This window comes from Vibrio sp. Vb2960, from assembly GCF_033337665.1.
GTDB lineage: Bacteria > Pseudomonadota > Gammaproteobacteria > Enterobacterales > Vibrionaceae > Vibrio > Vibrio alginolyticus.
Map to the genome: position 1 here is coordinate 1 of NZ_JAWORD010000005.1, position 57,671 is coordinate 57,671.

Consider the following 57,671-nt stretch of genomic DNA (forward strand, 5'->3'; position numbering starts at 1 on the left):
GATCTGAGCTTCAGCGTTGCTGGCAACAGCAACATTCAAGTGGCGATCGTCAACGGTATTGCTACGTTCACTCCAACCGCGGACTGGAACGGCTCAGAAGCGCTGACCTTTACGGCCACCGATCCAAGCGGCGAAAGCGTTAGCCAAACGGTGAACTTCACGGTAGCCCCTGTGGCGGACATCGTGGCAGACAAAGCGACGGTTGTGGAAGATACGCCAACCATCATCAAGGTCTTAGATAACGACACGTTCGAAGGCGACGACAAAGTGGTGTCGCTGGATAGCAATAACGGTCCAGCTAACGGCACGGTCTCGGTCAACCCGGATGGCAGCGTCACTTACACGCCAAACGACAACTACCACGGGGCAGACAGCTTCACCTACATCGTCACGTCCGGTGGGGTATCAGAGTCCACCACGGTGAACGTCGATGTGACGCCAGTCAATGACAAGCCTGACAGTGAGGACTTTACGCATGTGACTGACAAGCCTGTGACGCAAGTTGTATTTGATACTGATACGAAACCTTTAGGTGATGGCGACTCTCAGGATCATATAGCGGATATTGAAGATGACTTAAATGGCAACGACTTGCATGTGCAGATTACTGAACTACCGACCTCAGGAACATTGTTGTTCAGAGATAACAACGGTGAACTGCATGAAATAAAAGAAGTCAGTGACACTCTTTATGAAAAAGATAGCCTTTACTATGAAGCTGATAATGTGGGTTTCTTATTAGGTATCAAGGATCGCCCAGATACACCAAATAGTTCCGAGTCTACAACAGATTTCAATAATTGGGGGCTAAGTGAGGACGGAGGTCCATCACACTCCCGTACTGAGCATTTAGTTAATGGTTCCTCCATCACTATATCTTCTGATAGTGGTGAACTTGCTCAATACAACCGCCAAGTGTCACATATCGGAAACGGTATTGCTGACAATGATGGGCAGGGTATTGAGAAAGGCGAGACAATTACGATCGATTTGTCTAATAACCCTGTGGGCAGCGTAAACCTTGGCTTAGATGGATTAGGTGGATTGTTTGATTACGGTGATGACAACGCTGCGCTTATTACGGTTACGTATTTAGATTCAAACAATATCGAACAGACTCAAACGTTCGAGTTCTTGAAGCCTGAAGGCAACTTCATGCTATTCCAAGAAACAAGCGTTGGTTTTGGGCAAGAACTAGCTCTTCCTGAAGGTTCGGTCATTACTCAGTTAGATTTTTCTACGAAAAATGAAGGGAACTGGGAGTTACGTTATGTAGAAGGTATTCCTGCCGGAGATAGCTTTGGATATGTGGCAGTCGATTCTGAAAGTGGAGTTAGTGATCCGTCTACGGTCAATATCGTTAACGAAATACTAGATGGTAATGTTGCGGAAAATGGACCTGTGGTGGAGAGCATTGCAGGTGTTACTGTTGTTGAGGGTGACAATGTCACGTTTTCTGTTTCACTAAATAACGCGACAGATCAGACCGTTAAGTATCAAGTGGATTTCTCTGCAGAGGGTTCTAGTGTGAGCTCTCAAGACATTGATTTGTCGAACGCAACTTTTACTAATGGCGTGAAGTATTTGGGCGGATACCTTATTGTTCCAGCCGGAGTGAATGGCTTTGAGATTACCATTCCAAGTATTGATGATCAGTTGGTTGAATCAACAGAGAGTCTTGTGATTAAAGTCGGAGATGTGTCTGGCGTTGGCTATATTGATGATAATGATGTTCCGCCAGCAGTTCAAAGCAACGAAATTTCCGGATTAGAAGACGAAGCTATTGTTATAACACTAGAACATTTAGGCATCGTTGATAGTAGTATAAGTGTTGAGTTTGACACTTCTGCTCTAAATGGCTCACTGCAAGTGAAAGGTTCTGATGGTTGGGAAGTGGTTTCTGGAAGTGTGCTCGCTTCTGATATCGAAAATGGTCTTGTTCGTTATGTTCCTGCTGAACATGAATCTGGTGCAAATGTTTTCGATAAAGACGGTGTTGGGAACGGCTTGGATACTTACGAGCAGATTCATTTCACTGTTAGTGATGGCAATTCTTCTGCTTCAGGTACGTTGAGTATCGACATAGAGCCTGTCGCGGACCCAATTAAGATTGACCTTACTTTCGGTCCAGTAACGTCTGTACCTGTGACACTAGGCGGAAGCTGGTCTACAGACGAAGAACTTAAAGATCTGCTTGAGGCAAGTAATTTACCAGGGCTTGACTTTGAACATGTGGTGACACAAACGTTTAATAACGGACATGTTGGTAATGACTTAATGCTAAGCGGTGACACTGAATCGCCACTGAGCTTTGTCGGAGATCAACAAGCAGGTGCGAACGTTGATGCTCAAGGCAGTGATATCTTTGTGACTGGAGGAGGTAATGATTCTATCTATGGCGGTATTGGTTCATTAGATGATCAAGCGGAGACGGACACAGTTGTTTACTCTGGCAAGTTGTCTGATTACAACTTCAACTATTACCCTGCATCTGACCACTCAGAGGTCCCGTATTGGATTGTCGAAGATAGCCGATTTATTGATACAAAAGATGTTGTTTCGAGCACTCATAAAGAGTCGGGTGACCACCTTTATGAAATTGAACAACTTATCTTCCAAGATGCCATTATCAAGCTAAATAACAACACAGGAGAGTATGTTGTACTTACAGAGCAGCAAGTCTCTTTTGAGCTGAACCTTGATCTTATCGATGTGGATGGCAGTGAGTCATTCATTAACGATAGCGTCACCTTAACGGGAATTCCTTCAGGGCTAACATTAGAGGTGAATGGCAAAACGGTTACTGAAAACAGCGATGGTTCTTACACGGTTGACCTTTCAAGTGAACCAAATCAAACCAGTCATCAACTAAGCGGTACGATTACTGTACCAGCCGATTACAATGGTTCGTTAGATTTTGATGTAACAGCGACGGCAGGAAGTGTTGAAGTTAATAACAATACTCAAATGGGAACGGACACGGCTTCTGTTTCAGTTCGAGATTATGATCTTGTTTCCGGTACGCATGGTGATAACAAGATAGCTGGATCTGATAGCAATGATGTGATTGTTGGCGATGTTCAAGGATTACAGATTGTCGAGGGGCAGGACTACAACATTGCTTTTATGCTCGATACATCAGGCAGCATGGGTTACGACGTTGGTCTAGCGCTAGGTGAGCTAAAAACAGTGCTGAATACTCTTACCGAAAGTGCTAGTGGCCCTCATTCGGGCAAAGTGAACGTTTTATTGACCACATTTGCTACTGGTAGCTCTCAGGTACTTGAATTAGATTTGAGTGCTGACAACGCAACATCGCAAATAGAGTCTACATTGGATGCAATTTTACAAATCGGTGATGGTAATACAAATTATGAAGCCGGGTTCCAATCTGCACTAGACTGGTTTGCTAATGCCGATAGTGGCGCAACAAACCTAAGTTATTTCATATCTGATGGTCAACCAAACCAAGCTACGGATAACAATACGAGTTGGTTTAGTGGTTGGGAGGGTGTCGTACTTGGCGTGTCAGAACAAAAGTTAGTGACGCTAGCGGATGTTTTGCCAAGTGATTACAGGTTTGGTGATACAGTCACATACAACAATAAAACAATCATAGATTTTCGCGGGGCGGTGTATTCGCTCTCTACTGGTGAACAGGTGGGGAGAATGCTTAACTCATATGTCTATGATGATTATGGAAATAATGTTCTATCTCAAGCGAATAACGCATATCAAGCATTGGCTGAATTTAGTGAGGTTCGTTCGATAGGTCTTGGTCGCTACTTAGATGAAGATTCGTTAGAAAACTTCGACTCTGATGGTGTAGTAAGAGCTAACATAAATGTAAACCAACTAGCAGAAGTGATCCTTGGTAAGGAAGTTTCATTGATGCAAGGCAAAGATGAGATTAACAGCCTTGATGGAAATGACATTATTTTTGGTGATGCCATGCGTTTCGACGTCGATGGTGAGCAAGGAGTTTCCGCGCTGCAAAACTACGTAGCTTCTCAACTAGGTAAGGATGTTTCGTTGGTTACCAAAGAAGAAGTTCATCACTACATTACTGAAAACCAAGCAGAATTTGAACAGTCTCGTTATTACGACCAAGCAGACACCATCTCTGGTGGTTCAGGTGATGATATTTTGTTTGGACAAGGCGGTGACGACAAGCTGTTCGGTGGTGCAGACAATGATATTTTAATCGGTGGTTTCGGCAATGATATTTTGACAGGGGGGGACGGTGAAGACATCTTTAAATGGATTGATGTGTCCAATGAACGCGACACTGTCACTGACTTCAATAAAGATGAAGACACTCTAGACTTCTCTGATCTCTTTGATGACTTATCTAAAGATGAAATTGGAGAGCTTCTTAATGATCTTCAATCAGGTGATCATACCGGTGATGTCGGAGAGTATCACGTAGAAGTAGCACCAGATGGCAGCTCTGAGACAAACCTGAGTATTACAAAAGGTAGCTCGACATTAGACATACATTTTGACGGTGCAAGTGTTGATGATGTGACTCAAAGCTTGATTGCAAGTTTAGAGGCGCAATACAAAGATATGTAGTGGCGTTACCATTTAGGTAAAATTGAAAATCAAAAAAGGTCTAGCAATTTGCTAGACCTTTTATTTTTACGTTCTGTTTATGGTTGTGTTAGCTTTTTGGAAGTGTAGTGAAAACGGTCCATTCTTTCTTAACTTCACCCTTGTGACCAATCACTGTTGCGGTTACTCGACGGTTTAGCGCGTGACTCACTTGGTCGGTTCCTTGTGTTGCAAGCACTGTGTCTCCATAGCCCACAATGGTAACTCTATCCCCATTAATACCATTCGTCATGAGTTCTTTTCTAACGTTCTCAGCCCGGCGCTTGGATAAGTCGAGATTGTGTTCTGCAGTACCAGTGCGACTAGCATAGCCCTGAATCTCGATAGACGTATTTGGGTACTCTTTCAAGAAATCGGACAACTCACGAATTTGTTGCGTAAAGATAGGGTTTATAACATCGGAATCGTTCGCAAATAGGACTCGAATTTGCATTTCTTGTGAGGAGTCGACATACGAACCGCAGCCATCGTTATCTATCTCGGCTCCTAAAGGAGTACCCGGACACAAATCGCGCTCGTTAATAACACCGTCTGAGTCATCATCTATATGATCAGCCCACTGATCGGCAATTGGCGTATCGATGTAATCATACTCATCGCCTTTATCGGATGAACTGCATGCCGAAATCATCAATGAGAGTGCAATAAGAGTTATGTGTTTCATAATTAATACTCCACTTCTTCTAGCCATTCTTTAGGCATTTCGACCCTTAATGCACTCAACAGTTGACCTGTTGCGTTCATCACTCGATATTTGGCGTACTGCTCTGCGTATTTAGAATCTAAGTAGTCTTTACGCGCCTCAAAGAGCTCGTTTTCAGTGTTCAATAGATCAAGGAGTGTCCGTTTACCGATGCGATATTGCTTCTCGTAAGCAATTACGGTCTCAGACGCAGAGTCTACATGATCTGATAGAAACTCTTTTTGTTGTAATGTTAAATCAAGCGCACTCCAAGAAAGTCTTAACCCTTCTTCAACATTGCGATAGGCACCTTCACGCAAGTCTTTTGCTTTATTTAGCTGGTAGGCGAAGTTTTCTGAGTTCGCTGCATCACTGCCGCCATTGAATAGGTTGTAGCGTAGGCGCAGCATGGCAAGTGTCTCATCACTACGACCTTTTAAACCATCAGCGTCGTCACGCCATGTTTGCGAAGCTTCAATGGAAATGGTTGGGTAGTTAACACCTTTAGACTGTTTGTATTGAAACTTAGCCGAGTCTACGTCTGCGAGTGCGACTTGAATAACGGGGTGCAGTTCAAATGCCAAGCCTACCGCTTCATCAATTGTGTACGGAATAAAGTTTTGGTCCGCTCTCGGAAAGATTAGCCCTTGCGGTGTTTGACCGACTAAACGAGTGAACATCGTGTGAGAGTCATACAGGTTATTTTGAGCAGCGGCTAAGTTGCCGTGTGCTTTTGCCAAACGTGCTTCTACTTGCGTTAAGTCAGCGGTAGAGCCGATACCCGAGTTGACTCGTTTTTTAATGTCATTGTAGATATCTTTGTGAACAGCCAGGTTGTTTTCAGACAGCTTGAGTATTTCGTAAGCTTTTACAGCGTCTAGATACACTTTGGTGACTTCAAGTGCTTTATCCGATGCGTCGGCCAAAAGTTGAAATCTTACTGATTCAGCATCCGCTGCAGTTCGGTCGATATCATTAAGAGTCGCACTGCCGTCCCAGATAAGTTGGGTTAGTGTCACCGATGCTTCTTTTCGAGTGTAATCTGTATCTCCACGTCCCACCTCGTCAGAAGGGTCTAATCCTTCATACCCAATACCCGCATCTAGATCAATAGAGGGCAAGTAAGCACCCGAAGATGCGTCATTTACGTATTTTCGGCTCGTAAATTCATTAAATGCACTCTTAATGTCAGGGTTGTTTTTTAACGTCAATGCCACGGCTTGCTCTAAAGTTTGACCGAAAACGGGTATAGACACCATTAAACTACAGCAGCAAGCAATATTTAGTCGGTTCCATTTCACGGTATTTCTCCTAAAAATTCGTGTTGCTTTTTGCTATTTCATCTCATTACTGAGACGAAACATCATAAATAACAGTGCTTGAGTAAGGGATTTATCAACCTACTGTTAAAACAAAGCTTTTGTTTCAAAAATCCAAGATTTCGCCTTTTAAAACCTTAGCACATATGTCGAATGTTGCTTAGCAACATAGCAAGTTTAGCTCGGAGAAAAGCTTGAATTCTTAATATCATAGCGTTTCACGGCCTGTGTCACTCTGCGCTTTTTTGTAACTCTGCCCATAGAGTTATCAAACGTCCTACAAGCTACACATACAACGAAAATATGATGATTTTGACTAAACTATAGACGTAAATGTAGGGGTGACAAACTTTTGACTTGGTTTGAAGTGGGGCGAGGTAGATATGGAACGTGTAACTTTTAGCTCATTGGCGGGCAACATTGTCGTTATCGGGTTGGACGGGGAGATTAGGACTTTAGGTCAGGGTCAACTACCTCAACCAGGAGAGTTAATAATCGATGAAGTATCAGATACTTCTGAACTTGTTATCGAGCAGGTGACACCACAAGGAAGTTCAATAAATGTAACTGATGATATCACTGCGTTAATTGAAGCAATTGCGAGTGGGGAAGACCCGACAGAGCTGGGTGAAGAGTTTGAACCTGCTGCAGGTGAAGGAAACGGGTCTAGCCCACAGAATACGGGAGCTATAGATCGCACAGGTGCTGAATTACTCGCTAGTACCAGTTTTGAGACAGTGGGAACTGACGGAACAGGATTTTCAAGTACTCAAGTAGAGACGCTACTCGATATTCTCCAAATACAACCACCAGAACCAACAGCAACCCCCATTCCTGCAACGATAATTGTTCAGGAAATATCCAGTCCGACTATCAACGAAGGTGATCAGGTTGTATTCGATATTACTTTAAACCAAGCAACAGAGGACAATACTGATGTCACTTTGTCGCTACTTGATGGCACCGCAACTGGCGGTTCAACTGACGAGAGCGGAAGTGACTACGTTAATGAGCGTGTTCTCATAACATTTTCTGATGGTACAACGGAAGAAATCTTGGTTGATGATAACGGTACTTTTACAGTCTCGGTCCCATTAGGTGAAAGCGGGTTTACGGTTTCTCTCGACTCTATAGATGACTCTATATTCGAAGGCCCAGAAACGTTTACGCTTTCTGGCACAACAGAAGAACAAAATACACCTGCAACCGGGGTGGCAACCATTGTTGATGATGGTAGTGGGCCAGGTTTAAGTCCTGATGATGATCGCCCAACGGTAACGATGAGCGATGCAGGGATAGTTAATGAGGGTGAAACGGCTAGCTTTAAAGTGTCGTTATCTAATCCATCAGCTATAGATGTTGAGGTTGAACTGACTCTCAACTTAGGTGACACCGAAGCCGGTGACTTAGGTCTCTTAGAATACAACACGGGAAGTGGCTGGGTTGCAGTGCCAAATGATGGTGTGGTGACGGTGCCTGCCGGGCAAACCGAATTTGATGTGCGTATCGCTTCCATTGATGACACCGTTTATGAAGGCCCTGAAGATTTCAGTGTGACAGTAACTGGCATTGGGGCAGTGCAAGGCAGCGATACGGGTACGGCGACGATAGTGGATGACGGCAGTGGCCCAGGCCCTGATCCGGATGATGACCACCCAAGCGTGACTATTACCGATGCTGGCACCATTAATGAGGGTGAGACTGCGAACTTCAAAGTCACCTTATCGAACGCGTCTGAAGCGGAAACGCAAGTGGAGTTGGGTCTTAATCTCGCCGATACCGAAGCCGGTGACTTAGGTACCTTAGAATACAACACGGGAAGTGGTTGGGTTGCAGTACCAAATGATGGCGTGGTGACCGTGCCAGCCGGGCAAACCGAGTTTGATGTGCGCATTGCTTCTATTGATGATGCCGTTTATGAAGGCCCTGAAGATTTCAGTGTGACGGTGACTGGCATTGGGGCGGTACAAGGCAGCGATACAGGGACGGCGACGATAGTGGATGATGGCAGTGGTCCGAGTCCAGATCCGGACGATGACCGCCCAAGTGTGACTATTACGGATGCTGGCACCATTAATGAGGGTGAGACTGCGAACTTCAAAGTCACCTTATCGAACGCGTCTGAAGCGGAAACGCAGGTGGAACTGGGTCTTAATCTTGGCGATACCGAAGCCGGTGACTTAGGTACCTTAGAATACAACACCGGAAGCGGTTGGGTTGCAGTACCAAATGATGGCGTGGTGACCGTGCCAGCCGAGCAAACCGAATTTGATGTGCGTATCGCTTCCATTGATGACGCCGTTTATGAAGGCCCTGAAGATTTCAGTGTGACAGTAACCGGCATCGGGGCGGTGCAAGGCAGTGATACGGGCACAGCAACGATTGTGGATGATGGCAGTGGCCCAGGTCCTGATCCGGACGATGACCGTCCAAGCGTGACTATTTCAGACGCTGGCACCATCAATGAGGGGAATACGGCGAACTTCAAAGTGACGCTATCGAATGCCTCCGAGTCCACTGTTCAAGTCGAGCTAGGCCTCAACTCGGGTGACACTGAAGCCGGTGACTTAGGTACCTTAGAATACAACACGGGAAGCGGTTGGGTTGCAGTGCCAAACGATGGCGTGGTGACGGTGCCAGCCGGGCAAACCGAATTTGATGTGCGCATCGCTTCCATTGATGACGCCGTTTATGAAGGCCCAGAAGATTTCAGCGTGACGGTGACTGGCATTGGCGCAGTGCAAGGCAGCGATACCGGTACGGCAACGATTGTGGATGACGGCACGGGTCCAGGCCCTGATCCGGATGATGACCGCCCGAATGTGACTATTACCGATGCTGGCACCATTAATGAGGGTGATACGGCGAACTTCACAGTCACCTTATCGAACGCGTCTGAAGCGGAAACGCAAGTGGAGCTGGGGCTTAATCTCGGCGATACCGAAGCCGGTGACTTAGATACCTTAGAATACAACACCGGAAGTGGTTGGGTTGCAGTGCCAAACGATGGCGTGGTGACGGTGCCAGCGGGGCAAACCGAGTTTGATGTACGCATTGCTTCCATTGATGACGCCGTTTATGAAGGCCCTGAAGATTTCAGCGTGACTGTGACTGGCATTGGCGCAGTACAAGGCAGCGATACGGGGACGGCGACGATAGTGGATGACGGTAGTGGTCCAGGTCCCGATCCGGATGATGACCGCCCGAATGTGACCATCACTGACGCTGGCACGATTAATGAGGGTGATACGGCGAACTTCAAAGTGACGCTGTCGAATGCCTCCGAGTCCACTGTTCAAGTCGAGCTAGGCCTCAACTTGGGTGACACTGAAGCCGGTGACTTAGGTACCTTAGAATACAACGCGGGAAGTGGTTGGGTTGCAGTGCCAAATGATGGTGTGGTGACGGTGCCAGCCGGGCAAACCGAGTTTGATGTGCGTATCGCTTCCATTGATGATGCCGTTTATGAAGGCCCTGAAGATTTCAGTGTGACAGTAACCGGCATCGGGGCGGTGCAAGGCAGTGATACGGGTACAGCAACGATAGTGGATGATGGCAGTGGCCCGGGCCCTGATCCGGATGATGACCGTCCAAGTGTGACTATTACCGATGCTGGCATTATTAATGAGGGTGAGACTGCGAACTTCAAAGTCACCTTATCGAATGCCTCCGAATCTGCAGTTCAAGTGGAACTTGGCCTCAACTTAGGTGACACCGAAGCCGGTGACTTAGGTACCTTAGAATACAACACGGGAAGTGGTTGGGTTGCAGTGCCAAATGATGGCGTGGTGACGGTGCCAGCCGGGCAAACCGAATTTGATGTGCGTATCGCTTCCATTGATGACACCGTTTATGAAGGCCCTGAAGATTTCAGTGTGACGGTGACTGGCATTGGGGCGGTACAAGGCAGCGATACGGGTACAGCAACGATAGTGGATGACGGTAGTGGCCCTGGACCCGATCCGGATGATGACCGTCCGGTTGTTGCGGCAATTAGTGATACAACCGTAAACGAAGGTGAGTCTGCGACGTTGGTTGTCACTTTGAGTAACCTAAGCACTACGGATACTCTCGTTAATCTGACACTTAATGATGGCACAGCAGAGGGAGGGGTAGATTACACCAAATCGTCTGTTACTGTTACCTATGCAGATAGTTCATCAGACGTTATCCCTGTGAACCCTGATGGTACATTTAATGTGTCCGTACCAGCTGGTGATATGACCTTTGACGTTGTGATAAGTACCACCGACGATGAGCTGTTCGAAAGCGATGAAAATTTCACATTAATTGGACAGACCGAGATACAAACAACTCCGGTTATAGGCACGGTAACGATTCTTGATAACGATACAGTCAGCGTTGCCTCTATTTCTAGTGAAGTGGTTAATGAAGGTGAACCTATCATTTTTGATGTTACTTTAAGTAACCCTAGTGATAGTGAAAGTTTGGTCAATATGGTGCTCGCTGATGGTAGCGCAGAGGGGGGCATAGACTACATCAATACATCGGTTACAGTTACCTATGCGGATAACTCAACAGATGTCATTACTGTCAACGCAAACGGAACATTTGATGTTTCAGTTCCCGCGAACGACGTCTCATTCAGCGTCACAGTCAATACTATTGATGATGACCTATTCGAAGGCGCAGAGACTTTAACACTCTCGGGTAAAACTGCCACTCAAATTACATCTGCAATGGGCACAGGGACTCTTCTTGATGATGGTTCGGGGCCAGGACCTGATCCAGATGACGATCGTCCAACAGTGGCAGCGATTACCTCTACAACGGTAAACGAAGGTGATATTGCAACACTAGATGTAACGTTGAGTAATGAAAGCACCACCAACACCACTGTCAATATGATGCTGACTGACGGATCAGCAGAAGGCGGTGTGGATTACACCGATACTTCAGTAACAATTACTTATGAGAGTGGCGGCATAGAAGTCGTTACGGTAAATCCAGATGGCAGCTTTATTGTCGATGTGCCCGCAAATGATACGACTTATAGTGTTTCTGTAAGTACAACAGATGATGACTTATTCGAAGGACCTGAAACCTTTACGTTATCAGGTAACACTGATAACCAAGTTGGCTCTGTGATTGGTACCGGTACTATTGTTGATGATGGTAGTGGCCCAGGACCAGATCCTGATGATGACCGCCCGACTGTAGCAGCGATTACGGATGCCATAGTTAGTGAAGGTGAGCTGGCAACGCTTGAAGTCACTTTAAGCAATGCAAGTACCACAAACACCGTTGTTAATATGACATTAGCAAATGGGACAGCTGAAGGAGGTTCGGATTATACAAATACGACAGTAACCGTTACCTACGCTGATAGTAGTACCGACGTTATTTCAGTGAACCCAGATGGTACGTTTGATGTCATTGTACCAGCGTTAGACACAACATTTAGCGTTACTATGGTGACGTTAAACGATGATATTTATGAGGGTGATGAGAACTTTACATTATCCGGTGCCACTACTGTGCAAACAACTGCTGCGGTCGGTACCGTAACGATTAACGATGATGCAGACATACCAACTGTCACTGAAATTACGGATATTCAAGTGGTGGAAGGTAACGATGCGAAATTTAACGTTACACTGAGTAATGCAAGTGCGGTTGCGATTATGGTTAGTATGTCTCTCTTAGACGGAACCGCTGTCGCTGGAGATGATTTTAACGCTACGAGTGTGACCATTACTTATGCTGATAACACGACGGAAGTTATTGCGGTAAACCCTGATGGAACGTTTGATGTCTCGGTACCTGCGAGTGATACTAACTTTAGTGTTACGGTAAACACTGTTGAAGACCAGATTTATGAATCTTCAGAAAACTTTGTTTTAACTGGTTCGATTCAAGGGCAATCACCTGCAGCGTCAGGCCTTGGTACGATTATTGATGATGACAATACACCTCCGACAGTAGAAGACTTTGGCATTTCGGTTGACCTTAGTGTGGGAGGAGACGCTTTAATTGACTTTGCACCACATGCGCAAGACTTTGAAGATGACTTTGATCTTCAAGATGATAAAGAAACGAGCATCTGTGTCACGACGCTTCCAGACTATGGCTATCTCTATTACTTGGATGATCAGAACAATGAAGTCATATTGGACATTGGTGATGTGATTCCAGAAACTACGGAAGTCAGATATGCACTAACGGAAGATTTCTTTGATGAGCAAAGCTTTGATTCCCAAGATTTACTCGATGAATTTTCTAAAGACTTCATTGCCGATTCAGTCGATGTTAACGGTTTAAGTTTCTTTGGAGGAACCATTGATGGTAATGGTGACTTTATCAATAATGCTCAAATCAAGGTTGACTTTGCCGCTCAGCAGGTAGGTTTAGTTGTAGTGTCACCGGGCGAAACTGGCCAAGGGGATGAAATTAGTACGAGTGAGTTCATTGCCATTGAATTAGATGAAGGGCTTGAAGCTAAAGAAGCAAGGTTAAACCTAGCAAGCTTGAATGATAGGTTTAACAGTGGCGGCGCTTGGATTCAAGCATACTTTTATATGGGCGATACTCTTGTTGATATACAAACCATACACACCAGTGACATCGTATTTACTGGTAATCAAGAAGGTTACGCTGACGTATCGCTAAGTAATGGCAGTTTTGATGAGATTCGCTTGTTCCCTGAAACAGACAGTTCAAGTGATAAAGCCAGCTTTACTCTAGTTGGTACTCAGATTACAAGTTTTAATAATGTAAACGACTCGTTTGATTACAAAGCGATTGACTCAGATGGTTTAGAAAGCGATACCACTGCAACCGTTGATATTGATTTTAACAATGTCTCTTTTGAAACAGTGACCGCTTTCGGTACACAGACTGCTTCGTTACAGCAAGAGCCTAATATCATCATGGGAACAGACCAAGATGATGTTCTTGTAGGCACCGATGGTAATGATATTCTAATTGGTGGTCTAGGTAATGATATTTTGACTGGTGGCGGAGGTGATGACATCTTCAAGTGGACAGAGATGCAATCCGCAACTGACACCGTGACGGATTTCAGTGACGGGGATCAGCTCGATTTTACCGATGTATTTGATGATATGAGTGGTACTGATATTTCCACATTACTTGATGATCTCGGCTCTGGCGATTATCACGGAAGCGTGGATGATATCACGGTGGCGGTGACTGAAAGTGGAGGTAACTCAACTCTGACCATAAATAAAGATGGACAACAGTTGGAGGTTAATTTTGACGGAGCTTCTGCTTCTGATATTGCCAATAGTTTGATTTCTAATCTTGAACAATTACGAGAGTAAATGATTCAAAATGAAAAACGGAGCGAAAGCTCCGTTTTTCATTTAGTAATGCAGTAAGTTCAGGCAATAATTAAAGCACTTTACATGCAAAACCTTTTAAGTAGAAACCTTCTGGATATGCGGTATCGGTTGGGTGGTCAGCGGCTTGTTCAAAACGCTCCACAAACTTTACTTGGCGGTTAGCGTCTACGGCTGCATCAGCGATGATTTTCTGGAACAGAACTTGATCCATCAAGCCAGAGCAAGAGTAGGTCAGTAGCGTGCCGCCCGGTTTTAGAATTTGCATTGCTAGCATGTTGATGTCTTTGTAACCACGACATGCGCCGTTTAGTTGTGCTTTGCTCTCTGCGAACTTCGGTGGGTCCATGATCACAACATCGAACTGAGTTCCTTGATCACGATACTCACGAAGCAGCTTAAACACGTCTGCATTTAGGAACACGGCACGCTTCTTTGAAATATCAAACTCGTTTAGTTCTGCGTTGAATTTTGCGGTATCTAAAGCAGGTTGTGACACGTCAGCGTTAATCACACGCTTTGCATCACCTTTTAGAGCGTAAAGTCCGAAGCCACCTGTGTAAGAGAAGCAGTTAAGAACTTCTTTGCCTTTCATATATTTCATCGCTTGCTGGCGACTATCACGTTGATCTAGGTAGAAACCTGTTTTGTGTCCGCCAACGATATCTACACTAATCTTTACGCCATTTTCTTCGATGACGACCGATTTAGGTGGCTCTTCGCCGTGCAAAACGCCCGTGATCTCTTTTAAACCTTCTTTTTTACGAACGGCCACGTCAGAGCGCTCGTACACATTACAATCAGGGAAGCACTCAACCAGAGCGTCAACAATAGCCTGCTTATTGTGTTCTGCGCCAGCACTGAGAAGTTGGCACACAAAGAAATTTTGGTAACGGTCGATCGTAACGCCAGGTAAGCCGTCAGACTCTGCTGCGATAAGGCGATAACCAGTAAGGCCATCACGTTCGATAATGTCTTCACGAAGAAGTTGTGCGTCTTTAAGTCGTTTAACGAAAAACGCGGTGTCGATTTCTTCTTTCTCAAAACTCCAAATACGAGCACGAATTTGTGAAGCTGGCGAATATGCCGCCTTAGCTAGCCATTTACCGTCGTGAGTGAATACATCAACCGTTTCGCCAAGAGCAGGTTCGCCCTCAACTTTGTTGATGCCTCGAGAGAAGATCCAAGGGTGCTTGCGCTTGACCGATTTCTCACGACCTTTAACCAAATAGATAGCAGCTGTCATTTCATTAGCTCTTGTTGAATTTTGAAAGGGGCGTATTGTCCGGGATGTGAATGGTAAAAGCAATATCCCTCGGCAATCCAGTACATTGTAGTGACTTTTAAATACAAAAAAGGTCACTAAAGTGACCCTTTTATTTGAATTTGCTGTAACAGATTCCGTTGCTATGCTTTAAGTCCAGTAAGTAGTGCTTCCATTGTGTCGCTTTGCTTACGCAGTTGATCAACGTTTTGTGAAGTCGTGCTTATCATATTGCACACGTTATCTGCTTGAACTCGAATTTCTTCAACGCTTGAGGCGATATTGTCCGCGACTACACCTTGCTCTTCAGCTGCTGTTGCAATTTGAATGCTACTGTCGGAGATAGTTTGATTTTTATCTGCCAAAGAGCCGATTTCGTGATTCACTTCCGTCATGAGGTTTTGTCCCTCATTTGCATTATTAACTGTAACTTCCATCAGCTTAGTAAGTGATTGGCTGTTACGCTGTAACGACTCAATCATCGTTTGGATTTCAACTGTCGCTTGCTGAGTGCGTCCCGCAAGAGCGCGAACCTCATCCGCAACGACCGCAAATCCACGACCTTGTTCTCCAGCACGTGCAGCTTCAATAGCCGCGTTCAGAGCAAGTAGGTTGGTTTGCTCGGAGATCCCATTGATTGTTGTCACTACTTCATCAATTTGTGCTGCATTGGCATCTAACTCGGCAACGGCTTGAGACGCAGATTGAATCTCATTAGAGAGGTTCGAAATCGAGTGAAGCGTATTCTCAACTTTCACTTGTCCAGACTGAGCCACGTTTCGCGCATCATCGGTTTGCGTGCTTGAATCGTGAGCTAGTGTCGCGACTTCTCGAATCGTTGATGCCATTTGTTCCGTTGCACTAGCAAGAGAGTTGAGGTGTTCCTGCTGAGTCGCTGAAATATCTGAACTGTGATGAATCGATTGATTCAGGTCTGAGCTAATTTGTTGCATTAAAGCCACAGACTCTTGAATCGACAGCACCATTTGTTGCTCTCGTTCTGCAACTTTGTCTATCGTAATAGCAATTTCACTAAACTCGTCGCGAACAGGGAAGAAGTTCATTCTCGCAGTTAGGTCGCCACCAGCAAGAGTGTTTAATGCTTTGTTCATCGTGAACATCGCGCCGCCAATAAACGTCATGATGTAGTAAACGCCAAGAGCGAGAATAAACAAGCTCACACAGATGATGCTCACTTGAGTCGTTGATAGGGCAGTCCATAAAGAAAGTTCATGGTTTGCAACCAAGCTGTACGCACCATTTAAAACTGACACGGATTGCGGCCCTGAGCCAATAGAAACGGTTTCTGAACCCGCTATGAGGCTTGCTACTTGAGATTGAGAAAGGTTGCCTGCCTCTATCAGACCTTTCATAAGCATGAGCTCTTCTTGGTACATACTTGAGATCAGTGTATTAGCCGCGCTATTAAGGACGAGAGTGAGAATGACTAAAGCAAGAAGAGGGAGAACGAAGAGCAAATAGAACTTTTCTTGAATCTTTAAGTGAATGAGATACTTATCAATCCAGCGGAATGGAATTTCTTTCATAATTATAATAACCGTGCAAAAACCCACTATCCTTAGTGGGGTGAATAGACGAAAAGAATATATCACTCAGTAAAAAGAAGCGGTACAAAGATGAACGTAAAGTGTGAGAGATTTATAGTAAAAGGTCATGTTCAAGGCGTGGGCTTTCGTTACCATACTTCCCATCAAGGATTGAAGCTAGGGTTAACAGGTTATGCGAAGAACCTAAACAATGGTGATGTTGAAGTGATGGCGTGTGGAACAGACGCGCAAATAGTTGCGTTTTCGGAATGGTTACAAGAAGGACCGCGAACGGCAACAGTAGAGCATGTGATGCAGGAACCTGCGTCGTATAAGCCGTTACGCGGTTTTAAAATTTTATGAATCTACAAGCATTTAGCTGGCTTTGGTAGGCCGGCTAATTTGGTTGCTTGTTTGGCTGGCCCCTTTTTAAACAGCTTGAATAGATACTTACTGTTACCTTTTTCTGGGCCGTGCGCTTTTTCCATCGCTTTCACAAGCATACGCACTGCAGGGGAGGTATTAAACTCTTCATAAAAGTCTCGCACAAAATGCACAACTTCCAAATGAGCATCCGTAAGCTCGATGTCTTCTTCTTTTGCTAAAAGCTCAATCATACCTTCTTCCCATTGAGTATGATCCAATAAGTAGCCTTGAGCATCCGTTTCAATTTCTTTGCCGTTGTAAACGAACATAACGTTTTATCCGTTAAGTAAACATGGATGTTTATAGATTAGCGACAGCCGAGAATGTTCTCAACAAAAGAATCTCGAAGTAGTGCCGAGCGAAGCAAAAGCGTACAAAGTAGTGGCCTATAACTGAATACTCTTAAATTATATTTTAAGCATAAATTTGTTTTTTTATTCGTGTTGTTAGAAAATTTTCGGGGTTGATATCGGTGGTTTTGCATTGTTATGCAATTCACTTGGTGTGATTGATTTGTCAGTTATATTTATTGTTTTAGATAAGTCGATCACAACGAATATAAACTAGTTTTAAATCAAAAGAATAAATTGAAAAAAATCGTTATGTTCACCCATGCTTAACAACAACACGGAGCAATTCAGGAGTGTATGGAGTGGTCGAATCTTTTCGTTTCCATTGGATGGGCGGTACTGCAAGCATGCTTTAGCATTTTCTCTTTTCTATGTCTGACGGGATTTGTAAAACATAATCCTATAAAACCGAAGTATGCTTGGTTGCAGTACATCTATGGGCCGTTACTTTTTTTGACTTGGGGAGTCATGTTAGTGACACCGATGATGTCGGCCTACATATTTTTTAGCGTAGCTGGTAAATCAGTAGTCTGGTTGCCCGCGCTCAAGATGTTCGGTTATTGGTGGGTTGCGTTTGGAGTATTTTGCTTCTTGTCATCAGTCGATGAGCGATTGCGAAGTCGCGGTTTGAATTAAGACAAGTTATACCCTGAAATCAGTTTACAAACTGAGAGAGGTGATTATAAAGCGCTCATACAAGCGATATAGCGATTGTTTGAGAATTAATAGCTTAAACGTTGTGTTTGTTTTCATAGACCGATATTCTCATTGGATTAATGAAAGCCTGTATTCAGGTTAGAAACAACAATGATGACAAGGAGTTAGTCATGTCGAAACAACGTTACATTGAGATTAATGACAATGTAAAATCCACTTGGTCCATCGAGCGTATTTGGCAACTTGCAGAATCCTTACCTGTAGAAGAAATTTCGATTGATGATATCAAAGGCCCAAATGAAGTGACTTGGTTTAGTCATGAAGGGCCACAGCCAACCTGCCGCGAAATTGCAAAACATTGCCAACGAATCAACAATGCTGATTTGTCGTATCCGGTAATCTTAACCAGTGACTATCGTGTTTTTGACGGTATGCACCGAATCGCCAAGCAAATCATGTTAGGAGAGGAAACGATCAAAGTGAGACGCTTTAGAGAAAACCCAGAAGCTGACGAAGTTATCGAGTTGTCAGTAGAGCAGGCGTAATACACTGAATTGCACACAAAGAAAAAGCCCGAAGGAATTACCTTCGGGCTTTTTGATTCTACTTAACGAGAAACGATTAATCGTCGTTCATAATACCTAGAATGCTTAGTAGGCTGATGAAGATGTTGTAGATTGATACATACAAAGTTACTGTCGCAGAGATATAGTTTGTTTCACCGCCACGAATAATGCTTTGTGTTGTCATCAGGATCGCCATAGTAGAGAAAATGATAAACAAGCTGCTCAACGCCAAGTGTAACAGGGTTGATTGAATAAAGAAGCTTGCAATCATGCCCACAACCAGCACAACAAATAGTGATAGCATTAAGCCACCCATCATCGATAGGTCACGTTTCGTTGTTAGTGCGTATGCCGATGCTGCCATGAAAGATAGTGCCGTACCACCGAGTGCGGTTAATACGATATCGCCCATGCCTGCACCGATGTACATGTTTAGAATAGGGCCAACGGTGTAACCTAAGAAGCCAGTAAATAGGAACGTAAACACAAGGCCAAGACTGTTGTTACGGTTTTTTTCTGTTAAGAATAATAGGCCGTAGAAACCAACCAGCATTAGGATGATACCTGGATGTGGAAGGTTAAATGCCATTGCAACGCCAGCAACGACTGCCGACCATAAAAGTGTCATTGAAAGTAGAGCGTAAGTATTACGCAATACTTTGTTCGTTTGTAGAGCACTTTCTTGAGTTGAAGTGCGGGTAAACATTGGACTGTTCATAATCTTCCTCGATAAGAGACTTTCTTTTAAGTACATTTATGGGATTGAAAGTTCAAAAAATCAAGCCCTAACCATACGTAACTTAGATAAAATAATAATAGAAATAAGATGTTATGTATTTGGCAACTTGTAACACAATATTACTGCTTAGCATAGCTATGTTGATTCTTACACAGATTTTTGAATTTAGTAACAAAAAGCACTGGCTTCATAGAAACCAGTGCTTTTTTATGTCGATTCGGCTAAATCTTAGTGGTGTAAGATTTGCGCTAGGAAGTTTTGGGTCCTATCCGATTGAGGATTCTCAAAGAAGTCGACCGGGTTGTTTTCTTCGATGATCTCTCCTGCGTCCATGAATATCACGCGATCGGCAACTTCTTTAGCAAAGCCCATTTCATGTGTCACACATAGCATAGTCATGCCTTCCTCGGCGAGTTCGACCATTACATCCAGTACTTCGCGAACCATTTCCGGGTCGAGTGCAGATGTTGGCTCATCAAAAAGCATGACTTTAGGGTTCATACACAAAGAGCGAGCAATCGCCACACGTTGTTGCTGACCACCAGACAACTGACCGGGATACTTCTCCGCTTGGTCTGGAATTTTTACACGTTCCAGATATTTCATCGCAACTGCTTCTGCCTCATCTTTTGGCATCTTCTTCACCCAGATAGGCGCGAGCGTACAGTTTTCCAGTACGGTTAAATGAGGGAAGAGATTAAAGTGTTGAAAGCACATGCCCACTTCTCGGCGCACTGCTTCAATGTTCTTTAAGTCTTCAGTTAATTCCGTACCAGAGACGTAAATGCTGCCTGCTTGGTGCTCTTCAAGACGGTTAATACAGCGAATCATCGTTGATTTTCCCGACCCTGATGGACCACAGATAACGATTTTCTCGCCGCGCTTAACGTCGAGGTTAATATTTTTTAGTACGTGAAACTCACCATACCATTTATTCATGTCCTTCAATTGGATCATGTAGTCTTGTTGTTGCGTCATAATACGTCCTTGATCTTGATGAGTTATCGTTTGTGACCGGTATGAAGTTTGTTTTCAAGCCATATCGAATAGCGCGACATGCCAAAACAAAATACCCAAAACACTAACGCGACAAATACATAACTTTCTGTAGCAAAACCTAACCATTCAGGGTCGGTGTTTGCTGCTTGCCCTATACCGAGTACGTCAAACATACCAATGATGAGTACCAAACTGGTGTCTTTAAACAAACCGATGAAGGTGTTCACGATAGAAGGAATAGTAATCTTTAGCGCCTGTGGCAAGATAATAAGCCCAGTCTTTTTCCAGTAACTTAACCCAAGCGCATCAGCGGCTTCATATTGACCTTTCGGAATGGCTTGTAGACCACCGCGTACCACTTCTGCCATGTAAGCGGAGGCAAACATAACCACACCTATAAGGGCGCGAATCAGTTTATCTGTCTCTGAACCTTCAGACATAAACAATGGAAGCATAACCGAAGCCATGAACAAAACCGTAATCAGCGGAACGCCACGCCAAACTTCAATGTAGACGGTACAAATGCTGCGAATGATCGGCATCTCTGAACGTCTACCAAGCGCAAGCACCACACCAATTGGCAATGAAACTACGATACCAACTAGCGCAATAATGAGTGTAACGAGTAGTCCACCCCACTTGTGTGTATCGACCACTTCTAGTCCAAAGACACCACCGTATAACAGCCCAGCGATGATGAATGGGTAGATGTTTACGAAGAAAAGCCAAATCCACATCCGTTTCGGTGTCTTCTCATACGCGAGTAAAACAGTAAATATGGCCAATGTGATATAGAAAAGGCGAGGGCGCCATAGTTCGGACTCTGGATAAAAACCATACATGAACTGCTCCCAGCGCACGCTGATAAATACCCAGCAAGCACCATCTCGGCTACAGTCGTCACGCGTTGAGCCAATCCAGTCTGCGTTAATAAACGCCCAATCCACGATATACCATATTGCAGTTACGACAATATACGCAAGAATGACAGTAACAATGGAATTGATAGGGCCATTAAATAGATTTTTCCGCATCCAACCAACGAAGCCTACAGTATTGGCGGGTGGTGGGAGATCCGGTTGAAATTGATGAGTACTCATATTATCTCTCCACCAGCGCGACTTTACGGTTATACAAGTTCATTAATGCAGACGTAATCAGACTTAATGTCAAGTACACGCCCATCGTCATCGCAATGATCTCAATCGCTTGTCCCGTTTGGTTCAGGGTAGTACCAGCAAACACAGAGACAAGATCTGGGTAACCAATCGCCATCGCTAACGATGAGTTTTTGGTGAGGTTGAGATATTGACTGGTTAAAGGTGGAATAATAATTCGTAACGCTTGAGGAATGACAACAAGCTTTAAAGTTTTCGAGCGTGGTAAGCCTAGCGACATCGCTGCTTCGGTTTGACCATGGCTAACCGCATTAATACCAGAGCGCACAATCTCAGCAATGAAAGAAGCTGTATAAACACTCAATGCCAAAAGTAGCGCAGCCAATTCAGGAATAATGCTAATACCACCTCGGAAGTTAAACCCTTTTAGTTCAGGATAATTCAGTGAAATTGGCATACCAGCAAGGAAGTACACAACCAATGGAAGGCCAACAACTAAACCCAAAACTATTCTTCCCATTGGGGTTTGTTGCCCAGTGAGACGTTGCTTATTATTCGCCCATACATTAATTAATAAGCTTGCGATTACCCCGAAGATTAACGCGGCAATAACGTAGCTACTGCCAGGTTCCATAGTCGGTGCAGGGAAATATAAGCCACGAACGTTCAGGAAAATAGCTTCACCAAGACTTAAGCTTTGGCGTGGTGAGGGTAATGCTTGAAGAACAGCGAAATACCAGAAGAATATTTGCAGAAGAAGGGGGATATTTCGGAAAGTTTCGATATAAACTGCCGCTAAACGACTAACTAACCAGTTAGAAGAAAGGCGGGCAACCCCCATGGTAAAGCCAATCACAGTAGCCAGAATAATACCTAATACGGAGACTAACGCCGTATTAAGAAGGCCGATGATAAATGTTCTGCCGTAAGAGTACGTTTCATCGTATTCAATTAATGTTAACCCAATACCAAACCCGGCTTCTTGATTCAGAAAACCGAAGCCCGTTGCAATACCACGAGCATCTAAGTTATTGAGAGCGTTGTTTACAATCGTGTAAAAGAAAAATACCAGTGCAGCAATGGCAATGATCTGGAAAATAGCAGAACGAAAGGCAGGATTATAAATCAGGCTCTTGCTTCCGCTTGGTTTGGACATCGTACTTGGCGATGCATCTTGTGTCGGTTTCATACAGCGATAACCTCAAACCTTAGTTATAGATATCGGCCTGTATAACGAAGTTTCGTCCTTGCTGGCTAAAGAATAACTCTCTCATGTCTAGTGGCTTACGAACCTTTAAAGCCGTTCCACCAAGCGAGCGCTTTTCGCCATCCAATGAGCGATCCTTACTCATACAGTGAGATATAATCAAGAAAAAGGGCGGCATGAACCGCCCTGATTAACTCTTTCTATCGGATTGGTGGCGCGTACATAAAGCCGCCTGCATTCCATAGCGCATTAACGCCACGAGAGATTTCTAACGGCGAACCAGTACCGACTGTACGTTCGAAGCTTTCACCATAGTTACCAACTTGTTTGATAACCTGGTAGCCCCAATCGTCGCGGATACCCAACCCTTTGCCTTTAGGGCCATCAACACCGAGGATACGCTTGATGTTTGGATCTGTTGACTTCAGCATTTCATCCGCATTCTTCGAACTAATACCGTATTCTTCAGCGTTAATCATCGCAGACAATGTCCACTTAGCGATGTTAAACCATTGATCATCGCCTTGACGAACGACTGGACCTAGTGGCTCTTTAGAGATGATTTCTGGAAGAACGGCCGCAGAGGACGGATCTTTCAAATTCAAACGCAGTGCATAAAGGCCAGATTGGTCAGTTGTTAATACGTCACAGCGTCCCGCATCAAAACCTTTCGAAGTTTGCGCCGCTGTGTCGAATACCACTGGTTTGTACGCCATGCCTTGGTTGCGGAAATAATCTGCAAGGTTTAGCTCGGTTGTTGTACCTGATTGAACACATACCGACGCACCATCAAGCTCTTTAGCACTTGAGATACCAAGTTCCTTCTTCACCATAAAACCTTGACCGTCGTAGTAGTTCACACCTACGAAGTTTAGGCCCAGTGCAGTGTCACGGTGGAGAGTCCAGGTCGTGTTACGGGAAAGCACATCAATCTCACCAGATTGAAGCGCAGTGAAACGTTCTTTTGCGGTTAGGGGTACATATTTAACTTTCGTTTTATCCCCAAGAACGGCTGCAGCCAGTGCTTGGCAATATTCTACGTCGATACCTTCCCATTCGCCTTTTGAGTTAGGGTTAGAGAAACCAGGTAGACCGGTACTTACGCCACAAGTAAGAAAGCCTTGTTTTGTGACTTTGTCCAGAGTAGTGTCTGCTGCTTGAGCTGATGTTGCCATCATCGCAGTAGAAGCCGCTACGACGGAAGCAAGAACTGTGAGTTTATTTGCCATTTGTATCCTTCCTGTATGATCCATGTTTAATCAGGAGTGACCTGAAATAACGTGTCCAATTCGTTAGAGTTATCGTCCTACGTGATTGATTTTCGAAGAAACGGCATTCGATAGATCAACCAGTTATAAGCGTAGGAAAGGATCTGTTAATTCTCAAATATATAATTTAAATGAAGTTTTGAGAGAACTTACAAAGTGCCTTGAGATTTAGAATGACGAAATGTTAATTGTTTGTAAATAGTGCAATTCATGGACAATTTGGTGCATCAGAACAATCAATAGAAGAGTGAACAATACAAAAGAATAAAAAGTTGTTATTAAAACTGTCATTAGCTGAGCAAGGTGAAGTTCAGTAAAAATTCAAACAAAAATTATTTGTGATACCGAAACAGGGTGATGAGCTTGCCCCATTTTTGGTAGCATGGTCTACAACAGCTAATTAGAGTAATCATGGATTGAAATGCGATATTTTCCTCTGTTCTTAGATTTAATTAATAAACCCGTTCTCGTCGTGGGTGGCGGTGAGGTGGCAAGCCGAAAGGTGGAAGCGTTGCTAAAGGCTGGGGCGGATGTGACTATCGTTTCTCCGACGTTGGTTGATTTTCTGTCTAAGCTTGCTTCTGAGCATCAACTGCGCTGGGTACAACGTTTCTATTCGAGTGACATTGTCACTAAAAGCTTTGTTCAAGTGTGGGCGACGACAGACAATCCTGAGCTAAATCACCAAGTGTACAAAGATGCCAAAGAGCTAGGCATCTTGGTTAACGTTGTGGATGATAAGCCTTACTGTGATTTCATCACGCCGTCAATGATTAATCGTGGCCGCATCCAAATCGCTATCTCTAGTGGTGGAGCTTCGCCAGTTTTAATTCGAAACATCCGTGAAAAGCTTGAATCGATACTGCCACAAAACATGGGGTTGATGGCGGATTTTGCTAACTCAAAGCGAAACTCAATTAAAGAGGCATTGCCTAGCGTCGATTTACGCCGTAAGTTTTGGGAGCAATTCTTCTCGAATCCCGAGGTTGAAAACGCACGAGATAATCGAGAGTTAGAAGCAATTTACCAAGCGACCATGGCAACACCTTTAGATGAAAAGGGAAGTTGTACTTGGGTTCATGTTGGGAAAGATGTTGAGATGTTGCCAATAAAAGCCGTACGCTATATGCAACAAGCGGAGCTGGCTCTGTACTCAACTCGATGTGAAGCGAATGTGTTAGAACTAATACGCAGAGATGCAGAAAGAGAAGCTTTCTCGAGCGCTGCTGAGCTTTCGGGTATGCTGGCCAAGGCTAAAGCTGAAAAGCTTCGAATTTGCGTGTTCATACCACAAGGAACGAGCGAATTCGTATTGCTGCAAGGGCAGGACTTGGTTATCTAGCAATGCCAAATGCTAAAAGTGGATACGTAGTTCGTTACACAAAAGCCAATAAAAAACGCCAGCGGATTATGCGCTGGCGTTTTTACTTACTTCTCAGATTGATTAATCACGGAAGTTGTTAAACTGGAATGGGATACCCATCTCTGCTTCACGAATCGCTGCCATTGTCGCTTGCAGGTCGTCGCGTTTCTTACCAGTAACACGTACTTTGTCGCCTTGAATAGAAGCTTGTACTTTTAACTTTGCGTCCTTGATAAGTTTCACTACTTTTTTCGCCGTTGGAGTATCAATACCTTGGCGGAAAAGCAGAGTTTGGTGCCAGTTTTTACCAGTAACGTCTGGGTCTTGTGCATCCATTGCGTTCGCGTCAATGTTACGCTTCGCTAAGTGGCCGCGTAAAATGTCGCGCATTTGCTTAAGTTGGAAGTCACCTTCCGCAGACATTTTTACGTTTTCTTCTACTAGCTCAAAGCTCGCATTTACGTTGCGGAAATCGAAACGAGTAGACAATTCACGGTTAGCATTATCAACGGCGTTACGTAGTTCAACCGTATCGATTTCAGAAACAATATCAAACGATGGCATGAAGATTCCTTGATTATTTTGTTATAGGGACTTTCGGGACTTAACAGCGCTTGCCAGCATATCTAGCATTGTAGCAGTGTCTTCCCAACCTAGGCATGGATCTGTAATAGACTGACCATACGTTAGGTTATTGATGTCAGTCATTGGCTGATTGCCTTCAAGAATAAAGCTTTCAGCCATGATACCCGCAATACGAGTGCTGCCTGACTTAATTTGGTTACATATGTCTTGAGCTACGTCGATTTGTTTTCTGTGTTGCTTCTGACAGTTTGCATGGCTGAAATCCACAACCAAACGTTGTGGCAATCCAAACTCAGCTAAAGCATCACATGCTTGTTTGACTGATGCTTCATCAAAGTTAGGGCCTTTTTCTCCACCGCGCAGAATAATATGACCGTAAGGGTTACCACTTGTGCGGTAAACCGTCATTCGACCGTTCTTATCTGGCGAGTAGAAGTAATGCGATGCTTTCGATGCGCGAATTGCATCAATTGCAATTTTTACGTTGCCATTTGTGCCATTTTTGAAACCAACTGGGCAAGATAGTGCCGACGCCATTTCACGGTGAATTTGTGATTCCGTTGTGCGAGCACCAATCGCGCCCCAAGTGATCAAATCCGCGATGTATTGACCAGTGATCATATCAAGAAACTCAGTAGCAGTCGCAAGACCAAGCTTGTTGATATCCAGTAGTAGTTTACGAGCTTTATGAAGACCAGCTTCAAGTGCGTAAGAACCATCTAGGTTAGGGTCCGTAATCAAACCTTTCCAACCAACTACTGTACGAGGCTTTTCAAAGTAAGTACGCATCACGATAAATAGCTCGTCTTTGTACTTGTCTTGGATTTCACTCAGGCGAGTGGCGTAATCAATGGCAGCTTCAGTGTCGTGAACAGAACACGGACCTACAATCGCAAGAAGGCGATTGTCTTCACCCGATAAAATGTTTTCAATCTGACGACGAGATTGAGCGATACGGTCTGCAACGTCATCCGTAATAGGATGTACACTACCTAGCTCTGCTGGGGTAGGCATTGGACCCAAAGGCTGGGTTCTCAATTCATCTGTTTTTATAGGCATGTTATAGCTTTATTCTCTATTGCGAAGGGGTAAAGATAACGGAATTACAGGCAGGAATAAACCGTTTCACGGGAATCTTCGCCAGGAAATACCGAATTGTATACAAAGGTGTAGGTATTCATTTAAATGACTTATGTATAAATGACAAAACTTGATCATTAAATCAATATATATACATTTGAATTTATAACCATTTTATCTATCTCGCTGTAAGGTAATCTAAGTAACTGCGATAAACTTCATACCTTATGGGTGACACCGTCACTTTGTGAGGGTTAAATAACTCGTGAGATCGAGCTTTTGTTAACATTTCTTTGACATCTATTTCTTTCGTTGATTAACTGGTCTGACTAGATTGGTAAGGAGACCAAAATGTTATCAGCTCTACGTCGTGCGAATTTGTATCTAAATCTGTTTGGCTTTTCGAAAGTGCCGCTGATTTGGCTTTGCCACCCTAAAATCATTGCGATAGATAGCAAGCATGTTGAGGTTCGTATCCCATTGCGCAGAAGAACGAAGAACCACCTGAATAGCATGTATTTCGGCGCTTTAGCCGTTGGCGCTGATGTTGCTGGTGGTTTTCTTGCTATGAGTAAAGCGCAAGAAAAGGGAGAAGCGATCTCGCTAGCATTTAAAGGTGTGAAAGCCGAGTTTTTAAAGCGCCCGGAAGCCGATGTGCACTTTGTTTGTAACGATGGTCATGTCATTGATGAGATGCTCAAGCACACCTTGGCAACGGGTGAACGAGTAAATCGTGACGTAAAAATTGTCGCGCTGTGTCCTAACTTACATGGTGACGAGCCAATGGCTGAATTCTCGCTTACTCTTTCGATAAAAAAAGCAGCCCAACAAAGAAAAGAGGCTGCCTAGTGGTTTGTGGCTCGTTTGTTTAAAGGCGTTGGCTTAATTGAGTTCAATCTTCTCGATAGAGACGATTTTGGAGCGATTTAAGACCACTTTCCAGCGGTAATAAACAGGCTCATCGGTGTGGTTGTCCTCTTTGACAATCACATTGAGCAAATGACGTTTCTCTACTGACTCTTTGGTTACTTGACCTTCATTTAAACGGTAAACTCGGTTTGAGCTTTTATCCATCAAGCGGATGATAGGGCGTAAACTGATGTTCAATGTTTCTCTCGTTTGTTCGTAACCACTCAAGAAAAGAGAGGTCGCCATTTCGGTTTTCTCGTGATAATGAAGAATCTGCTCTTCACGTTGAACGACGCGTTTTTTACGTATTCTTTGAATCTTATCCGGCAAGCTACTTAAGGTACGATAATCGAGCCACTCCAATTTTTTGCCAACCACTTTTTTCGTCGTTGGATCAACATACTTCTTACGCCATTTTGGCTTGCCTTTACGGATCCATCGCCACATAGCATCGCGTAAATCATCTTTAAAGATTTCTCGTAAAGCGTAAATAAAAGACATCGCGATAATGAATGAAGCAGAAATTTCCCCCAGATAATCGCGAGCGAGAATCACGGTAGAGGTCACGACAACCATCACCAAACCAGTTGCAATGCCTTTGATTGCACGCTTGATGTTGTTACCCATCGATATGGTTTCTTCACGAAGCACGATAGGGTGTTCAATCAATCGCCTTAGCAAGCGCATTTTGTTAGATAAGCGAGTAACGTCTTCAACGACTCTTGATGAGTTGTATTTGTTGAGTTTACGATGGGCTTGCTCTTTCTCACATAGCGTGATCAGGCGCTTCTTGATCGTGCCATAGTCGCCTTCACGTGGTAGGTGGGCCACCAGTGACAGGAACTTTTGCTCGGTATACCAAGACAGATAGTTATCGATGTTAACGTAGTAGCGTTTTAAGTTCTCTTCGTAAGGAATAGAACGCCGCAAGCGCTTTAAGATCTCAAGCGTGAGCTCGATAACTTCGTCCACTTCATCTTCCGTTACGGAGTTGTTCTCATGCTTGTTTAAACTTGCTACCGCTTTGTCTAGCGCGATAACGTATTGGTAAGCGAACAAACTCAAACTTACTCGGTATTGCTGATTCGACAGGCGTCCACGTTTGGCAAGTCGACTGTGTACTAGCGGAAGAAGGATTTCAGTACTGTAATAAGATCGTTGCTGTGTGATTGAGGTGTAATAAAATTCGGATTCACTGATGATATCGGCGTTTAAACCAAGCTCACCAGGTATAAAAAAGTAAATATCTAGGTCGACACTTTTGCTCTTTGCGAGTGCATGACTGATTTTTAATGTTATTGAGTCTTGTTTATCGACGGTGACCAAAGAAAGCTCCTGACTTTGCTAAAGCATTCTTAACTTATGCGTTCCGTTGAGCAGGTAAGTATAAGAGTGCTAAAAGAGTGACTGGGGCATATAGCTGAACGACAACAGCATAACAGAGCACTATGCTTTTCTCTCTGATTTTCTTGTTAGTTTAGGTATAATTCCACGTAAATTTAAAAAGAGACAAAATCAATGATTAAAATTGGTCAAATTAACAGCTTAGAAGTCATTAAAAAGGCTGATTTTGGCGTATTTCTGGATGGCGATGATTACGGTTCTGTTCTACTACCTAGTAAGTATGTACCAGAGGGTACTGAAATTGGTGAGCATGTAGACGTATTTCTGTACTTCGATTCAGAAAGCCAACTTGCTGCGACCATTGAAAGACCAATTGCCCAAGTGGGTGAATGGGGTTTAATGAAGATTGAGGGTGTGAACGCGACAGGTGCTTTTGTAAATTGGGGCATCAAAGAAAAGGACTTACTGATTCCTTTTAGTGAGCAACGCACTCGCTTCTCTGCCGGACAAACCATTTTAGTGTATGTTTATACCGACAAAGCGTCAGGTCGCATTGTTGGTACGACTAAGTTCAATAAATGGTTAGATAAAACTCCAGCGAATTATGAAGTTAACGAACAAGTTGATTTGATCATCGCAGAGCGTAGTCAACTTGGTTATAAAGCTATCGTTAACGGTAAGCATTGGGGCATGATTTTCCCATCGGATGTTTTTGGTAAGCTTTACATCGGTAAAAAGCTGAAAGGCTTTATTAAGCACATTCGTGAAGATGGCAAAATCGACCTTGCTCTACAAAAAGTCGGTGTGGCGAAAATGGACGATCTTTCTAGTAAGATCCTTGACCTGCTAGAGAAGAAAGGCGGATTTTTGCCTTTGAATGACAAGTCGTCTCCTGAAGCGATTTTTGATGCTTTCCGCACAAGTAAAGGGACTTATAAAAAGACCATCGGTGGCTTATACAAGCAGGGTAAAATTGTCATTGAGAAAGACGGTATTCGTCTAGCGTAGTCCAAACTCACGTATAGCGGATCTACAGCCAAAAAAACGGCCCAAACTTTTCCTTTTTTTGGGCCTAGGGGAAACGACTCCGCAGAGCCTGCGCTAAACTTGTCCAACAATAATTTTGTTGGTTAACATAGAGAGAAATGCCACATCAAAGCATTACTTTGATACAACTAGTTTAGTACAGCGTGTCCGGATCGCTAGCGAGCCCACTTGCTTTCATACTTACGAATTAAAAAGCCATCGCAAATACGATGGCTTTTCATTTATTTATGGTTCGTTACGTCTTTTAAAATAAGTTCTTATCTCGTACTAATTCGCGAGGGAGGCCATTCTTTATTCGGTTGCTTACCCACTTGCCAAGGCCAATAACTGCGCCTTGATAGGTGACAAGCACTTCGCCTTTACCTGTTTTCATTCCCTCAGGAATGGTTTGTGGGCGAACATCACGCCCCATGTACCATTCGCGCGCTTCTTCAATACTGAGTTCAATGGCGTTGCTTTCAGAACCTGTCGCCAGGGCAGTCGCGACTTGGTGTTGCCAACGGTAGCCATTTTTATGGGCTTCCGCGATCTTTATACCCATACGGGAGAAGCGTAATTCGCCGATCATCGCTTCTAAAGCATTAGGGAACAGCCAGACATCTTTATCGCGAAGCCATACAGAACTGTCATTTGGAAGTTTAATACCTAACGCGCTTTGGAGTTGTTGAGCAATTTCTGTCGATTCTTTTTTTGAAGTTTTAGCAAAGGGGAATTTCCCCATGCGCTTTTTGACTTCTGGCGCCTCAACAGCAGCCAGTTTGCGAATTCTTGCAACAAAGAACCCTTCACAGTCGTAGACCTGCGGGAAAATATGCAAAAAGCCTTCTTCAGTTAGAGCTGCCTCTGCGTTTTCAAACAAGTTCTCAAGGCTTTCAAACTCTACAGCATCCCCAAAGGTTTCTTTCAAGTGATGACAAACTTGTTGGTTTTCTTCTGTACTGAGCGTACATGTTGAGTAAACCATCACACCACCGGGCTTTAATGCATGGAAGGCGCTTTCAATAAGATCTTTCTGCGTGTCAGCGATGTCGAGTACGGAAGCTTGCGTCCAGTTTTTCATCGCATCTTCGTCTTTGCGAACGGTGCCTTCTCCAGAGCAAGGCGCGTCGAGCAAAACCGCATCAAATTGTTCTGGTAGCCAACCGCCAAAAACGCGCCCATCGAAGTTACTTAGTGCGGCGTTACGTACCCCACAACGTTCTACATTAGCGTGCAGTACTTTTACACGACTTGCGGCGTATTCATTGGCCACAAGTACACCTTTGTTGTTCATTAAAGCTGCAATTTGAGTGGTTTTTGAGCCGGGAGCGGCTGCGGTGTCTAACACGGTATCGTAAGATTCATCATTCATAAACAGAGCAGATACCGGCATCATAGAACTGGCTTCTTGAATGTAGAATAAGCCAGACATGTGTTCTGCTGTGTTGCCTAATGGTACAACTGACTCATCCGCTTCAATCCAAAAACCTGTGTCACACCAAGGCACGGGAGAAAGCTTCCAGCCTTTTGCTTCTGCTCGTTCTAGAAACGCTTCAACACTGATCTTCAACGTATTAACTCGAATACTTTTGCGCAGTGGCTTTTGGCACGACGCGATAAAGTCTTCCATGTTGAGGTGAGCAGGAAGGATAGTTTGGATTTTTTCCAGAAACGCGTCTGGGATGTAAACATTAGGATGCAATGTGGGATCTCGTTTGCAGAATTTGTGGCAAATAATATACGAAAGCGAAGCAGAAACGAATAGTGACAAGGGCCGAGCAATAAAAAAGAGCAGCGATTGCTACTCTTTTAAAGTGATCAAACTTCAATTGTACGTGAATTGAGCTTTATTCTACGGCTTAGGAATCGCTGTACGCCATTGAGTCCAACCTTCTTCAGCTTGTGGATACAAAAAGAAAGATTGCCCACTCTTTGCCGCTGGTGGAATAGTCGATTGCTCTGGCGTTGAAAACGCAATTCCTCCGCGAACTAAACTATCAAAGGTTCCCGCTTTGATGTTAGCGCCGGTAAGCCCGATGGAAACATCTACTCCTGAAACATTCCAGAACACACTGTTTTGACGAACGAGGTAAGCATATTCAGGCTGTATTTTGATAGTTGTGACGATGCGATCAGCAAATTCTCCTAGGCTTACGTCGGTCACTTGGCCAACTTCCATCTGGCGGTAAAGAATAGGGGTACCGACTTGTACTGAGCCTCTTTGTTCACTTTGTAACGTAAACATGATTCCATGCACGCGTTCTGAACTATTTTCTAACTGAAAATCAAATTTGGCTTTACCTTTACCTGGTTCAACACTGATGGATTTCGACACCAACGCTCCGAGGTTTTTAACGCCACCTAAACCAATTTCTGGTTCAGTTAGCCAAAAATGTGAACCTTCAACCGCAATGTTTTCTACGTATTCAGGTAGGACCCTTGCAGTGACTTCAACCATGTTACGACGAAAATTCGGTACAACCAGAGTGATTTCACCAACTTTAACACCTTGATATTCAATCGGCATTCCTTTAGCAATCTCTTGCGAACCGTCGGTTTCTAAAGTAATGACGCGCCCAAACTTGCGAGCGGTTTTTTGATCAGAATACAGCTTCCAGTTTTCTCCGATTTTGTTTTCAACGCCTGGCACGGAGTCAAAAGCGATGCCACCTTCGATTAACGACTTCAAAGGGTGTGCTTTCACACTGACGCCAGCTAATGATGCATCTATCTCAATCCCTGAACGATTCCAAAAAACGGTTTTTGGCGTTACAAGATAAGCGAAGCGGTTTTCGATAGTAGCCTTAATTAGTACTCCGCCATCAACTAGTTGGAAATCGGAGACGTTACCAACTGGAAGATTACGATAGAGTAGAGGACTGCCTTTGGAAATCGGCGGCAATTCAGAAGCAAATAGTGTTAGCGCCCTAGAGCCACTTTGATTGTACTGCGCCAATTCAGCCAATGATTCATTTTGGAACAGTTGATACTCTTTTTGAATATCTTGCTTGCCTTCGCTCACAAAACTAATTGACCCCGTTAACAACTGCTTTGCTGGAGGAACGGTAACGCTGAGCCCCGATTCAGTTAACTCTGCTGATGCACTGCCGGTTACATAAAAACGATTGTTTGATTTGATCAGATGTTTATATTCATGGTCAATCAATACATCCATAAATACTTCGTGTTGTGATTTTTTATCTTCCTTAACTAGGCCCACTTTGATGATTGAACCAACAACGATGCCTTTATAAAGTACATTGGCACCGCTATCTAGGCCAAACGAATTGTCGGATACCAAACGAATCGCGATGGACTTTTCTTGCTGTTGGTTAAACACGTTTTTACGAATGGCAGTAAAGCGGCGAGAGCGTTCACCCGCGCCCGGCACGATCGTTAAGAAGTTTCCTCGCACTAAATTAGCAATGTTTTCAACACCAGAAAGGGACACCTTTGCTTCTTCTAAGACAAATCGAGTACCTGTCGTCAGCATGTCACTAAAAGCGGGTTGAATTGCCGCTGACGCCAATATCACTTCTCGGCCTTCGGAAAGGCTCAAGTCCGTAACTTGGCCAATTTCGATTCCGCGATACATAATTGGAGCGCCTTCTCCGCTGATCTTGCTGTCATCAGGTAGGACGATTTTAACCGCGATGCCTCGACCAGCAGTTTTCAAATCTTTATACAAACGGAACTCGGTGTTCTCTTCTACAGGTTCACCATCATCCGGAGAGTCGACGGCGATGGCGCCACCTAGTAAGGCACTCATGCTTTCTAGTCTTACATCGACACCTTCAAAACCGATGCTGGCACCAATTCCACTGACGTTCCAGAATCGACTGCGGTTGTTAATGATATGTCGGTATTGATCCTGAATGTTGGCTTGAATAGTGATAGATTTTGCATCTTCATCTAGCTGGTAACTGTACACTTCACCGATTGGGATTTTCTTATAAACAATTTGAGAGCCAACCGATACACCACCTAAATCACGGCTTTTGAGCTTAATATTCAAACCTTGAGAAACGCGTAAATCTGTTGGGGCAGAGTCTAACGCATGGAATGTTGTCTCAAACTCTTGACCATCTCCGGGTTGAATCGAGATGTAGTTACCTGAGACGAGCGCATCCAGTCCGGAAACTCCTGTTAGGCTAGCTGTTGGTTTTACTAACCAAAAGCGTGTTTTATCGTTCAGTAACTTTGCAGCTTCAGGATAGATATCAGCATCGACATAAATACTGCCGAGATCTTCGGTGAGGTTAATGTCTCTTACCATGCCGACTTCTAATCCTTGGTAACGGATAGTGGTTCGGCCGGCGACCAGACCAGCGGCATCAGAAAAATAGATTTGCACTCGTTGTCCTGCATCGTGTATCGACTTCACCACAAGCCAGCCAGCTAAGACCATGGTCAAAATTGGCAACAGCCAAAGAGGAGATATGCCTTTACTCCGCTTTACATCTGGTACGTATGACGTTTGAGAACTGTTCTGATCACTCATTCATTGACTCTTTTTCTGATTGTTTTGGGCTTGTTTGGTCCCAGATTAGCCTTGGATCAATACTTTCTGCTGCAAGCATGGTCAATACAACGACAACACCAAATGCTACCGCGCCATATCCTGGTGTGAAATCCAGTATCTGACCACGATCGACTAACGTCATCATGATAGAAATAACAAACAAATCCATCACAGACCATTTACCGATCCATTTAACAACAAAGTAAACCATCATTCGTTGTCTCTTAAACACCGAACGTTTGAATTGGATGCAAAGCATGATGTAGGCGAGCCCAAGTATTTTAATAACCGGGACAACGATACTGGCAACAAAAATGATCGCAGCGATTCCATACATGCCGCTTTTTACCAAACCAGCCACGCCTGAAAAAATAGTGTCCTCCAAACGCTTACCATTGGTAAGCAAGATGGAAATAGGGATCAGGTTAGCAGGGAAGATGGCGACCGTTGCTGCGATGAGGTAAGCCCATGTTTTCTGAATGGAGTTTGGCTTGCGATGATATAACTCGTGATGACAACGCTGGCAATGGTCACCTTCAGGTTGGGACAAGTGGCATTCATGGCAATGCACATCTTTATGCTCAAAAGCATATAAACTTTCTGGTTTCCAAGCTTCCCAATAACGACGCACGCTGATTCTTGAAACTAACAAAACGGTAAATATCTGCAAAAGAACCAGACCAATTAACCCTGGACCGACGAAAATGTCGGAATAATCTTGGAGTTTAAAACAGGAAATGGCGATGCTAACTAAGAACACATCTAACATAACCCAATGCTTCAAATGTTGAATTAGCCACAGTGAGATACGAAGCCCACGGAACCATCGTTGATGTAAAGAAATATGCGCCGTTACCACTGAAACACAAACCGTCAGTGGCGCAAGAGAGCTACAAAATAGAATGAGCAATGAAAGAAGAACAAATCCTTCTTCCATCAATGTGATCATCCCTGAAGGTAGGGTTGCCGGAATCATCACACCAAAGAGTCGGATGCTAATAAAGTTAAAAAAGTGCGATGGAATAAATAGTAGGATACAGGTTATCGCGACGGCTAGATTACCAGAGAGGCTAGGGCTACCTCCGCGATATAATTGTGTACCACAACGAGGGCAGTGTGCATTTTTGCCATGGGGTAAGTCGACGATGTCGACAGGCAATTCACAACCTTGGCACAAACGTACGTTATTGGGTTGCATGGCGTGCTTAGACAGAGAGGTCATAACGACCTCTCTAGCTTGAACGATTTAAGCGTGGGACTGTATGCCCCCATATAAGGTTTGATATAAGCCTTCTTGCTCAACTAACTCACCATGAGTGCCTGTTTGCGTCACTTTCCCATCTTCAAGCACGTAGATCAAATCGGCTTGTTTAACAGCGGATAGTCGATGCGCAACGATTAATGTTGTTCTACCACGTAAGAACTCGGTCAGTGCTTTGTGTAAAGCCGCTTCAGTAGCGGTATCTAACGCAGACGTGGCTTCGTCTAAAATAACAAATTGAGGATTACTCAGCACCATTCTAGCAATGGCAAGCCGTTGTCGTTGACCTCCTGACAAACGAATGCCATTACGACCAACTTGAGTATCCAAGCCGTGGTTCAGTTGAGAAATAACATCTTGCAGCTGAGCCACTTCAAGCGCACGCCAAAGTGACATTTCGTCAAAATCCCCACCAAGCGTTAGATTATGCCTCAAGGTGTCGTTAAATAGTATAGGTTGCTGTAATACCACGGCAATTTTGTCGCGAATTACTTCAAAACCAATATCTTCTGTTAATTCATCATTAAAGCGAATGCTACCGGAGTTTTGACGGTAAACCCCAATAAGTAATTGTATCAAGGTTGACTTACCACCGCCGCTTGCGCCAACTAACGCCACTTTCTTTCCTGCCGGCATATGTAAAGAAAGATTATCTAGGACTTTGTTTTCATTATTGTAAGAGAAATTAATGTTTTCTACTTTAACGTCAACTTCTCTACCTTCTTTGAAAGGATTTACCTTAGGAACCGGTCTCTGCTCTTCTTCTAACTCTAATAAGTCGTTGATGCGTTTTAATGCGGCTTTAGCGCTGTACCAAGAAAACTGAATCCCAAGCAACTCTTGAACAGGAGAAAGCATGAACCATAGGTAACCAAAAACGGCAAATATTTGGCCAATAGTAAGGTCACTGAACATGACCATTAACATTGCGACAGCTCTGAATAATTCAAAGCCGATCAAAAAGAGAAGAAAAGAAACGCGACCAGCCGCTTCAGATTGCCAAGCATACTTGTCTGCATCAACGCGAACTTGGTTCGCACTGTCTTTGAGTTGTTGGAGGAATTCTCGCTCTTTATTGGCTGCGCGTAGTTGGTAGATTCCATCTAATGTTTCAACCAAACGGTTTTGGAAAATTTCAAAAGAATGATTTTCCTTCCGTTTCAGATGTTTAACCATACTGCCTAGTTTACGTGAGAAGTAAATGACAATAGGGTTAACTAACAGGATAAACAGACCAAGTCGCCAATCGAGCCAAAGTAGAACGATAGCAGTACCAATAACAGTCAGAAAACTGATAACGAATTTTGCTAACGTAGAACCAATAAATTTATCAATGGTCTCAATGTCAGTGATAAGGTGTGCGTTGATTCCTCCGCTACCTTTGGTTTCGTATTGTCGGATGCTGATACGGCCGAGTTTGTCGATCATTTTACTGCGCATCTCAAACGTGATGGTTTTTGAAACAAGCGTAAATTGTCGGCTTTGAAGGATATTTAATCCTTGGCTCGCAGCTCGCATAAGAACAACCAAGAACAGGGTGAAGAAAATATAGCCTGTCGGAGTGTGCCACGCTTCAGGGAGAATGGCATTCATGGCGTCTAAGCCTTTTGCAGGTTGGTCCAATAAGACCTCATCAACCATCAAAGGCATGAGGAGGGGAATTGGAACACTAATCAAGGTTGCAAGCACCGCTATCAAGTTCGCTATGATCAGCTTGGACTTGTGCTTTTTTACTTGTGTTATCAACCAAGAACGGCTAATAGTGTCATTTTTCAGAAGCATTGTAATTGAGAATAAGTCCTATTATAAAGTAGGGCTGCATTTTAGCGCCATACATTGAGAATGGAAGCTTTTATAGTAAGTAGGAAGTTAATATGAACTTAGAACAATACCAAAGACTAACCAAACAAGCTGTTGCTCTAATTGAGTCTGAACCAGACTTTATTGCGAACCTAGCAAACTTGAGCTCATTGCTTTTCATGGAACTTGACGATCTTAACTGGGCAGGCTTTTACCTAACAAAAGGTGAAGAGCTTGTTCTTGGTCCGTTCCAAGGAAAACCAGCTTGTGTTCGTATCCCAATGGGTCGAGGCGTCTGCGGTACTGCTGCACAAACTAATACTATACAAAGAGTATACGACGTTCACGAATTTGAGGGGCATATTGCGTGCGATGCAGCGAGCAATTCAGAAATTGTGATTCCATTTTCTATTAATGGAAAGGTGGTTGGTGTACTTGATATTGATAGTCCAAGTATTGGCCGATTTAATGAAACAGACGAAGAAGGTCTCACTCATTTCATGGTTGAAGTAGAAAAGCTGCTTAATTCACACGCGAACGACGCATAAATTAGCCTTCGAGTGTGGTTTTTCCTTGGCATGTCACTATAATACGAGAATATTTTTTCTTAATGCTCGCGGAAATCCGCTCAAATCAGGACCCCTCATGACTGAAAAGTTAAAAAACAGCAAAGAAGTTATTGCATATATTGCTGAATGTTTCCCTAAGTGCTTTACTTTAGAAGGTGAAGCAAAACCTCTGAAAATTGGTATTTTTCAAGATCTTGCGGAACGTCTAAATGAAGACGAAAAAGTAAGCAAAACACAGCTTCGTGCAGCGTTAAGACAGTACACTTCATCATGGCGTTACCTACACGGTGTAAAACCAGGTGCAGTACGTGTAGACCTAGATGGCAACCCTTGTGGTGAGCTAGAAGAAGAGCACGTTGAACACGCGAAAGCGACACTTGCAGAAAGCAAGGCGAAAGTTCAGGCTCGTCGTAAAGAACAAGCACAAAAAGCTCGTGAAGAGGGTAAGGCGAAAGCGAAACCTGCGGCTAAAAAGCCTCAACAGCCTCGTCGTACTAATAAACCAAAAGTACAAAAACCAACTAAGCCTGTAGAAACGCGCGCTCTAAATGCTGATGAAATCACAGTAGGTAACGCAGTTAACGTGAACATGGGCAAAGGAAACATGGCAGCGACCATTGTTGAAATCAATAAGGATGATGTACGTGTTCAACTTGCTAACGGCCTACAAATGGTTGTGAAAGCGGAGCACTTGCGCGCATAAAGGAGATACTCCTACGCATGAATTGCCGTTCAAAAGTGACCCTGATTGCTGCTAGCTTATGGCTAGCAGCATCAGCTCAGGCTCTTGAAGCCAAACTACATAAAGATGACCTGCCGGTTCTTTCTCCTGAAGTTCAGCATGAAACAGCTAGCAAACGAGTCACCTCGCGATTTACCCGCTCTCATTATAAGCACTTCAGCCTCAATGATGATTTCTCTAAAGCGATCTTTGAACGCTATGTAGAGTTGCTTGATTACAATAGAAATATTTTCACTCAAGCAGACATCGACTCATTTAAAAACTGGTCAGTCGAGCTTGATGATCAGCTTAAATCGGGCAACAACCAAATTGCTTTTGATGTTTACAACCTCTCAATGCAGAAGCGTTTCGATCGTTTTGCTTATGCGTTAACTCTACTCGATGAAGAGATCAAGTTTGATACCGATGACGAGATAGAGTTAGACCGCTCTGAGGCCGCATGGCCAAAAGACGAAGCAGAGCTCAACGAGTTGTGGCGCAAGCGTGTGAAATATGACGCGTTAAATCTGAAACTGACTGGCAAAGAGTGGCCAGAGATTAAAGAAGTTTTAGAGAAGCGTTATAACAACGCGATGAAGCGCATCACACAGACCAACAATGAAGACGCATTTCAGTTGTATATGAATGCCTTCGCGCGACAGGTTGACCCTCATACAAGCTACCTTTCTCCACGTAATGCCGAGCAATTCCAATCGGAAATGAACCTTTCTCTAGAAGGCATCGGTGCCGTTTTGCAAATGACAGACGATTACACAGTAATTCGTTCACTTGTTGTTGGCGGTCCGGCTTCGAAGAGTAAGCAACTTGGTGAAGGGGACCGAATCACTGGTGTTGGACAAGACGGTGAAGAAATTGTCGACGTGATCGGTTGGCGTCTGGATGATGTTGTTCAGTTAATCAAAGGCCCGAAAGGCACAAAGGTTAATCTACAGATCTTGCCAGAAGGTAACGATGCGAAGAGTTACATTGTCACAATTGTTCGTGACAAAGTTCGCTTAGAAGATCGTGCGGTTAAGTCAGAAATCATCGAAAAAGACGGTAAGAAGATTGGTATTTTAGAAGTACCAAGTTTCTACGTCGGCTTATCGAAAGACACCGATAAATTACTAGCTGAGTTGAAAACCAAAAACGTTGACGGCGTAATCGTTGATCTACGTAACAATGGTGGTGGTGCGCTAACAGAAGCGACGGCATTGACAGGTTTATTCATTAAAGAAGGTCCTGTAGTTCAAGTTCGTGACAGCTATGGCCGCATCAAGGTGAATGCCGATACCGATGGAAAAGTGAGTTATGATGGCCCATTGACGGTATTGATTAACCGCTACAGTGCTTCAGCATCTGAAATTTTTGCAGCGGCAATGCAAGATTATAATCGTGCAATCATCTTAGGTGAAAACTCTTTCGGTAAAGGTACAGTTCAGCAACATCGTTCACTGAATCATATTTACGATCTTTTCGATAAAGAGCTAGGTTATGTTCAGTACACGATTCAGAAGTTTTATCGTATTGACGGTGGAAGTACGCAAAATCGTGGTGTTGCACCAGATATTTCGTACCCAACGCCAATCGAGGCTTCTGAAACAGGTGAAAGTGTTGAAGACAATGCTTTACCTTGGGATCAGATTGATAAAGCACAATATCAAACGTTTCCAAGTAACGACGCCTTAGTTGAAAAACTTACTGCTCTTCATAACAAGCGTATTTCTGATGAGATGGAGTTCCGCTTTATCAATGAAGACATCGAGAAATATCGTAAAGAAAAAGACGATAATACTTTGTCTTTGAACGAAAAAGTTCGTAAAGCTGAATCGGATAAAGCGGAAGCACTTCGATTACAACGCATAAATGAACGTCAAGCTGCTTTGGGTAAAAAAGCATTCAAAACATTGGATGATATACCAAAAGACTACGAGGCTCCTGATGTTTATTTAGATGAGTCTGTCGCGATTATGGTCGATCTACTTAAGCAGGAAAATCAGTCATAATAACTGGCAATTTAGAATAAAAAGAGTGAGTCTTTCAGATTCACTCTTTTTTTATGCCTTTTTGTCTTCCGCTGTCTCGATATCGAGCAAGATATTCGCTTATTTTCCCCCAATAATTTACGTGATCTACATCTAAAATTTCGCGAAAGTGAGGACTACTGGCTAAGCTAAAAGAAAACAATAAGGATGCCGATATGAAGTGGTTCTTTATTTTACTTAGCTTTTGCTGCTTTAGTGTGTTTGGTGGAGAAAACACCAGAGAAGATGAATTAAGTCACTTTGACACGCCGTTTCTCATCGGAGACTGGTATTTAATGAACCCAAACCCCGAAGAGTCAGCTGAAAACTTTCGTGCGATCAAACTCTCATTAGGTTCTGACTACAGCTTTTCTATTGATATTCAAAAGAAAGACTATTCCGTTGACCATTGGGAAGGGCTGTATAACGCAAATGAAGACACCATCGTTCTTGGTTTAAACACCGACGAGCCTCAAATTTATGCCTATCGCAACAACCATAATACGCTTGATCTTAATGGTGTAACATTCACTAAGGGATTATCCAATTCACTTGCAGGTATTTGGTCTAGCTCTCACGTATCTGGCGACGGTCTAGTGGCCAACAACATTAATCAGATGGATTTGATACTTCAACCTGATTTCGTGTTCATGTTTAGGGTTTCGAACGAAGAAGGGGATGAGTCCATCAAACAAGGTGTGTTTTACACAGAAGATGAGTTTTTGGTTCTGTTGTATGAAAATGGCGAGCATGGAACCACGTATAAGCTCAACAAGAATGAGCTAACGATCGAAGATTCCAATGGTGATATGTACGCCGTACTCAATAGAGTTACGCCATGATGCCTTTAACATGCGCCAAATTACGCGTGCGTACGGTAAGTCATTAATGTTGTTTAAATGTTAATCAAAAAACGGAGCTAGAGCACTAAAAGCTCCGTTTTTTGATGGAAAGACTTGTATTCTGATACCACAACCCCTACAAATAGCTTATATAGTGATACCAGAACTGCATTTTTGATCATGCAGTCTGGTATTTTTGTTGTTCGACATACAAGGATTTATGCTCATGTCTCAAGCTCCCCAGGCCAAATATCGTAAAGATTATAAAGAGCCATCTCATGCGATTACTGATATCGATCTAACGTTTGATCTATATGACAATGACACAATCGTTACGGCGGTATCAAAAGTTGCTCAAAAAGGCGATACAACAACGCTAGAACTCGATGGCGAAGGGCTTGAGCTACGCGCTGTAAAAGTAAATGGTGAGGATTGGGCTCATCACGAGGTGAAGGAGTCATCGCTGGTACTGACCGATCTTCCATCCGAGTTTGAACTTGAAATCGTCACCAAAATTGATCCTGAAGCGAATACGGCACTCGAAGGTTTGTACAAATCAGGCGGCGCATTTTGTACTCAGTGTGAGGCTGAGGGCTTTCGCCGTATCACGTACTATCTAGACCGTCCGGATGTTCTAGCAAAATACACAACAAAAGTGATCGCAGATAAAGCGGTTTATCCATATTTGCTGAGCAATGGTAACCGAATTGCAGAAGGCGATGCAGAGAACGGTCGTCACTGGGTTCAATGGCAGGATCCGCATCCAAAACCAGCTTACTTGTTCGCCCTTGTTGCAGGCGACTTTGATGTATTGCGTGACAAATATACAACGATGTCAGGTCGCAGTGTTGATTTAGAAATCTTTGTTGATAAAGGTAACTTAGATCGTGCAGGTCATGCGATGACATCGCTGATCAACTCGATGAAGTGGGATGAGGAACGCTTTGGCCTGGAATACGATCTGGATATTTACATGATCGTTGCTGTTGATTTCTTCAACATGGGTGCAATGGAAAACAAAGGCTTGAACATTTTTAACTCAAAATATGTGCTGGCGAACGATCAAACTGCGACAGATCGTGATTATTTAGGCATCGAAGCTGTGATCGGTCATGAGTACTTCCACAACTGGACTGGCAACCGTGTCACTTGTCGTGACTGGTTCCAACTAAGTCTAAAAGAAGGCTTAACCGTATTCCGTGACCAAGAATTCTCTTCTGACTTAGGCTCTCGTGCTGATAACCGTATTGATAACGTACGTATTATTCGTGGTCCTCAATTTGCGGAAGATGCAAGCCCAATGTCTCACCCGATTCGTCCTGACAAAGTCATTGAGATGAATAACTTCTACACGCTAACGGTGTATGAAAAGGGCAGCGAAGTTATTCGCATGTACCATACACTCCTTGGCGAAGAGGGCTTCCAAAAAGGAATGAAACTTTATTTTGAACGTCACGATGGTACCGCCGCGACGTGTGAAGACTTTGTTTCTGCAATGGAAGATGCCACCGGTGTTGATTTAAAACAGTTCCGTTTGTGGTACAGCCAATCGGGTACACCAACGCTACGCGTAAATAGCGAATACAACGCTGATGCAAAAACTTACGCACTAACGGTAGAGCAATTTACGGAGCCGACGCAAGACCAAGCAGAAAAACAAGCGCTGCATATCCCGTTCGATATCGAGTTGTATGATTCGAAAGGTCAAGTTATCCCATTGATGAGTAACGGTGAATCTGTTCATAACGTGCTGGATATTAAACAAGATAAGCAAACGTTCGTATTTGAAAATGTCGAAGAACAGCCAGTGCCATCTTTGTTGCGTGAATTCTCGGCACCAGTCAAATTAGAATACGATTACAGCGATGACGAGTTAGTCTTCTTGATGAAGCACGCAACGAACGATTTTGCTCGATGGGACGCTAGCCAAATGCTATTGGCTAAATACATTCGTCAGAATGTGAAAAACGTTCAAGCGGGACAAGAAGTATCGCTTTCTGAAGGTGTGATAGATGCTTTCCGCGGTGTGCTGTTGGATGAAACGCTTGAGCCAGCTTTCATTGCTCAAGTTTTCTCTATGCCTTCAATCAATGAGATTACTGGTTGGTACCAGCAAATTGATATCGATGCCGTAGATAAAGTGCTAAACAGCATTACAGTGTCACTTTCTAAGGAATTAGAAGATGAGCTAAGTGCGACTTATCACACGCTTAAGCAAGCAGAGTATACGATCGACCATGCTGCTATTGGCAAGCGTGCTTTACGTAACCGTTGCCTACAGTACCTAGCACATACGGCAAAAGGTAATGATTTAGTCAACGCGCAATACGCATCTGCAAATAACATGACAGATACGATTGCTGCGATGAGTGCTGCAAATAACGCTCAGCTCGAGTGTCGTGAAGCACTTATGGCTGATTACAGCGATAAATGGAAGCACGACGGTTTGGTTATGGATAAGTGGTTTGCACTTCAAGGTAGCAATCCTGCAGAGGATGCTCTTGAAAAAGTAAAAGCAACCATGAACCACGAAGCATTTAGTTTGAAAAATCCGAACCGTACGCGCAGCTTAATTGGCTCGTTCTTAAGTGCGAACCCTGTACGTTTCCATGATAAATCCGGTGTAGGTTACCAGTTTGCCGGTGAAATTCTTCGCCAACTAAATGATTCGAACCCACAAGTAGCTTCTCGAATGATTGATCCTTTGCTTAAGTTCCGTAAATACGATGAAGCTCGCCAAGCAATGATTCGTGCAGAACTTGAAAAGCTCAAAGCAATGGATAATCTTGCTAAAGATCTATTCGAAAAAGTGACTAAAGCACTAGACGAATAGTAAACAACACAATAGGGTGGTCATTTAGACCACCTTATTTGTTTATGTCACTTAGTTTTCACTTCATGAACTATTACTACTTCAATCTCAACATTTCATATCAAACGTTTTTATCTCATTATTCTGGTGCGGCAAGTGTTGTTCAAGTTGTCACACACAACGGTTTGCGTTTGCAGTTACCCGCCGCGAGATTTAGACCATTTCTTAGTCAATTGGGCGTTAGAGGCCAGTTTAGACTAACAACTGACCAAAATAATAAGTTTCTTAAGTTAGAAACTCTGTGATGTATTGTATTTGCAGAGAGTTAAATAGGAATCTTAGTCACAGAATCGGACATTTCACCTCTTACCACTACGATTAGTTGTTAAACATTTGTAATTATGCTTTTACAATGGGCACATGCATTACCTATGCTTAGTTTCTAAGGTAACAACCTAGCTACTAAGTCCCCCTACAAAACAACAATTCTAATGTGGAGTGTGAATATGACCGCGCGTGAAAATGTAGTGCCGGTTCTGCTTGAAAAGGTTTACCAACTGATTCAAGACAAACTCGAGCTTTCTCACCAAACGCTTGTAACTAAACTTGCTCAACACTTATTCAGTAACATTGCTGATGATGATCTAATTCAGCGAAACGAATCCGACCTTTATGGTGCTGTCGTTAGCCTTTGGCACCATATCAATGAAAAAAAACCAGAAGAGATTTCGGTTCGAGTATTTAACCCGACCGTAAGTCGTCAAGGCTGGCAATCCACACACACAATCGTAGAAATTGTTGTTCCAGATAGTCCATTCTTAGTGGACTCAGTCAAAATGGCTTTAGCACGTTTGGATCTTGTTTGTCACCTAATGTTGAATAACCCAACACAGATTCAGCGTGATAAAAAAGGCCAAGTTACAGACGTAAACGGTGAGGGTGGTGTTCTTCAATCACTTTTCCACATAGAGGTAGACCGCCTTACTAGTAAAGACGAGATGCAAGCGCTTAAAGAAGAGCTGTTAAGAATTCTATCTGATACTCGCTTAGTCGTTGATGACTGGAAGCAGATGGTTGATAAGCTTAAGTTTGTTACTGATGAACTTGAGAAAAATAAAGATCGTGTTTCTATCCAAACTGATCGTATGGATGAAACGATCGCATTTCTTCGTTGGCTAGAAGATCATAACTTTACCTTTATGGGTTATAAAGATTATGACTTAAAAGAGGTCAATGGTGATACCGAACTTGTTCCTGCTAAAGAAAAAGGACTAGGTCTGTTTGCTGATGACAAGCGCGTGCGTAGCGTCAAGCTCTCTGAATTATCAGATTCAGCGCGATTAGAAGCGAAAAAACCATACGCTCTGATCATCACCAAAGGTAACAAAGCATCTCGTATCCACCGTCCAGCTTATACTGATTACATCGGTATTAAGAAGTTTGATGAAAACGGTAAAGTAATAGGTGAGCATCGCTTTACTGGTTTATATACCTCCGCCGTTTACAACCAAGCGGTACAAAGTATTCCTTTGATCCGTGAAAAAGTTGACCGTATCCTTGAAGCAAGTGGATACCGTCACGGATCATACTCATACAAAGCATTGCACAATATCTTAGAAAACTACCCACGCGACGAGTTGCTTCAAGCTAATGAAGAAGAGCTGCTTGAGGTGGGAATGGGTGTTGTACAAATGCAAGATCGTGACTTGCTGCGTTTGTTTGTTCGTAAAGACCCATTTGGTCGTTTCTTCAGTTGCATGGTTTATGTCACTAAAGATCGTTACAACACAGAATTGCGTCGTCAAACTCAACGCATTCTTAAGCAGTACTTTGGTTGCGAGCAAGAGGTTGAATTTACAACGTACTTCTCAGAAAGCCCACTAGCGAGAACACATTACATTGTTCGTGTAGACAATAACAACATTGACGTAGACGTGAAAAAGATCGAGCAAAATCTAATGGAAGTTTCTACCTCTTGGGATGACAGACTAAAAGAATCCATCATTGCTAACTTTGGTGAAAGTAAAGGCCTTCCTCTTTCAAAAGAATATATGAGTGCGTTCCCTCGCTCATACAAAGAGGACATGATGCCAGGTTCTGCGGTTGCAGATATCGAGCGCTTAGAAGCGTTAAGTGATGATAATAAACTTGGTATGTTGTTCTACCGACCTCAAGAAGAGGGAGCAGATTCCAAAGCTGTCCGCTTAAAGTTATATCATCGCGATGAACCAATTCACCTTTCTGACGTAATGCCGATGTTGGAAAACCTTGGTTTGCGTGTGATTGGCGAATCGCCATATGAGATCGAGAAAAACAACGGGCAGACTTTCTGGATCCTTGACTTCTCTATGCTGCATAAGAGCGAGAAAACCGTTGACCTTCGTGAAGCTCGTGATCGTTTCCAACAAGCATTTGCTGCCATTTGGGCGGGTAATCTTGAAAGTGATGGTTTCAACCGATTGTTATTAGGTGCGTCGTTATCTGGCCGTGAGATTTCCATTCTTCGTGCTTACGCACGATACATGCGCCAAGTAGGCTTCCCATTCAGTCAGCAGTACATCGAAGACACGCTAAGCCACTACCCAGACTTAGCGACAGGTCTAGTCAAGCTGTTCACCAAGCGATTTGATCCGAAACACAAAGGCAGCGAGAAAGGCCAAAACGATCTAATTAAAAAGCTAACAGAGCAGTTGGATCGTGTAGAGAGCTTGGATGATGATCGTATTATTCGTCGTTATATCGAAATGATCATGGCGACGCTTCGTACCAACTACTACCAAGTAGACGAGAATAAGCAGCCTAAGCCTTGGTTATCTTTGAAAATGAAGCCAAGCGATATTCCTGAGATTCCGCAGCCTGTACCTGCATTCGAGATCTTTGTTTACGCACCAGATATTGAAGGTGTTCACCTTCGTGGTGGAAAAGTGGCTCGTGGTGGTTTGCGTTGGTCAGATCGTCAAGAAGACTTCCGTACGGAGATTCTTGGCTTAGTAAAAGCGCAACAGGTTAAGAACACTGTAATTGTACCAGTGGGTGCAAAAGGCGGCTTCGTTTGTAAACGCCAGCCATCTCTCACCACTCGTGATGAAATTTTTGCGGAAGGTCAGCGTTGTTACAAACGCTTTATCCGTGCACTGCTAGATGTGTCAGATAACATCATTGAAGGAGAGGTGGTACCACCACAAAACGTTGTTCGTCACGATGAAGATGACCCATATCTAGTAGTGGCTGCCGATAAAGGCACAGCAACCTTCTCAGATTTGGCAAACTCTGTTTCTGCAGAATACAACTTCTGGCTAGGTGACGCATTCGCTTCAGGTGGTTCAAACGGTTACGATCACAAAGCAATGGGTATCACCGCAAAAGGTGGTTGGGAATCTGTTAAACGTCACTTCCGTGAAATGGGCATCAACTGTCAGACCACTGATTTTACTGCAATCGGTGTAGGTGATATGGCAGGTGACGTGTTCGGTAACGGTATGCTGTTATCGAAGCATATTCGATTGCAAGCTGCGTTTAACCACATGCATATCTTTATTGATCCAAATCCAGATTCAGCCAGCAGCTGGGAAGAGCGTAACCGCTTGTTTAATCTGCCAAGATCAAGCTGGGAAGATTACAACAAAGACTTGATCTCTCAAGGTGGTGGCATCTTCTCTCGTCGATCAAAATCGATCCAGTTGACGCCAGAAATTCAGAAAATGTTAGGTACTAAGAAAGCATCTTTAGCGCCTAACGATCTGATAAAGATGATCTTGAAAATGAAAGTCGATCTGCTTTGGAATGGTGGTATCGGCACTTACGTTAAATCATCGACAGAAACTCATACAGATGTTGGCGACCGTGCTAACGACATGCTGCGCATTGACGGCCGTGACTTAAGAGCCAAAGTGGTTGGCGAAGGTGGTAACTTGGGTATGACTCAGCTTGGTCGTATCGAATACGCACTAACTGGCGGTCGAGTGAACACGGACTTCGTTGATAACGTAGGTGGCGTTGACTGTTCGGATAATGAAGTCAACATCAAGATCTTCCTCAATGGACTGGTTTCAAATGGCGATCTTACGGTTAAGCAACGTAACCAAATTCTAGAGTCTATGGAAGACGAAGTGGGTGAAATTGTCTTGGATGATGCTTACCGTCAGTCGGAGTCGATCTCTGTTACTGAACAGCAAGGTGTTGGCATTGTTAAGGAGCAAATTCGATTCATCCACACTATGGAGAAAGCAGGGTACTTGGATCGTGCTCTCGAATACATTCCTGATGATGAAACGCTAATCGAGCGTGAAAAACAGGGACTAGGTCTGACTCGCCCTGAGCTATCAGTGTTAGTTGCCTACGGTAAAATGGTACTTAAACAGCAACTTGTTACGGATGAAATCGCAAATGATGAATTCCATGCAAAACAACTTGTTGAATATTTCCCAAGTGCGTTACGACGTAACTATAAAGATCAAATGGTTAATCACCCACTGCGAGCTGAAATTATCGCTACAGCATTGGCTAACCAGATGGTTAATGAAATGGGCTGTAACTTCGTTACTCGTTTGCAAGAAGAAACTGGTGCAAGTGTTGTCGATATTGCCAATGCTTACAGTGCGGCTAGAGAAATCTTTGATTTAGAAGCAATCCTCAAGCAAACTCGCAAACTTGATAACGTTGCGACAGCGCAAGCTCAATACGAAATTATGTTTTACGTGCGCCGAGCACTGCGTCGAATTGCACGCTGGTTGCTTCGTAACCGTAGCGGCAAATGCACGGTCGGTGAGTTGATTGCTATCTACAAGCAAGATGTCAATGTTATCACTGAAACCCTAGACACTATGTTAGTTGAGTCTGAAGTTGAAGAACACAATGACTTGGCTCAAGGTTGGATAGAGAAAGGGGTTGAAGAGAAACTCGCTCACCAAGTTGCCCGCTTATCAAGCTTACAATCTGCACTGGATATTTCATCAGTAGCAAGTGAAACAGGTAAAACGGTTGAGCAAGCATCGAAACTCTACTTTAACTTGGGTGACCGTTTATCGTTGCATTGGTTCTTGAAGCAAATTAATAGCCAAGCCGTTGATAACAACTGGCAAGCACTTGCTAGAGCGGCATTCCGTGAAGATCTGGACTGGCAACAACGTCAACTTACCGCTCAGGTACTGACTTGTGGCTGCTCAACCGAAGAGCTTGACGTGATGGCTGCGTTAGAAGATTGGATTGAAACTAACGAGCAATCGTTGCACCGCTGGGAGAGTATCTTAAACGAGTTCAAAGTTGGCTCAGTACACGAATTTGCTAAGTTCTCTGTAGCACTTCGAGAGCTAGTGCTTTTAAACCTCAACTGCTCATCGAAAGAGTAGTGGAATAATCAAGTCATAAGTAAAAGCCTCGTTGTTTAACGGGGCTTTTTATTATCTATTATTCACATTTGGAACGAAAATAGTTACATTGTCACATTGAATTGAAATTAAAACAGAGTGAAATCGATTGCTTTTAAGCGGTTAGTTACGATTTTTATCGCAGAAACTTGATTGTAATTGTTTGTTTTATATTTAAAAATCTTATAAAGATATAGGTTTTTACTTATTACGTTCATTTTCATTGAATTACGATGAAAAACGGTAAATAATATTGTCCCGTTTATACGGGGCTTTTTTCTTTCGGAGGCACAATGCTTTACCGTCTAGCCAGAACTGGCTTTTTCCAACTCGATGCCGAGAAGGCACATGATCTTGCAATCAAGAACTTCCAACGCTTTAACGGCACACCACTTGATCTCTTTTACCGCCAACAGTTACCAACTCGTCCAGTTGAGTGTATGGGTCTAACATTCCGTAACCCTGTTGGTCTTGCGGCTGGTTTAGATAAAAACGGCGAATGTATTGAAGCATTTGATGCCATGGGCTTTGGCTTTGTCGAAGTCGGCACTGTAACGCCACGACCACAACCAGGTAATGATAAACCACGCTTATTCCGTTTAGTGGAAGCAGAAGGGATCATCAACCGCATGGGCTTTAATAACCTAGGCGTTGATAATTTGATCGAGAATGTTAAACGAGCAAAATTCAATTGTGTTCTCGGAATTAATATCGGTAAAAATAAAGATACGCCAATTGAGAAAGGGGCAGAGGACTACCTGATTTGTATGGAAAAAGTGTATGAGTATGCTGGCTATATTGCAGTAAACATCTCATCGCCAAACACTCCAGGTCTTCGTTCACTTCAATATGGTGAAGCGCTTGATGAACTGCTTTCCGAATTAAAAGCGAAACAAGCGGAGTTATCAGAGAAGTACAACAAGTATGTCCCGTTAGCATTAAAGATTGCGCCAGATTTAAGTGACGATGAAATCTGCCAAATCTGCGATTCTTTATTGAAAAACAATATAGATGGTGTGATCGCGACTAACACAACTTTGGATCGCACGATCGTAGAAGGGATGAGACACGCCAATGAGGCAGGTGGCTTGAGTGGTCGCCCTGTGCAATCACGCTCTACGGAGGTCGTACGTAAGCTTCATGAAGAGCTTGGAGACAAACTTCCAATTATCGGTGTTGGTGGTGTAGATTCCTATGTTGCAGCCAAAGAAAAGATCATGGCAGGCGCTAAACTTGTTCAAGTCTACACTGGCTTTATTTACCACGGCCCAGGTCTCGTACGTGATATTGTTAAGAATCTTTAACATATACATCAAAAACTACTGAAAAATCAGTACCTGTTACATAAAAAAGAGGACTTTGTTTCCTCTTTTTTTTTATCCGTTCGTTTGTAGAATTTAAAAATCACGAGTAGGTAATTAAGCGTCTTACCTCTTTACCACTGATTTAACTAGTCAAGAGAGAACGGAATAATGCTTAAACCCAGCGACAAATGGAATTGGTATTTTGACGAGCAAAAAGCTTGCTTAATGCTGGATCTGGGGGAGGAAATGATTTTCCAAACCAATCTATCCCGAAAATTGTTGGTTAACTGTGCCTTCTCAAACAGTGAATTTACCGTTGATGACGCCAGCGCATTTCAAACGTTTAATGAGCGCATTCGCTGTCTCGATATCAGTGAATATCGCCAAGCTGAATTAACACTGTATTGTGTTGCTGCAAAGCGTTTTCATAAACCTGTACAGCCTAAGAGCTGGTTCTTCGATGCACAGTCCTCTGATTATGAACCTCAAGAAGGGGACATGGTCTTTCTCACAAATCAATATTCTGATGGTATGTTCATCGTTCTAGAACCAGGCGAAACATCGAGCTTATGTGCTTATGTTAACCAAGAAGCCTTTGTTCTTGATGGCAATAAGGCGCTTCAATTTGGGCAGCCGATTAAAGTAATGCATGATCGCATGGCTTGTGCAAACCACCTCTTTGCAATGACCCCTATGGCAATGGTGGGTTAAAGCTGTTTAATTTTTCTTTATTTCGTTCCTTTGTTTGCCTTAATCGACCTTATTGGGTCGATTTTTTTTGTCCTTTCCTCTGACACTCCAATCCGAAAGACCATGAAACTGTTTGTTTTCTATGCATGCAAACATGAAGCTGGTCACTTTTATTTTACTTATTTCAATTTGATTACTCCTTTAATTAGGCAACCTAGCGCCTAAAACAACCCTATTTATTCCCCTATAAAGGGTATTTGTAAGTAATTTACATCAACCAACCCTGACTGGTATATACCAAAATGCATGTAAATAAGTATTCACTTCTTCTAAAGGAAACAAAATACGTTCATGAATGAAAAACATTCAAACTAAAGATGTTGAAAGTTTTAGATCATTTGAGTGGTGATGATTTGAACTAACGGGTGGGAAAATACCTTTAAAAACGAGGCATTGATCGTAAAGTCAGGTATAATTGAAGCCATTTTTTATCAGCGAAAGAACACTATGAATCAATATCTCGCGGTAACTTCAAATGGCATGGAAAATTTGCTTGTTGAAGAACTGACTAAACTAGGCATTGAAAATGCGAAACCAGTACAGGCAGGCGTAAAATTTAAAGCGACAAACGAACAGGTTTATCGCTGTTGTTTGTGGAGCCGTTTAGCGTCTCGATTTGTACGTGTTTTATCTGAGTTCACGTGTAACAACGACATGGACTTGTATCTATCCACTTCCACTATTAACTGGGTTAACCAATTTCATAGCTCTAAACGCTTTGTTGTGGACTTTAACGGCACAAACCGTGAGATTAGAAATAGCCAATACGGAGCTATGAAGGTCAAAGATGGCATCGTAGATTGCTTTGAGAATAAAGGCTTGCCACGTCCTAATATCAGCAAAGAACGCCCAGATATTCGTATTCACGTTCGTTTGCATAAAGATAAAGCGTTGCTTGGGGTAGACATGGTAGGTAGTGGTCTTCATCAGCGTGGTTATCGACCAGAATCGGGTCGTGCGCCATTACGTGAAACGCTTGCTTCTGCGATTATCATGCGTTGTGGCTGGGATGGGCATCAACCACTACTCGATCCAATGTGTGGTTCTGGTACTTTGCTTATTGAAGCGGCGATGATGGCAGCCAACATGGCACCTGGCGTTAAGCGCAAACAATGGGGCTTCGAAGTTTTGGAAGACTTTGAACCGGAGACCTGGGCTGAGATTAAATCAGAGGCTAATGTTCAAGCTAGACGAGGTGTCAAGAAAGTTGACGCTAAGTTTTTTGGATTCGATAACGACCCCAAAGTATTAAAAGTCGCTCAAGAAAACGCCCGCAGAGCAGGTGTTGAAGAGTTGATTGAGTTTGCGCAAGGTGATGCTGCAACTATTACTCGTCCCGCAGGATTTGAACACGGTGTTATCGTTTCAAACCCACCTTACGGTGAGCGTCTAGGAACTGAGCCGGGGCTGATTGCGCTCTATACCGCATTCGGTGGACAGCTAAAATCTGAGTTTGGCGGATGTAAAGCATCTATCTTCTCTAGCTCAGACGAGCTCTTGAGTTGCCTTCGTATGCGCGCTGATAAACAGTTTAAATTGAACAATGGTGCGTTACCGTGTCACCAAAAGAACTACAGCATTGCCGAGCGCAGCGCTGATGAAGTTAAAGGTGCAGATACTAACGTTCAAATCGCACCAGACTTCTCAAACCGTTTGAAGAAAAACATTGGCAAGATTGGCAAGTGGGCTCGTAAAGAGAAACTAGACTGCTATCGTATCTACGATGCAGACCTTCCAGAATACAACGTAGCGATCGACGTGTACGGCGATCAAATTGTGATTCAAGAGTACGCAGCACCTAAGAACATCCCTGAAGAAAAAGCCAAGCGTCGTCTAACGGACATTATCCGTGCGACGATTCAGGTGACCAGTGTCGAAGCGAACAAAGTTGTACTGAAAGTTCGTGAGAAGCAGAAAGGTCGAAGCCAGTACCAAAAATTAGGTCAGGTATCAGAGACGCTCGAAGTAAACGAGTACGGTGTGAAGCTGATCGTGAACCTTCATGACTACCTAGACACAGGCCTGTTCTTGGATCATAAGATCACTCGTCGTCGTCTTGGCGAAATGGCACAGGGTAAAGATTTCCTTAACTTGTTTGCTTACACTGGTAGTGCAACAGTGCACGCTGCAGTTGGTGGTGCGCGTTCCACTACAACTGTCGATATGTCAAACACCTACTTGAACTGGGCGAAAGACAATATGCAGCTTAATGGCTGTGTAGGGCGCCAACATAAATATGAACAAGCGGACTGTTTGCAATGGCTAGAAAACGCAAAAAGTGAGTACGACTTGATCTTTATTGACCCACCTACGTTCTCTAACTCTAAGCGTATGGAAACATCATTCGATGTACAACGTGACCACATTAAGCTAATGAAGAACCTCAAACGTTTACTGAGAAGTGAAGGCACAATCGTATTTTCAAATAACAAACGTCACTTCAAGATGGATGAAGAATCACTCGCTGAATTGGGTTTGAAGGCTCAGAATATTTCTTCTCAAACGTTACCATTAGATTTTGCGCGTAATAAACAGATTCATAACTGTTGGCTAGTAACGCACGCGTAGTATAAACAAAAGGATTAATACGTGCTGATATTGTATAGCACGGAGGGATGCCATCTTTGTGAGATGGCATTTGCTCTAGTAGACCAAGTCGGTTTGGCCGAGCAAACAGATATCATTGATATTGCGTTCGATGATGTACTATTTTCTCGTTACGGCGTCACAATACCCGTATTAAAATATCAAGATTCTGAGTTGAACTGGCCGTTTGACTTAGAACAACTCACACATTGGTTGGATAATAATGGCATTACTTACCATTCATAACGCACAACTTGCATTTGGTGACCACCCATTGCTAGACAAAGCGGAGTTCGCTCTTCAAGAAAACGAACGCGTTTGTTTAGTTGGTCGTAACGGAGCAGGTAAGTCCACGTTAATGAAAGTGCTTGCCGGCGACATTTTGTTGGATGATGGCAAGATTCAAATAACTCAAGACGTAGTAGTTTCTCGGCTTGAACAAGATCCACCGCGCAATCAAGAGGGTACGGTTTACGAATACGTATCTGGCGGTTTGGCTGAAATCGGCGAACAATTGAAGATCTATCACGATCTTCTCGATATTGTTGCTCAAGACCCAAGTGAGAAGAACATTAACCGTTTGGCGAAAGTTCAAGAGCAACTTGATCATTCTAACGCTTGGCGCTTTGATGACCGTGTTAAGAACGTACTTGGCGCTTTAAAACTAAGCCCAGAAACCAAACTGACCGATCTATCCGGTGGCTGGCAACGTAAAGCTGCTTTAGCTCGTGCGCTGGTTTGTGATCCTGATGTATTGCTTCTTGATGAACCAACAAACCATCTCGATGTGACAACGATCGAATGGTTAGAGAACTTCTTAAAAGACTTCAAAGGCTCGATAATCTTTATTTCTCACGACCGTGCATTCATCAAGTCGATGGCGACACGCATCGTTGACTTAGATCGCGGTCAATTAGCTTCTTTCCCTGGTAATTACGAACAGTATTTGAATGACAAAGAAGAAATGCTTCGCGTCGAAGAAATGCAAAATGCTGAGTTCGATAAGAAACTAGCGCAGGAAGAAGTGTGGATTCGTCAAGGCATTAAAGCACGTCGTACTCGTAATGAAGGCCGTGTTCGAGCCCTTAAAAAACTTCGTGAAGAGCGTCGTGACCGTCGTGAAGTTCAAGGTAAAGTTAACCTAAACATCGATGATGCTTCTCGTTCAGGTAAGATTGTATTTGAAGCAGAAAATGTATCTTTTGCTTACGAAGGCAAGACAATTGTCGACGACTTTAGCTTTAACATCATGCGTGGTGACCGTATTGCACTTATCGGACCAAATGGCTGCGGTAAGAGTACGGTACTTAAATTGCTACTAGGGCAATTGGAAGCGCAGTCTGGTCGTTTACACTGCGGAACAAAATTAGAAGTCGCGTACTTTGATCAGTACCGAGAGATTTTGGATCCAGAAAAGACAGTGATCGATAACTTAGCGGATGGGAAACAAGAAGTAATGGTTGGGGGACGTCAGCGTCATGCGCTGAGTTATCTTCAAGACTTCTTATTTGCACCTAAGCGCGCCAGAACCCCGGTTAAGGCACTTTCTGGTGGTGAGAAAAACCGATTATTGCTAGCCCGTATCTTGTTGAAACCAAACAACTTACTTATTCTTGATGAACCAACTAACGATTTGGATATCGAAACGTTGGAACTTTTAGAAGAAATGCTTGCCAATTATCAGGGTACATTATTGTTAGTGAGTCACGACCGTGAGTTCGTAGACAACACAGTAACAACCAGTTGGATTTTTGAGGGTAACGGTATAATCGAAGAGTTCGTTGGTGGTTATCATGATGCTAAACAGCAGCGTGACCAAGTTCTTGCTTCGCGCAGTCAGGTTGAAAAACCAACGAAGAAAGAGAAAGTGGTTGAGGAAACTCCCAAAACTACGCAACCTAAGAACAATTCGAAGAAGTTATCGTATAAGCTGCAAAGAGAATTAGAGGCTCTACCAGCTAAACTTGAACAATTAGAGTCGGATATCGAGAGCCTTCAGGAGCAAGTGAACGATCCAGAGTTCTTTGCTAAACCTGTAGAGCAAACTCAGCCGGTATTGGAACAGCTTGCTGCACTAGAGCAGGAGTTGGAAATCGCATTCGAGAGATGGGAAGAACTCGAAGCAATGCAACAGGATAGTTAAGAATTCAATGAATTGTAGTAATAAATTCAAATTGACCGCCATTGCAATGATGGTTGGTACCACAATGAACGCACAGGCGGCATTGTATCAAGTTGTTGAGGTTTCACCTCAGGATCATGGTTCAAACGGTGACTACCAAACGGCTTACGGGGTTGCAATTCAACAGGGCGATGCAGGTACAGATCCTTCAACAGGTTCACCTTTCGCTTTAGGCTGCTTTGATGCAGCAGCAAACTGCACGCCAGAGCAGTTTAAACTTGCAATGGAAACTCGCACTACACCGATTTCAGCGACACAAGCCGTGGATGGGAACAGCTATCGTGAAGAAATCCCATTCGGATTAGACGCTGGCTTTTATTACATCCAAGAACTCAAAGACTTTGAGCGTTACTGTTACAACCAGCTTCGCTATTCCACCTGTGACTCTTGGGCTTCAGTAAACTGGACGCCGTGGAACAAAGAACGTAGTAAAGACTTTACTTCTAATGCGTTAGCGTTCATAGAAGAAGATTCTGCTGCTTATAAAAATGAATATAACAATGTTATCAACCAGCTTACCGAGGATGGTGCAGCTGTCGGTAATCAG

The 57,671-nt window shown here is 43.5% G+C and carries 38 protein-coding genes (1 of these 38 running past the window's edge); 20 read left to right on the forward strand and 18 right to left on the reverse strand.

The annotated features are described in order from the left end of the window. Positions 1 to 4,575, forward strand: a 4,575-nt coding sequence (locus tag R7O03_RS05575) for an Ig-like domain-containing protein (protein WP_318131567.1), incomplete at its 5' end; no start/stop codon positions are given. 88 nt (positions 4,576 to 4,663) lie between these two features. On the opposite strand, the gene R7O03_RS05580 is transcribed toward R7O03_RS05575, so the two are convergent. Both R7O03_RS05580 and R7O03_RS05585 read right to left on the reverse strand, forming a co-directional pair. Further along, positions 4,664 to 5,278: an OmpA family protein gene (locus R7O03_RS05580; RefSeq protein ID WP_318131568.1), complete on the reverse strand. Its 615-nt coding sequence runs from the start codon at positions 5,276 to 5,278 to the stop codon at positions 4,664 to 4,666. Between the two features lie 2 nt (positions 5,279 to 5,280). Continuing rightward, positions 5,281 to 6,597: a TolC family outer membrane protein gene (locus R7O03_RS05585; protein ID WP_318131569.1), complete on the reverse strand. Its 1,317-nt coding sequence runs from the start codon at positions 6,595 to 6,597 to the stop codon at positions 5,281 to 5,283. Positions 6,598 to 6,998: 401 nt separating this feature from the next. On the opposite strand from R7O03_RS05585, the gene R7O03_RS05590 reads away from it, so the two are divergent. After that, complete coding sequence (locus tag R7O03_RS05590) at positions 6,999 to 13,919, forward strand: Calx-beta domain-containing protein (protein ID WP_318131570.1); 6,921 nt, start codon at positions 6,999 to 7,001, stop codon at positions 13,917 to 13,919. Between the two features lie 70 nt (positions 13,920 to 13,989). On the opposite strand, the gene R7O03_RS05595 is transcribed toward R7O03_RS05590, so the two are convergent. Next, entirely contained in the window at positions 13,990 to 15,183 is a 1,194-nt protein-coding gene (locus R7O03_RS05595; protein WP_171344715.1) for a class I SAM-dependent methyltransferase, read from the reverse strand. Between the two features lie 161 nt (positions 15,184 to 15,344). Further along, positions 15,345 to 16,748 carry a methyl-accepting chemotaxis protein gene (locus tag R7O03_RS05600; RefSeq protein WP_053304484.1) on the reverse strand — a complete coding sequence of 468 codons (1,404 nt, stop codon included), beginning with the start codon at positions 16,746 to 16,748 and terminating at the stop codon, positions 15,345 to 15,347. A gap of 90 nt (positions 16,749 to 16,838) precedes the next feature. Between R7O03_RS05600 and yccX the strand changes: the two genes are divergently transcribed. Continuing rightward, positions 16,839 to 17,111 (forward strand): acylphosphatase, encoded by a 273-nt coding sequence (gene yccX, locus R7O03_RS05605; protein WP_017634611.1) that lies wholly within the window; start codon positions 16,839 to 16,841, stop codon positions 17,109 to 17,111. A 2-nt stretch (positions 17,112 to 17,113) separates the two neighbouring features. Here yccX and R7O03_RS05610 read toward each other — a convergent pair whose 3' ends face one another. Next, positions 17,114 to 17,443, reverse strand: a complete 330-nt coding sequence (locus R7O03_RS05610) for a TusE/DsrC/DsvC family sulfur relay protein (RefSeq protein ID WP_005377396.1) — start codon at positions 17,441 to 17,443, stop codon at positions 17,114 to 17,116. 908 nt (positions 17,444 to 18,351) lie between these two features. Between R7O03_RS05610 and R7O03_RS05615 the strand changes: the two genes are divergently transcribed. After that, entirely contained in the window at positions 18,352 to 18,726 is a 375-nt protein-coding gene (locus R7O03_RS05615) for a chromosome partitioning protein ParB (RefSeq protein ID WP_005377398.1), read from the forward strand. A 76-nt stretch (positions 18,727 to 18,802) separates the two neighbouring features. Here R7O03_RS05615 and R7O03_RS05620 read toward each other — a convergent pair whose 3' ends face one another. The 6 genes from R7O03_RS05620 to R7O03_RS05645 all read right to left on the reverse strand — a co-directional run bounded on the left by R7O03_RS05620 (position 18,803) and on the right by R7O03_RS05645 (position 24,039). After that, the gene (locus tag R7O03_RS05620; RefSeq protein ID WP_025766607.1) at positions 18,803 to 19,465 is read right to left on the reverse strand and encodes a Bax inhibitor-1/YccA family protein; all 663 of its coding nucleotides are present in this window, start codon (positions 19,463 to 19,465) and stop codon (positions 18,803 to 18,805) included. Positions 19,466 to 19,714: 249 nt separating this feature from the next. Further along, a complete protein-coding gene (locus tag R7O03_RS05625) occupies positions 19,715 to 20,464 on the reverse strand; it encodes an amino acid ABC transporter ATP-binding protein (protein WP_005377400.1) in 750 nt (249 codons plus the stop codon). A 23-nt stretch (positions 20,465 to 20,487) separates the two neighbouring features. Next, positions 20,488 to 21,585 (reverse strand): amino acid ABC transporter permease, encoded by a 1,098-nt coding sequence (locus R7O03_RS05630; protein ID WP_005389988.1) that lies wholly within the window; start codon positions 21,583 to 21,585, stop codon positions 20,488 to 20,490. 1 nt (position 21,586) lies between these two features. After that, the gene (locus R7O03_RS05635; protein ID WP_005377402.1) at positions 21,587 to 22,792 is read right to left on the reverse strand and encodes an amino acid ABC transporter permease; all 1,206 of its coding nucleotides are present in this window, start codon (positions 22,790 to 22,792) and stop codon (positions 21,587 to 21,589) included. Between the two features lie 19 nt (positions 22,793 to 22,811). Beyond that, the gene (locus R7O03_RS05640) at positions 22,812 to 22,955 is read right to left on the reverse strand and encodes a hypothetical protein (RefSeq protein WP_155486689.1); all 144 of its coding nucleotides are present in this window, start codon (positions 22,953 to 22,955) and stop codon (positions 22,812 to 22,814) included. 55 nt (positions 22,956 to 23,010) lie between these two features. Beyond that, on the reverse strand, positions 23,011 to 24,039 hold the full coding sequence (locus R7O03_RS05645; protein ID WP_005377403.1) for an amino acid ABC transporter substrate-binding protein: 1,029 nt from the start codon (positions 24,037 to 24,039) through the stop codon (positions 23,011 to 23,013). Positions 24,040 to 24,499: 460 nt separating this feature from the next. On the opposite strand from R7O03_RS05645, the gene R7O03_RS05650 reads away from it, so the two are divergent. After that, entirely contained in the window at positions 24,500 to 25,420 is a 921-nt protein-coding gene (locus tag R7O03_RS05650) for a bifunctional precorrin-2 dehydrogenase/sirohydrochlorin ferrochelatase (protein WP_151514808.1), read from the forward strand. A 102-nt stretch (positions 25,421 to 25,522) separates the two neighbouring features. On the opposite strand, the gene R7O03_RS05655 is transcribed toward R7O03_RS05650, so the two are convergent. Together R7O03_RS05655 and R7O03_RS05660 are read right to left on the reverse strand one after the other, a co-directional pair. Further along, positions 25,523 to 26,005, reverse strand: a complete 483-nt coding sequence (locus R7O03_RS05655; protein ID WP_005377415.1) for a YajQ family cyclic di-GMP-binding protein — start codon at positions 26,003 to 26,005, stop codon at positions 25,523 to 25,525. Between the two features lie 21 nt (positions 26,006 to 26,026). After that, on the reverse strand, positions 26,027 to 27,085 hold the full coding sequence (locus R7O03_RS05660) for a 3-deoxy-7-phosphoheptulonate synthase (RefSeq protein WP_005377417.1): 1,059 nt from the start codon (positions 27,083 to 27,085) through the stop codon (positions 26,027 to 26,029). A gap of 372 nt (positions 27,086 to 27,457) precedes the next feature. On the opposite strand from R7O03_RS05660, the gene R7O03_RS05665 reads away from it, so the two are divergent. Next, entirely contained in the window at positions 27,458 to 27,955 is a 498-nt protein-coding gene (locus R7O03_RS05665; RefSeq protein WP_318131571.1) for a DUF4442 domain-containing protein, read from the forward strand. Positions 27,956 to 27,988: 33 nt separating this feature from the next. Here the strand turns inward: R7O03_RS05665 and R7O03_RS05670 are convergent, their stop codons facing one another. After that, positions 27,989 to 29,341 (reverse strand): hypothetical protein, encoded by a 1,353-nt coding sequence (locus tag R7O03_RS05670; protein ID WP_005377421.1) that lies wholly within the window; start codon positions 29,339 to 29,341, stop codon positions 27,989 to 27,991. 192 nt (positions 29,342 to 29,533) lie between these two features. On the opposite strand from R7O03_RS05670, the gene R7O03_RS05675 reads away from it, so the two are divergent. Further along, positions 29,534 to 30,367 carry a S1 RNA-binding domain-containing protein gene (locus R7O03_RS05675; protein ID WP_017633794.1) on the forward strand — a complete coding sequence of 278 codons (834 nt, stop codon included), beginning with the start codon at positions 29,534 to 29,536 and terminating at the stop codon, positions 30,365 to 30,367. 283 nt (positions 30,368 to 30,650) lie between these two features. On the opposite strand, the gene rsmF is transcribed toward R7O03_RS05675, so the two are convergent. From rsmF to R7O03_RS05695, 4 genes are all read right to left on the reverse strand, one after another. After that, positions 30,651 to 32,087 carry a 16S rRNA (cytosine(1407)-C(5))-methyltransferase RsmF gene (gene rsmF / locus R7O03_RS05680; RefSeq protein ID WP_151514807.1) on the reverse strand — a complete coding sequence of 479 codons (1,437 nt, stop codon included), beginning with the start codon at positions 32,085 to 32,087 and terminating at the stop codon, positions 30,651 to 30,653. A gap of 150 nt (positions 32,088 to 32,237) precedes the next feature. Further along, positions 32,238 to 34,886 (reverse strand): PqiB family protein, encoded by a 2,649-nt coding sequence (locus R7O03_RS05685; protein ID WP_151514806.1) that lies wholly within the window; start codon positions 34,884 to 34,886, stop codon positions 32,238 to 32,240. Next, the gene (locus tag R7O03_RS05690) at positions 34,879 to 36,129 is read right to left on the reverse strand and encodes a paraquat-inducible protein A (RefSeq protein WP_005377429.1); all 1,251 of its coding nucleotides are present in this window, start codon (positions 36,127 to 36,129) and stop codon (positions 34,879 to 34,881) included. The genes R7O03_RS05685 and R7O03_RS05690 overlap by 8 nt, the downstream gene beginning before the upstream one ends. 24 nt (positions 36,130 to 36,153) lie before the next feature. Further along, entirely contained in the window at positions 36,154 to 37,950 is a 1,797-nt protein-coding gene (locus R7O03_RS05695) for an ABC transporter ATP-binding protein (RefSeq protein WP_021033889.1), read from the reverse strand. A gap of 92 nt (positions 37,951 to 38,042) precedes the next feature. On the opposite strand from R7O03_RS05695, the gene R7O03_RS05700 reads away from it, so the two are divergent. The 13 genes from R7O03_RS05700 to R7O03_RS05760 form a co-directional block, all read left to right on the forward strand. Beyond that, on the forward strand, positions 38,043 to 38,516 hold the full coding sequence (locus R7O03_RS05700; RefSeq protein WP_005377433.1) for a GAF domain-containing protein: 474 nt from the start codon (positions 38,043 to 38,045) through the stop codon (positions 38,514 to 38,516). Between the two features lie 97 nt (positions 38,517 to 38,613). Beyond that, complete coding sequence (gene proQ / locus R7O03_RS05705; RefSeq protein ID WP_005377435.1) at positions 38,614 to 39,240, forward strand: RNA chaperone ProQ; 627 nt, start codon at positions 38,614 to 38,616, stop codon at positions 39,238 to 39,240. Between the two features lie 17 nt (positions 39,241 to 39,257). Next, on the forward strand, positions 39,258 to 41,264 hold the full coding sequence (prc, locus tag R7O03_RS05710; protein WP_033905323.1) for a carboxy terminal-processing peptidase: 2,007 nt from the start codon (positions 39,258 to 39,260) through the stop codon (positions 41,262 to 41,264). A 194-nt stretch (positions 41,265 to 41,458) separates the two neighbouring features. Further along, positions 41,459 to 42,124 (forward strand): hypothetical protein, encoded by a 666-nt coding sequence (locus R7O03_RS05715; RefSeq protein ID WP_005377438.1) that lies wholly within the window; start codon positions 41,459 to 41,461, stop codon positions 42,122 to 42,124. A gap of 226 nt (positions 42,125 to 42,350) precedes the next feature. Continuing rightward, positions 42,351 to 44,957 carry an aminopeptidase N gene (gene pepN, locus R7O03_RS05720; RefSeq protein WP_262636403.1) on the forward strand — a complete coding sequence of 869 codons (2,607 nt, stop codon included), beginning with the start codon at positions 42,351 to 42,353 and terminating at the stop codon, positions 44,955 to 44,957. A 65-nt stretch (positions 44,958 to 45,022) separates the two neighbouring features. Beyond that, positions 45,023 to 45,241: a DUF2835 domain-containing protein gene (locus R7O03_RS05725; protein WP_005377440.1), complete on the forward strand. Its 219-nt coding sequence runs from the start codon at positions 45,023 to 45,025 to the stop codon at positions 45,239 to 45,241. Positions 45,242 to 45,442: 201 nt separating this feature from the next. Next, complete coding sequence (locus R7O03_RS05730) at positions 45,443 to 50,284, forward strand: NAD-glutamate dehydrogenase (protein WP_062730584.1); 4,842 nt, start codon at positions 45,443 to 45,445, stop codon at positions 50,282 to 50,284. Positions 50,285 to 50,595: 311 nt separating this feature from the next. Further along, entirely contained in the window at positions 50,596 to 51,606 is a 1,011-nt protein-coding gene (gene pyrD, locus R7O03_RS05735; RefSeq protein ID WP_005377443.1) for a quinone-dependent dihydroorotate dehydrogenase, read from the forward strand. Positions 51,607 to 51,774: 168 nt separating this feature from the next. Continuing rightward, positions 51,775 to 52,317 (forward strand): cell division protein ZapC, encoded by a 543-nt coding sequence (locus tag R7O03_RS05740; RefSeq protein WP_005377444.1) that lies wholly within the window; start codon positions 51,775 to 51,777, stop codon positions 52,315 to 52,317. 486 nt (positions 52,318 to 52,803) lie between these two features. Next, entirely contained in the window at positions 52,804 to 54,924 is a 2,121-nt protein-coding gene (gene rlmKL / locus R7O03_RS05745) for a bifunctional 23S rRNA (guanine(2069)-N(7))-methyltransferase RlmK/23S rRNA (guanine(2445)-N(2))-methyltransferase RlmL (RefSeq protein WP_149192349.1), read from the forward strand. Positions 54,925 to 54,945: 21 nt separating this feature from the next. Continuing rightward, positions 54,946 to 55,188 (forward strand): glutaredoxin family protein, encoded by a 243-nt coding sequence (locus R7O03_RS05750; protein ID WP_017821808.1) that lies wholly within the window; start codon positions 54,946 to 54,948, stop codon positions 55,186 to 55,188. Continuing rightward, positions 55,166 to 57,085, forward strand: a complete 1,920-nt coding sequence (locus R7O03_RS05755) for an ABC transporter ATP-binding protein (protein ID WP_318131572.1) — start codon at positions 55,166 to 55,168, stop codon at positions 57,083 to 57,085. Before R7O03_RS05750 ends, R7O03_RS05755 begins: the two co-directional genes overlap by 23 nt. Before the next feature lie 7 nt (positions 57,086 to 57,092). Further along, positions 57,093 to 57,671, forward strand: the beginning of a protein-coding gene (locus R7O03_RS05760) for a DUF3466 family protein (protein WP_318131573.1). The gene runs 1,155 nt beyond the window's last position; the window shows 579 of its 1,734 coding nt (coding positions 1–579); the start codon lies at positions 57,093 to 57,095; the stop codon falls past the right edge of the window.

Excerpts from the sequence above, each read along its gene's own strand:
- R7O03_RS05625 (WP_005377400.1), bottom strand. The coding sequence starts at position 20,464 with ATGACGCAACAACAAGACTACATGATCCAATTGAAGGACATGAATAAA.
- R7O03_RS05610 (WP_005377396.1), bottom strand. The coding sequence starts at position 17,443 with ATGTTCGTTTACAACGGCAAAGAAATTGAAACGGATGCTCAAGGCTAC.
- R7O03_RS05685 (WP_151514806.1), bottom strand. The coding sequence starts at position 34,886 with ATGAGTGATCAGAACAGTTCTCAAACGTCATACGTACCAGATGTAAAG.
- R7O03_RS05580 (WP_318131568.1), bottom strand. The coding sequence starts at position 5,278 with ATGAAACACATAACTCTTATTGCACTCTCATTGATGATTTCGGCATGC.
- R7O03_RS05695 (WP_021033889.1), bottom strand. The coding sequence starts at position 37,950 with ATGCTTCTGAAAAATGACACTATTAGCCGTTCTTGGTTGATAACACAA.
- R7O03_RS05675 (WP_017633794.1), top strand. The coding sequence starts at position 29,534 with ATGATTAAAATTGGTCAAATTAACAGCTTAGAAGTCATTAAAAAGGCT.
- yccX (WP_017634611.1), top strand. The coding sequence starts at position 16,839 with ATGAACGTAAAGTGTGAGAGATTTATAGTAAAAGGTCATGTTCAAGGC.
- R7O03_RS05645 (WP_005377403.1), bottom strand. The coding sequence starts at position 24,039 with ATGGCAAATAAACTCACAGTTCTTGCTTCCGTCGTAGCGGCTTCTACT.
- prc (WP_033905323.1), top strand. The coding sequence starts at position 39,258 with ATGAATTGCCGTTCAAAAGTGACCCTGATTGCTGCTAGCTTATGGCTA.
- R7O03_RS05620 (WP_025766607.1), bottom strand. The coding sequence starts at position 19,465 with ATGAACAGTCCAATGTTTACCCGCACTTCAACTCAAGAAAGTGCTCTA.
- pyrD (WP_005377443.1), top strand. The coding sequence starts at position 50,596 with ATGCTTTACCGTCTAGCCAGAACTGGCTTTTTCCAACTCGATGCCGAG.
- R7O03_RS05640 (WP_155486689.1), bottom strand. The coding sequence starts at position 22,955 with ATGAGTAAGGATCGCTCATTGGATGGCGAAAAGCGCTCGCTTGGTGGA.
- R7O03_RS05725 (WP_005377440.1), top strand. The coding sequence starts at position 45,023 with ATGAACTATTACTACTTCAATCTCAACATTTCATATCAAACGTTTTTA.
- R7O03_RS05650 (WP_151514808.1), top strand. The coding sequence starts at position 24,500 with ATGCGATATTTTCCTCTGTTCTTAGATTTAATTAATAAACCCGTTCTC.
- R7O03_RS05600 (WP_053304484.1), bottom strand. The coding sequence starts at position 16,748 with ATGAAAGAAATTCCATTCCGCTGGATTGATAAGTATCTCATTCACTTA.
- R7O03_RS05665 (WP_318131571.1), top strand. The coding sequence starts at position 27,458 with ATGTTATCAGCTCTACGTCGTGCGAATTTGTATCTAAATCTGTTTGGC.
- R7O03_RS05615 (WP_005377398.1), top strand. The coding sequence starts at position 18,352 with ATGTCGAAACAACGTTACATTGAGATTAATGACAATGTAAAATCCACT.
- R7O03_RS05595 (WP_171344715.1), bottom strand. The coding sequence starts at position 15,183 with ATGACAGCTGCTATCTATTTGGTTAAAGGTCGTGAGAAATCGGTCAAG.
- R7O03_RS05630 (WP_005389988.1), bottom strand. The coding sequence starts at position 21,585 with ATGAGTACTCATCAATTTCAACCGGATCTCCCACCACCCGCCAATACT.
- R7O03_RS05635 (WP_005377402.1), bottom strand. The coding sequence starts at position 22,792 with ATGAAACCGACACAAGATGCATCGCCAAGTACGATGTCCAAACCAAGC.
- R7O03_RS05730 (WP_062730584.1), top strand. The coding sequence starts at position 45,443 with ATGACCGCGCGTGAAAATGTAGTGCCGGTTCTGCTTGAAAAGGTTTAC.
- R7O03_RS05690 (WP_005377429.1), bottom strand. The coding sequence starts at position 36,129 with ATGACCTCTCTGTCTAAGCACGCCATGCAACCCAATAACGTACGTTTG.
- R7O03_RS05590 (WP_318131570.1), top strand. The coding sequence starts at position 6,999 with ATGGAACGTGTAACTTTTAGCTCATTGGCGGGCAACATTGTCGTTATC.
- R7O03_RS05715 (WP_005377438.1), top strand. The coding sequence starts at position 41,459 with ATGAAGTGGTTCTTTATTTTACTTAGCTTTTGCTGCTTTAGTGTGTTT.
- R7O03_RS05740 (WP_005377444.1), top strand. The coding sequence starts at position 51,775 with ATGCTTAAACCCAGCGACAAATGGAATTGGTATTTTGACGAGCAAAAA.
- rlmKL (WP_149192349.1), top strand. The coding sequence starts at position 52,804 with ATGAATCAATATCTCGCGGTAACTTCAAATGGCATGGAAAATTTGCTT.
- R7O03_RS05660 (WP_005377417.1), bottom strand. The coding sequence starts at position 27,085 with ATGCCTATAAAAACAGATGAATTGAGAACCCAGCCTTTGGGTCCAATG.
- R7O03_RS05655 (WP_005377415.1), bottom strand. The coding sequence starts at position 26,005 with ATGCCATCGTTTGATATTGTTTCTGAAATCGATACGGTTGAACTACGT.
- R7O03_RS05755 (WP_318131572.1), top strand. The coding sequence starts at position 55,166 with ATGGCATTACTTACCATTCATAACGCACAACTTGCATTTGGTGACCAC.
- proQ (WP_005377435.1), top strand. The coding sequence starts at position 38,614 with ATGACTGAAAAGTTAAAAAACAGCAAAGAAGTTATTGCATATATTGCT.
- pepN (WP_262636403.1), top strand. The coding sequence starts at position 42,351 with ATGTCTCAAGCTCCCCAGGCCAAATATCGTAAAGATTATAAAGAGCCA.
- R7O03_RS05700 (WP_005377433.1), top strand. The coding sequence starts at position 38,043 with ATGAACTTAGAACAATACCAAAGACTAACCAAACAAGCTGTTGCTCTA.